Source organism: Betaproteobacteria bacterium (assembly GCA_009693245.1).
In the GTDB taxonomy this organism is placed as follows: Bacteria; Pseudomonadota; Gammaproteobacteria; order Burkholderiales; family SHXO01; genus SHXO01.
This window is the reverse complement of record SHXO01000010.1, coordinates 1-53,219: the sequence shown is the minus strand read 5'-3', so window position 1 is coordinate 53,219 and position 53,219 is coordinate 1. Positions and strand designations below refer to the sequence as shown.

The window sequence follows — 53,219 nt, the reverse complement described above, 5'->3', positions numbered from 1 at the left end:
TCGAAGAATCCAGGCTGCTTGGGTTTGGGTTGCTTCCTGCGTTTGTCTTTCTTCATCGGCCTCGGGATCACTTTGCGCTTCGAGGCTTTTTATCACATCGATTCCATACACACTACTCTAGAATGCTGAATTATTAGAGGTGCCCTTTAGAAGACTCCTGTCCTTCGCAATGCAAGGAATATCCGTTTGCGGATCTTCCAAGGCCGATACGGAAGGCGGTAAATACTCTTGGTAATCGGGTGTTACCGTCATTAGCATGTTCGGGGGCGTCTTGGCAATGCCGCGTGATCGAGCGGTGACATCGTTTCGTGCGGAAATACCATCTGAAGGAGCCGGCGAAGACCTCATCTATCTTCGAGTGCTTAGTTAATTTCCCTGGAAATCGCTAGTCCAGGCTTATGGTTGAGCGTTTGAAAAACGACGCAATAGCGCTCCGTCAAGCGTAATAGCGTATCGATCTGGTCGGGGGTGGCGCTCGTCTTGAGTTTGAATTTTAGGCGGATGTCGCGGAAGCCCACGGGGGCGTCCTTCGCGACACCGAGCGTGCCTCGAAAATCGAGGTCGCCTTCGGCAATGACTTCTCCGTCGCGTACATCGATACCCAGCGCCGCCGATACCGCGCTTAGCGTCACGCCAGCGCAGGCCACCAACGCTTCGAGCAGCATGTCGCCGGAGCATAGCGACAAACCGTCACCACCGGTGGCGGGGTGCAGCCCCGCTTTCGCGAGGGCGCGGCCTGTCTCGACGTTACAGGTAATACCTTCCCCAAGGCGGCCATGGGCCTTGAGCGTGATCTGGGCCGACTCGGGTGCCGTCTTGTAGCGCTCTTTAAGGGGCGCTTGCAGGGCACGCAATGTTTCGGGATTCATGGATGCGGTCATGGAAGTTCTCGGCATTTGGGAAGAGCCAAATGCTACACGCCCTAGACCCTACAATTCCTATACGCCGAATATGTCACGGGACAGTTCATGAACCCCCATCTCTTGTTCGCTCCACTCGCCTTGGGGGCAATTCATTGCGCCAACCGGATCGCCATGGCCCCCATGACCAGTAATCGTGCAGGGGCGGGAAACGTCCCTGGGGAATTGAACGCGCTCTACTACGCGCAGCGCGCTTCGGCGGGGCTCATCGTGACCGAGGCATCGCAGATCTCAGAGCAGGGAGTGGGTTACTCCCGCACGCCGGGTATTCATACCGCTGGCCAGATAGCGGACTGGAAGCCCACCAGCCCGCATTTCTCACAGGTCGCGCCCGTCATGCATACAACATCGCCCAATCTCCCGGCGGCTTCTGCGCCAACGATGCCGCTCCGTCCCACTGTGGGCTGCGCGGGCGCTGGCGGGTTAAGAATCAGGCCGCCAGTCATGACGCTTGCCTTGCGAAGCGATGAGACAATGGCGGCCATCGTGATGGAAAAGTACGAACGATGGCGGACCGCATCAAGGATGATCCTTCAGCAGTGGAAGATTTCCTCAAGCTATTGTCCGGTAACAAAGCGAAATTCACATGATAAGAAATTGGACAACAACCCGAACTGCATTGTCGGTGGTGGTGCTCGGACTGGTGGCCGCGCAACCGTGGCACAGTGCACTAGGCGCGAAGCCGGTATCTCAGGAGGTAGAAATCGTCATTGCCGCCGGAGATATCGGCGAGTGTGGTTCCGGAAGTTTCGTGGGAACGCCGGCTGAAGCGACGGCGAAACTTGTTGAATCCATCCCAGGAACGGTGTTGGTGCTGGGTGACCTGGTTTATCCCAACGGCCGCGCCGTGGAATTCCAGCGCTGCTACGAGCCCACCTGGGGCAGGTTCAAACAACGCACGCGTCCCGTGCCGGGAAATCACGAATACAACACGAACTGAGCGAAACCGTATTACGACTATTGGGGCGAGCGCGCGGGACCGGCAGGATCTGGTTTTTACAGTTTCGACCTTGGTAGCTGGCACCTCGTTGCGCTTAATAGCAACATCGTCAACGCACCGTTAGGCAAGACTCAGGAGATCTGGCTCAAGGCGGACTTGGCCACGCATCGTGCCAAGTGTGTCCTTGCCTTTTTTCATCACCCTCGATTTACCTATGGCTGGCACGGTAACAACAACAAGCTGAGAAATCTTTGGAGTATCCTCCACGATGCGGTAGCGGATGTCGCGCTCAGCGGTCATGATCACGATTACGAGCGTCTCGCGCCACTTAACAAAGAAGGCCAGCTCGATGCGGCGCATGGCATCCGGCAATTCGTCGCCGGGACCGGTGGCGCAATGCTTGGCCCCTATCTCTACCCGCATCCCCATAGCGAGGCAAAAGTCGGCGGTTCCTTTGGTGTTATGAGGTTGGCTTTGCGGGCGGGAGAGTACGAATGGGCGTTCATGGCAGTGAACGATGGTAATGTCCTCGATCAAGGAAAAGCCGTGTGCCATTGAGCGGCCGCCATGCGGCGATTAGCGCGCGGGCAGATGTTCCTGGTACCAATCGAGCGTGGCGCGCATCACTTCGCTGAAGGCGGGCTCCAGGTAAACCTCGTAATGGCCATAGCCCTTCAAGACGACCAGCTTCTTCGGCTCTCCGGCGCGTTGGTACAGATGTAATGATTCCTCCGGTGGCACGAGGCGGTCGTTGTCCGTGGCGATAAACAATATGGGGCGGGGCGCGATCTTGTCCACGATCCATTCCGGGTTGAAGCTCAATGTGTCGTCGGCATACTCCAGAGGAATGCTGTTGACCGCGGCTGGATTGTCGCGGCGCGCGGCGGCGGCGAGTTCGGCCGATTGCCGGTCTGGCAATAAAATTTCCGCGCGCTCCACGAACTCTGACGTGCCCGTGAGCGCGCGTTGGGTGCGGTCTAGTGCCGAGCGTTCCAGTAGATCGAACCACTCGTCGGGCCGCCGCACGCTGCGCATCCAGCGCTCGCCATGGCCCACGCCGGCGACGCTAACGATGCATTTCACGCGCGGGTCGGTGGCGCCCACCCAGACGACCGTGGCACCGCCATAGCTGGTGCCGTAAATTCCAAGGCGCGCTGGATCTACCTCCGGCAGTGTGCACAGGAACGACAGCGCCGCTTGTACGTCGTAAACGCGGCTGTAAGGAGCCAGGCGGCTGCGCGGGCCTTCGCTCTCGCCCCAGCCCTTGTAATCGAAGGTTAGTACGACATATCCCGCCTCGTTCAGGCGCTGTGCATTGCCTGGCAGGTAGAGGTCCTTGACGCCCGTATAGCCATGGCACAGCACGATGCCTGCGCGTTTTTCTCCCGGACGCAAATCCCGCGGGAGATATACATCGCCCGCGAGCCGAACGCCTTCGCTGAAAAAATGGATGGGCCGCTTCATGATGGCTCCATGTATGGTGGCGTTAGTTTATCCCCTCGATCAAGCAGATTCCTCAAGCGGGTACTATTGGACAAACGAATTAGGAGCAGGCGGCGATATGGCGGCTTCCTCTTAGTCACTTACGGCTTCAATGATGGCGGAACTGGGGAAGAAAGTGCAAACGGCGCACTGGTTTTGGGGGATCAACAAGGGGCTCACCACTTGTTCGTAGCATGTACTTTGCCGAAGCGAGCGCATTCTTTTTGGCTCTGGCTATGCCGGCTTAGGGAGAGAGTCGTGGATATGTCTAACCCGTTGCCGGTGGCGCTCACCGGCGATCGAGAAATCCTTGCTCGCGCCGAAGCGCTTCGGCCGCAAGCCGAGGCGCTCTCGGGCGAGATCGAGCGTCTTCGCAGATTGCCCACGGCGTGGCTCGATAAGCTCCACGAAGCGCAATTATTTCGTTTGCTGCTTCCACGCAGCGTGGGCGGACTCGAAGTTGATCCCATGACCTTCATGCAAGTCGTCGAGACCATTGCGCGGGGCGATGCGAGCACTGCTTGGTGTTTAAGCCAAGGCGGCGGATGCGCCATGGCGGCGGCCTATCTCGATCCGCCGGTTGCCGCCAAGATATTCGGCGATCCGCGTGCGGTCCTCGCCTGGGGTCCCGGCCCCAAGGCCAAGGTGCGAGAAGTGGAAGGCGGATACCGGATCACGGGCGTGTGGGCCTTCGCCAGCGGCGCGCGCCACGCCACCTGGCTAGGGGCCCATGGCCCGGTCTGGCGCGCCGATGGCGCGCCGTTGATGGATGCGGACGGCTTGCAGGTGGAGCGCACGCTGCTGGTTCCCGCGAACGAGCCCGTGCTGACCGACATCTGGGATACCGTGGGCCTACGTGGTACGGCGAGCGACCAATTCGCGCTCAACGATCATTTCGTTAGCGCCGATCATTCCATGACGCGCAACCATGAAAAGGAATGCCGGGAGCCGGGCCCCGTGTACCGTTTGGCGGCGCTACAGTTCTACGAGATGGGTTTTGCCAGCGTGGGGATGGGGATCGCGCGCGCATCGCTGGCGGTGTTCACCGATCTTGCCCGCGAGAAAGTGCAGCGTGGCCTCAAGATACCGTTGCGCGACAATGCGGCTGTACAAACGAATTTCGCGCGGGCCGAGGCCGGTCTGCGCTCGGCAAGGGCATTCTTGCATCAAACGGTCTCGGACACTTGGAATCAGGTTTGCCAGCCAGGCGCGAAACTCACGGTGGAGCAACGCATTCTCATTCGCATGGCCTCCACCCATGCCATTCACCAAGCGCGCGAGGCGGTGGATTTCGCCTACAACACCATCGGTACACCGGCGGTGTTTGCAAGCCATCCGCTGGAGCGCCGGTTTCGCGACATTCACACGGTGACCCAGCATCTGCAAGGAAGAATGGGCCACTTCGAAACGGTCGGTGCGTGGATGTTGGGCGCCGAGGCTGACCTCACTTTCGTTTGAGCCGTGCTGGTTGCACTGGACATCGATAGCGTGGACCTGCTGGCGGAAGGGACCGAGTTCGGTTCCACCGGTGCTTACGAGCGCGTGACCGGTACCGCGAGGGGCGAGGTTGATCCGCATGACCCGGCCAACCGGGGAATCGCCAACCTCGACAAGGCGCCACGCAATGTGCGCGGGTTCGTGGAGTACAGCACCGGCGTTTACATACTGCGTCCCAAGGACCCCGCGCGCGGCAATGGACGCATCCTCTACGAGGTGAATAATCGCGGCCGCAAAATGTTGTTCGGCAACATCGCCGATGGGCCTCAGGGCGTAAACGATCCGCGAACGGTGGCGGACTTGGGCAACGGTTTCCCTCTGCGCATGGGCTACACCCTCGTGTGGTCCGGTTGGGATCCGGATGCGCCTCGCGCCAATAGCGGCCTCGCGATGCGGGCGCCGGAGGCCACCGATAAAGGCAATCCCATCGTGGGCGAGATACGTGACGAATTCGTGTCTGGTACCCGCATGGGACTGTTGGAGAGCTTCAAACTTTCCTATGAGGCCGCCAGCCTTGACCAGACTCAGGCGCGTCTAACGTGGCGCGAGCGGGCGGCGGACCGGCCCATGGAGATACCGGTGGGACAATGGGGTTTTGCCGATAACCGGTCCATCAAGCTTCTTCCGGAAGGATCGAAGCCGCGCGCTGGCGTGCTGTACGTGTTCCACTACCGGGCGAAGAACCCGAAAGTGCTGGGGCTGGGCTTTGCCGCCACACGGGATGTCGTGAGTTGGTTGCGTTACGACAGTTTCGCGGAAAAGATTACGGGCCGGCCGGTCACGCACGTGCTGGCAGCCGGCATTTCGCAATCCGCGCGCTATTTGCGCGATCACATCTACCAGGGTTTCAATCGAGATGAGAAAGGCCGCCGGGTGTTCGACGGCGTGCTGGCGCACATCGGCGGAGTAGGGCGCCTGTTCTTCAACACACCCTTTGGCCAACCGGCGCGCACCAACACCCAGCACGAGGATCATGATTTTCCGGAAAACGCTTTTCCGTTTTCCACGGCGGCCATGACCGATCCGCTCACCGGCATGAAAGGATCGCTGTTTCGCGGCGACGGATCGGATCCAAAGCTGATCGAAACCAACACCTCGACGGAATACTGGCAGAAGGGAGCGTCGTTGCTGCACACCGATCCGCTCGGCACTCGCGACGCCGAATTGCCAGACAATGCACGCCTTTATATGATCGCTGGCACCCAGCATGCGGGCCGGGCTGGCGCCACGATGGATCCTGGTCCCAACGCCAATCCGCGCAACCCGCACAATCCGATGCCAGCCATCCGCGCACTTCTGGCGGCGCTCGGCGAATGGGTCGTTTCAGGCCGCGCGCCACCGGCGAGCCGTACGCCCACACTGCGAGAGGGGACGCTGGTGCCCGCGGACCGAACAGGATTTCCCGCTATTCCCAACGCCGCAGTCATGACCATCACCAACACCATTGCACCGCCCGGCGATTGGGTGAATCCAACGTCTTCGCGCCAAACCTATCGCGTGCTGGTGTGCAAGGTTGACTCAGATGGTAACGAGGTAGCCGGTATTCGCCTGCCGGACATCGCCGTGCCGCTTGCCACCTATACCGGATGGAACGCATACAAGGCTCCATACCCAGAAGGCGAACTCGCGGACCGCGATGGGAGCTATCTCGCCTTCGCGCCCAACAAGGCCGCGCGCGAGGCCACGGGCGATCCCCGGCTCTCCATTGCCGAACGCTATGCCAACCGAGATGACTACATTGCCAAAGTGCAAGCGGCATCTGCGGCGTTGGTGCGAGAAAGACTGTTGCTGCAAGAAGACGCCGATCGTTACTTGGAGCGGGCGCGAAATGAAATTCGTCTTCATTAAGAGTGAATCTTTCAACCGAGCAGTATGCATTCGAGGGCCAATCCATGCATTCCACCTATGACCGCACCACCGAAGACGTTGGCAACATCGTCAAGCTCGAACATGTGAACGTGACGCTGCCGGACCAAAATCTGGCCACGGTGTTCTATGTATCGGGCCTCGGGCTCACGCGCGACCCCTACATGATGGTGGAGATGGACAACATGTGGATCAACATCGGGCGCAACCAGATGCACCTGCCTACCGGTGTGCCGCAACGTGTACGCGGCACGATCGGTTTGGTGGTGCCGGATCTGGCGGAACTCGCAAATCGGCTGGAAAAAGCGAAAGCCGCACTGTCGGGCACAAGCTTCAGCTTTGTAGATCGTGGCGAGCACGTGGAGGTCACTTGTCCGTGGGGAAACCGCTTTCGCTGCCATGCGCCCGCCGCGGAATTCGGGGACATGGAACTCGGCATGCCCTACATCGAATTCGGTGTGCCGGTCTCAACCGCCGACAAGATCGTGCGCTTCTACCGGGAAATCATCGGCGCGGAGGGCGAAGCGGTTCGCCGCGATGGTGTGCCTGCCGCCGCCATCAACGCCGGGGATGGCCAGCGCATCTACTTTCGCGAGACCGGGGCCCCCATCCCCCCCTACGACGGCCATCACATGCAAATCTACATCAGCGATTTCTCCGGCCCCTATCGCAAGCTCCTCGACCGCAAGCTCATCACGCTAGAGACGGATGCTCACGAATGGCGCTTCGCCGACATCGTGGATCTAGATACTAACGAACCGCTGTTTCGCGTGGAGCATGAAGTGCGCAGCCTGCGGCATCCTCTGTACGGTCGGCCTTTGGTCAACCGCAACACCGCACAGACCAATCGCGCTTACTTGCGCGGGCAGGATGGGTTTCGTGGGAGGTACTAAGCCGAGGATTGTCCGCAGCACCTGCTGGTGGCCCGCGGAGTTGGTGGGCGGTGCAGGCTTCGAACCTGCGACCCCTGCCGTGTGAAGACAGTGCTCTACCCCTGAGCTAACCGCCCCGGCCAATTAAGGCGGCGAATTATAGAGGAAGCGGCGGCGTCCATGCGCGCGCGCAAGGGCTGGTGTCATACAATGGCCTCCCCCAAGGTTTCCTCGCTCCATGGTTCGTACCAGATTCGCTCCTAGCCCCACGGGGTACTTGCATATCGGCGGTGCCCGCACGGCATTGTTTTCGTGGGCCTACGCGCGCAAGCATGGAGGCAAGTTCATTCTGCGTATCGAAGATACGGACCGGGAGCGTTCCACCGGGGATTCCACGCAGGCCATCCTCGATGCCATGCGATGGCTAAAGCTCGGCTATGACGAGGGCCCCTTCTACCAGATGCAGCGGTTGGACCGCTACGCGAAGGCCGCGGAGGATTTGATCAACCGAGGCCACGCCTACCGTTGCTACGCTAGCCGTGAAGAGTTGGACACCATGCGCGAGCAGCAGCGCGCGCGAGGCGAAAAACCGCGCTACGACGGACGCTGGCGGCCGGAGAATGCACGCGGCCAGACGCCGCCTGCTGGAGTGGAACCGGTGATTCGGTTTCGCAATCCCGATAGCGGGGAGGCCGCCTTCGGCGATATGGTGAAGGGGCCTATCAGCGTGCACAACGCGGAGCTGGACGACCTGGTTATCATGCGTACCGACGGGGTGCCCACCTACAATTTTGGCGTGGTGGTGGACGATCTGGATATGAACATCACCCACGTGATTCGCGGTGACGATCACGTGAACAACACGGTGCGCCAAGTGAATATTTTTCGCGCCCTGGGTGCGCAGCTACCGTTCTTTGCGCACATTCCCATGATTCTCGGTGCCGATGGCGAGCGGCTATCGAAGCGCCACGGTGCCGTGAGCGTGATGCAATACGAGGAGGAGGGTTATCTGCCCGAGGGATTGCTCAACTACCTTGCGCGCCTGGGCTGGTCTCACGGCAACGAGGAAATTTTTTCCATGGACCAATTGGTGGACTGGTTCGATATGGAGCACGTAAGCCGTTCGGCCGCGCAGTTCAATCCGGAGAAGCTAAGCTGGGTCAATGCGCAATGGATGAAGAGCGCGGACAACGAGCGCTTGGCGCGGATGGCCGAGAAATTCGTTCAGCGGGCGGGGTGCGATACCTCCCGTGGCCCGGCATTGCCCAAGGTGATGGCGTTACTTAAGGAGCGCGCAAGTACTCTCGTGGAACTGGGTGATGCGGCGGTGTACTTTTATCGTCCCATCTCCGCTTCCGCGGAACTCAAGGCCCAGCACTATTGGCTGGGATTGCGAGCCGTGATGACAGACCTGCAAGCCCGCTTGGCCGCCATTTCATGGGACAAGCAGTCCATTGCGCCGGCGATCAAGGCGGTGGTGGAGGCCCATGGCGTGAAGATGCCGAAGGTGGCGATGCCCTTGCGCGTGATGTTAACGGGTACCACTCAAACGCCTTCCATCGATGCGACCTTGGAATTGATGGGCCGCGACGAGGTGCTGAAACGCTTGCAAGGCGAGATCGAAGGGCTGCCCTGAATCAACTGATGATTCCGCCTCCTAGGCACACGTCCGCGTCGTACAACACCGCGGATTGGCCCGGCGTGATAGCCCACTGAGGCGCGTCGAACGCCAGGGAAAAACTATCCGCTGAGGCTTCCATGAACCGGCAAGGCGCATCGGTTTGCCGGTACCGTGTCTTGCCTCCGTACGCGCGAGATCCATCGGGGGCAAAGCCCGAGATCCAACTCGGTTTGCCGGCAAATAGGCGGGTGCGGTACAAGGCACAGTGATCGTGGCCTTGGGCGACGATAAGGCGATTGTGCGGCATGTCCTTATCGATTACGTACCAGGGTTCTCCCGCACCGCCAATCCCCAAGCCCTGCCGCTGGCCTATGGTGTAATACATCAGGCCTTGATGCTCTCCGACGGTTTTTCCCTCGGGCGTTTGCATGGGCCCCGGCTTGGGTGCGAGGTAGCGCATGAGAAATTCCCGGAAAGGGCGCTCGCCGATGAAGCATATGCCCGTGCTGTCGCGCTTGGCGTGATTGGCTAGTCCGATGCGCCGGGCGATCTCGCGCACTTCGCTTTTCTTCAGTTCCCCCACCGGAAACAAGGTGCGCGACAGTTGTGCTTGGTTCAAGCGGTGGAGAAAATAGCTTTGGTCCTTGGAGGTATCGAGGCCGCGCAACAACTCGAAGGCCCCATCGCGCTCGCGTACGCGAGCGTAGTGGCCGGTGGCGATGCGACCGGCGCCCATGCCGATGGCGTGATCCAGGAAGGCCTTGAACTTGATCTCGGAGTTGCACAACACGTCCGGGTTGGGTGTGCGGCCGGCTTGGTATTCCGCGAGAAAATTGCTGAATACGCGTTCCTTGTACTCCACGGAGAAGTTGACCGCCTCGATCTCGACGCCGATTCGGTCCGCCACGGACACGGCGTCGATCAGATCTTCCCGCGCGGTGCAGAACTCGTCCGTGTCGTCGTCTTCCCAGTTCTTCATGAAGAGTCCAGTCACCTCGAAGCCTTGCTCCTTTAGCAGCCAGGCCGCCACCGACGAATCGACGCCGCCCGACATCCCCACCACGACGCGTTTCGCGTTAGCGTGGATGGCGGCGGGCATGGGGCCAAGGAGGCCGGTCATAAGGAGTGATGAGTGAGAAGGTTGAGCGGATGGCGAATGCCCGCGAGATAGTCTTGCACGCAGCGAAGCACCAACGGGCTGCGATGGCGCGCGGCGTCGCGGGCGATGTCCTCGGGCGCCATCCAGATAGTTCGCAGGATGTCCTCGTCAAGTTTATGGCCGGGAACAGGTTCGCTAACTGTGCCTACGAAGGCAAAGCGAAGATAGGTGGTGTCTCCCGCGGGACGGCTCCAGTTGTAAACCCCTAGTAGGTGGGTGGGGGCGAAGTGGCGCCCGGTTTCATCCAACGCTTCGCGCACGGCGCCCTCGGTCAGGCTCTCATAAGGTTCCCAATGGACGGCGGGCTGGTTGACGCGAACTCCATCCTCGGTTTCCTCCTCTACCAGGAGAAATTTTCCCCGCTGCTCGACGACGGCTGCCACGGTGACGTGAGGTTTCCAGATCATGGGTGAGGGTTATCCAAACGGTTTGGGCATTGAGTGGCCAAAGCTAGAGAATAATGATTTACTTGCACGGCAGATTCTAATCGCGCCGTGTGAGGGATGTCCCGAACGACTAAAATCAGATGTAGATTAAGCGAAATGATATCTAGACCCTCGAATCCACCGAACCCATTTAGCCGTATTGTTGGACGAACGGGTTTCCCGGCGGCGGTTGCAGCCGGGATTTTGCCGCACGAAAAGATACAGGAGTGGTTATGAAGCGTGTAGGACTCATTCACTGGGCAACGTTACTGTTCTTGGGCTTGTCGTCCACGGCTTGGGCGATGAAGGCGGCCGAGGTCGCACCCTGCCGCCCGAACATGCCACAGACGGTGCGTACCATCAAGGGCCTGTTCAATGCCCACATCGCCTGCGATCACGTCCTCTTCGAAATACCGCTCGACAAGCTGAACAAGGACATGTTGATCAACACCGAATTCGCGGCCCTTTCCACGGGAAGCGATTTCGTGGCGCCGGGATCGGTGGTCGACAGCCGTGTGGTGCGCTGGGTAAGGCGAGGCAATAAAGTCTACCTGGAAAACGTGCGTTACGAGATGTGGGCACCCAACATGGCGAATTTGCAGCTCGGGGTGGAGCAGGCTTCGCTTCGTACCGTGATCAAGGCTTTCGAGGCGGTGTCGGAAGGGGACGATGGTGCTCCCATCATAGATGTGACGGGCTTGTTCGCTACCGATGTTCCGGACGGATTCGGGCGCGAGTTCAAGCAGCACTTACGCATGAACGGTATCGACCAGAAGCGCTCTTATATCGAGACCGTGAAGGCGTTTCCGAAGAATGTCGAGGTGCGCTTCTATCAAACTTGGGTGCCTGATCCCAAGGAATTGAACAAGCCGACGCCCGAGGGCGAGGACCCCATTCCGACCACCCTAGGGTTCGTGTTTCATACCAGCATGTTGCTGCTTCCCGAGGAGCCGATGAAAGGCCGCTATGCCGATCCGCGCGTGGGTTACTTCGCCGAATCCTTCGATGACTACGGCACCAACGAGCACGGAAAGGTGCGCCGGGCATACATCGCCCGTTACCGCTTGGAGAAGCTATTGCCCGAAGCGGAGCTATCGCCGCCGGTGAAACCCATCGTGTTCTACATCAGCCATGAGGTGCCCGATAAATGGCGGCCCTATATCAAGAAGGGTGTGTAATCCTGGCAACCGCTGTTCGAGAAGGCGGGATTTCTCAAGTCCATCCAAGCTTACGACGCGCCCTCCGAGAAAGAGAACCCTGATTGGGACCCGGAGGACGTGCTCTATTCCGTGATTCGCTGGACGCCCAGTGGCCGGCAAAACGCCATGGGGCCGGCGGTGGTGGATCCGCGTAGCGGCGAGGTGATTTCATCCCATGCCATCTTTTGGCATAACGTGTTGAAACTGGCGGAGACTTGGTACTTCACCCAAGTGTCGCCACTCGATCCGCGCGCGCGCAAACTGCCGCTGCCCGATGATCTCATGGGGTAGTTGCTCGCTTACATCGTTGCCCATGAGGTGGGCCATGCCCTCGGGTTGCGGCATAACTTCAAGGCTCACTCCGCCTATAGCGTGGCGCAATTGCGTGATCCGGAATGGACCAAGAAGTGGGGCACCTCGGCGTCCATCATGGACTATGCACGCTTCAACTACGTGGCGCAGCCGGGGGACGACGCGGGCCTGATGCCCAAGTTCGGTCCCTACGATTACTTCGCCATCGAGTGGGGTTACCGAGACTTCGGTAACGAGATGACTTGCGACGGCGAGTGGCCGGTGCTGGACGAAATGGCGGCCAAACAAATCAAGGATCCCATGTTGCGCTTCGGCGGAGAGGATTCCAGCGCCGCCTTGGATCCGACGGTGAACGAAAACGTGATCGGGGGCGACCCCATCGAGGCGGCGGATCTGGGTTTGCGCAACATAGACAGGGTGATGCCCTACTTGCTGCCGGCCACGTCGTCCCTGGGATCGGATTACACCAAGCTGGCGGAGCAATATCACGCCTTGGTCAACCAGCGTTTCCGGGAGTTGGGCGCGGTGGCGAAGATCGTGGACGGCGTGGAGGAAGTGCGCTCCCTGGCGGGGCGGGGCGATGCACCCTACACGCCAGTACCGGCGGAGCGGCAGAAGGTGGCGGTCAAATTCCTCATCGACCGGGCTTTTACCGTGCCTCGAAAGCTCATGGACCCCGAAGTGAGACGCCGCATTTTTGCGCAAGGACACTCCGATCCCTTGCAAGGATCGAACGTGCAGCTCTTATCCCGGTTGCTGCGCCCCGCCGTGATCCAGCGCATGGCAGAGGCCAAGCAGGCCAACGGCGGCAAGGGTTACAGCGGAACCGACATGCTGAAGGATCTCAACAACGTCTTGTTCCAGGAGATTGACGCCAAAAACCCCACGGTGGAGTTATTCCGGCGCGATTTGCAGCGCAACTACGTCACGCGCTTGCTGGTATCCGTGGGTAACGTGAGCGATCCGGCCAGCGAATCCGATGGGATCGAGCGCGACATCAAGCACCGCTTGCTGGATAGCGAAATCATGCGCGGGCGCATGCTAAGCCGCAACGTGACTTCCGCGCTAGCCGAAGTGGCGCAGCAATACAGGCAAGCAAAGGTACGACCCAGCGAGTACCGTGCGGCGTTGCGCTCGGGCCTTTCGCATCTACGCGCGAAATTGGAGAAGGCCATCGAGCGCACCACGGATTCCGACACGCTTAGTCACTTGCGGGATCTGAGCATCGAATTGAGCAACGCGCCTTGACGCGCCGCATCCCCTACCGGTGCTCGTGCTCCGTAACGTAGTCGTAGGCGGGTAAGGTGAGGAACTCGACGAACTCGTCCTTGCACGTGAGTTCGTCGAACATCTGCGCGCCTACTTCGTACTTTCCGGCGGCATACTGTTTGTCGCCAAGGATTTCCCGCACGCGCCGCAGCTCTTGCGGCACCAGGGATTTGAACAGATCCTTGGTGACTTTGCGGCCGTCGTCGAGAACGCCCTTCGGACTACGAATCCAGTGCCAGATCTGGGCGCGCGAGATTTCCGCCGTGGCGGCGTCTTCCATTAGATTGAAGATGGGAACGCAGCCCGTGCCGGCTAGCCAGGCGCCCATGTATTGGATGCCGATGTTGATGTTGGTGCGCAGTCCCTGTTCGGTGATGGGCGCCTTGGGCTGAAAATCGAGCAGATCCTTGGCGGTGCTAGCCACGTCATCACGCTTGCGGTGGATCTGATTGGGCGTCTTCATCACGGCGTCGAAAGCCTCCTTCGCGACAGCGACTAAGCCTGGATGCGCTACCCAGGTGCCGTCGTGGCCATCATTGGCCTCCCGCTCTTTATCGGCACGCACCTTGGCGATGGCAGCATCGTTGGCGGCCGGATCGTTCTTGATGGGAATCTGCGCTGCCATGCCGCCCATGGCAAAAGCGTTGCGGCGGTGGCAGGTCTTGATGAGCAGCAGCGAATACGCGCGCATGAAGGGGCTGGTCATGGTGACCTGCCCGCGGTCGGCCAAAACAAAATCTGGATGATTCTTGAGTTTCTTGATGCAGCTGAAGATGTAATCCCAGCGGCCGCAGTTGAGGCCGGCGGAATGTTCGCGCAATTCGTAGAGGATTTCATCCATCTCGAAGGTGGCCAGAATGGTCTCGATCAAGACAGTGGCTTTCACGGTGCCTTGTGGCACGCCCACCTCCTTCTGCGAAGACACGAAGACGTCGTTCCACAGGCGTGCTTCAAGATGGGATTCCATCTTGGGTAGATATAGATAAATACCCGAGCCCTTGGCGGCTCGTGTCTTGGCGTTGTGGAAAAAATACAAGCCAAAATCGAAAAGAGAACCTGACATGGGTTCTCCGTCCACGAGGACGTGTTTCTCTGGGAGATGCCATCCGCGCGGGCGTACGAGCAGGGTGGCAACCTTGTCGTTGAGTTTGTAGTGCTTTCCCTCGGAGTTGGTGAAGCCGATGGTGCCCGCGATGGCGTCGCGCATGTTGATCTGGCCCTGCACCTGGTTGTCCCAGGTGGGAGTGCTGGAGTCCTCGAAATCCGCCATGAACATGTTGGCGCCGCAATTGAGCGCGTTGATCACCATCTTGCGATCAGTGGGGCCTGTAATTTCCACACGGCGGTCTTGCAAATCCTTTGGAACGGGAGCCACGCTCCACTGCGCGGCGCGAATGTCCGCGGTCTCAGGCAGAAAATCGGGCAACTCTCCGGCGTCGATTTCGGCTTGGCGGGCAACGCGGCGGGCGAGAAGCCCGAGCCGGCGCTTGTCGAAATTACGGTGAAGTCTGGCCAAGAAAGCGAGCGCTTCCGGCGTGACGATATGTGCGTACTCGGGGGTGATGGTGCCGAGGACTTGGACGCCTGGCGGGTGAGACAGAGGTGCGCTCACGGATTTTCTCCTGGTTGGGTCTGCCAAAGGCGGCGGATTATGGCACGAAAAAAACCGCGCTTTCTCTCGAAAGCGCGGTTTAGACGAAGTGGTAAGACCTAGACGAACTGCTCTTCTTCGGTGGATCCAGTAAGCGCGGTCACGGAGGATTGGCCGCCTTGGCAAACCTGTGTGACTTCGTCGAAGTAGCCGGTGCCGACTTCGCGTTGATGCTTGGTGGCCGTGTAGCCCACGGATTCCGCGGCGAATTCGGCCTGCTGAAGGCGAACATAGGCAGTCATGTTCTCGCTCGCATAGCCGCGCGCGAGTTCGAACATGGAATAGTTCAGCGCATGGAAGCCGGCAAGGGTAATGAACTGGAACTTATAGCCCATGGCGCCTAACTCGCGCTGAAACTTGGCGATGGTGGCGTCGTCCAGATTCTTCTTCCAGTTGAAGGAGGGCGAGCAGTTGTAGGCCAGCATCTTTCCGGGGAACACCGCGTGAATGGCGTCCGCGAATTTCTTGGCGAATTCCAGATCGGGCTTGCCGGTTTCGCACCAGATCAGATCGGCATAGGGCGCGTAGGCCAAGCCGCGCGAGATCGCTTGGCCCAACCCGTTCTTGGAGTGGTAAAAGCCTTCGGCTGTACGCTCGCCTGTGAGGAAGGGTTTGTCGTTTTCGTCCACGTCGGACGTCACCAGATTGGCCGCTTCAGCATCCGTACGGGCGAACAAAACGGTGGGGACGCCCATGATGTCGGCGGCAAGTCGGGCGGCAATCAATTTCTGCACGGCTTCCTGAGAGGGTACGAGAACCTTCCCCCCATGTGCCCGCATTTCTTGGCCGCGGCCAGTTGGTCTTCGAAGTGCACGCCGGCGGCGCCAGCCTCGATCATGTGCTTCATCAATTCATGGGCGTTGAGCACGCCTCCGAAGCCCGCTTCGGCATCCGCCACGATGGGCGCGAACCAGTCGATGGTGTCTTTGCCTTCGGAATGGTGAATCTGGTCGGCGCGGATAAAGGTATTGTTGATCTTGCGCACCACCGAAGGGACGCTGGACACGGGATAGAGGGATTGGTCCGGGTACATTTGGTAGGCGTCGTTGGCATCGGCCGCCACCTGCCACCCCGAGAGATAGATGGCCTTCAACCCTGCCTTGACCTGCTGCATCGCCTGGTTGCCAGTCATGGCGCCCAGGGAATTGATGTATGGATGTTCCTTCAGCAAACGCCACAGTTTTTCGCTCCCGCGTTTGGCCAGGGTATGCTCGATTTGCAGGGTGCCGCGAAGCCGGTAGACATCCTCCGCGCTATATCCCCGGCGTACGCCCTGCCAACGGGGATTTTCCGACCAGTCCTTCTTGATCTCTACTCATAACCCGCTCCCTCGTGAAGGTTGTACCCCGAACAGAGGTTCAAGGCAGGCAAGAAAATAATGATGTAGCCGAAATCGAGCCTAAGTATATCGGTCGGATGTGGCGTTGCAACATATAATCGTTGGGGGGCACCCAGCAAGGTACCCGGTGCGCGCCCAGAGGAGGTTAAGCCTCTGGCTGTTACGCCGATAAACTGTCAGAAGGGTTAAACACTGGCTCCAGGCTGAGATAAAATGTTGATTCTATTCAGCTGGCATACTCCGTCCCTCTGCGCCTGGCGGCTCTTCCCTAACTTCGAATAACCAGGAAACCCATGTACATGCACATTCGCGTTCCCGCCCAGGGCGAGAAGATTTCCGTCAACAAAGACTATTCCCTCAAGGTGCCCGACAGGCCCATCGTTCCCTACATCGAAGGGGACGGCACCGGTGCCGATATCACGCCAGTCATGCGCAGAGTCGTCGATCATGCCGTGAAGGTTTGTTACGTCGGCAAGCGCCAAATCGAATGGATGGAGATGTTCGCCGGTGAGAAGTCGGTCAAGGTCTACGGCGAGAATGTCTGGCTTCCAGAGGAGACCCTGGCGGCCGCCAAGGAGTTCGTGGTGTCCATCAAGGGACCCCTGACGACGCCCGTGGGCGGAGGGATTCGGTCCATCAACGTTGCCCTGCGGCAAGAGCTTGACCTCTATGTTTGCCTGCGTCCCGTGCGCTACTTCAAGGGCGTTCCCAGCCCGTTGAAGGAACCTGAGAAAACCGAGATGGTCATTTTCCGGGAGAACTCCGAGGACATCTACGCTGGAATCGAGTGGCAGGCGCAAAGCGACGCGGCAAAGAAGATGATCAAGTTCCTGGTGGAGGAAATGGCGGTGAAGAAGATCCGTTTCCCTCAGACCTCTGGCATTGGGGTTAAACCAGTGTCGCGCGAAGGGACCGAGCGACTGGTGCGAAAGGCCATGCAATACGCCATAGCCAACAAGCGGCGCTCGGTGACCTTGGTCCACAAGGGCAACATCATGAAGTTCACCGAGGGCGCCTTTCGCGACTGGGGCTATGCCCTGGCTCAACGCGAATTTGGAGCGACGTTACTAGATGGGGGGCCATGGATGAAGCTCCCCAATGGCATAGTTGTCAAGGACGTGATCGCCGATGCATTTCTTCAGCAGATATTGCTCAGACCGGAAGAATATGACGTGATTGCCACCCTCAACTTAAACGGAGACTATATCTCCGACGCACTCGCCGCCCAAGTGGGCGGTATCGGTATCGCTCCAGGGGCAAATCTTAGCGATTCTGTCGCCATGTTCGAGGCTACACACGGCACCGCCCCAAAATACGCTGGAAAGGACTACGTGAACCCAGGGTCGCTGATTCTGTCCGCCGAAATGATGCTGCGCCACATTGGATGGGTGGAGTCCGCTGATCTCATCATTCGCAGCATGGAAAAAGCGATCACCGACCGCGTCGTCACCTACGATTTCGCTCGGCTAATGACGGGTGCTACCCAGGTATCTTGTTCCGGATTCGGAAACGCCATGATCGAGCGGATGAAGTGATTTTTACCGTGTTCGGCGTCACTACGAAACAAAAAGCCCGCCAGACGGCGGGCTTTGTTTTCGGTCACGCTTCAAGGAAGCCCGGCCGGAATGATCTTTGGCGTAGTAGAAGGCTAGGACGACTGAATGTTCGAAGCTTGTTTTCCCTTGGGACCTTGAGTGACTTCGAAACTCACCTTCTGCCCTTCTTTGAGGGTTTTAAATCCATTCATGTTAATGGCGGAGAAATGCGCGAAAACATCCTCTCCCCCGTCGTCTGGTGTGATAAAACCAAACCCTTTCGCATCGTTGAACCACTTAACCGTACCAGTTGCCATACTCCTCCATCCTTATTTCATGACCGGGCCGGGAACCCCACAACGATTTGTCCCTCAAGATGGCGAATCGCCACGACGCATCCAACGTGCCGCATTCAACGTGCGTTACGTTGCGGTACATCATGGACGCACCTGCTTGAACGCAAACGCCCGCTGCCTTTTTAGGTCAACTGCAAATGGAAGTCAAGGAAAATACTCTGGAAATTAGTTCGCTGCCATGCGGTACTAGAAATGCTTTTTCCGCGATTAATTACCCCCTTGCTAATTTTGGCGGTATGCGCAAAATAGCGTGGCAATTGCCAGGTGAGTGAGGTTGGTTGGATGCTTCCATGAAGGCCGGAAATCGCGATGGCGCAATTCTCGAGGCCCAGAAGAGTAAAGTTAAGCAGCCCCCGATGTTCAAGGTGATGCTGCTGAACGATGATTACACTCCCATGGACTTCGTGGCGGCGGTACTACAGAAGTTTTTCTTGATGAACAGGGAGCGTGCCACGCAAGTGATGCTCCGGGTTCACAGGGAAGGAATGGGCGTTTGTGGCGTCTATCCGAAGGACGTGGCTGCGACCAAGGTGGAACAGGTGATAGGATACTCACGTAAGCACGAGCATCCGTTGCAGTGTGTGATGGAAGAAACCTAGCGGCTAAATGGAAAGTGAAGTAAGTCCAACGCAGTCTCCACGAACGAAACAGAGGAAGCTATGATCGCACAGGAACTTGAAGTCAGCCTTCACATGGCGTTTATGGAGGCGAGGCAAAAACGCCACGAGTTCATAACGGTCGAACATCTGCTGTTGGCACTGCTCGATAACCCATCCGCCTCCGAAGTGCTGCGCGCATGCGCCGCCAACATTGAGGAGCTACGCAAGCAACTCACCGATTTCATCAACGAGCATACTCCCGTGGTAACGGGTGATGAAGTCGATACCCAGCCCACCCTTGGTTTTCAGCGAGTGATCCAGCGTGCCATTCTGCATGTGCAATCCTCTGGGAAGAAAGAAGTCACCGGCGCCAATGTATTGGTTGCAATTTTCGGAGAGAAAGACTCTCACGCCGTGTACTTCCTGCATCAGAAGGGCGTCACCCGCTTGGATGTGGTGAATTTCATCTCCCACGGTATCAGCAAGGTTCCACAAACGCCTTCCAAGCAGCAATCGCAAGACGGTGATTCGGAAGGCGAGCAAGAGCAGGCCAACGGAGGCGCGCTCGAGACCTACACGCTTAACTTGAATGCGCAAGCCGTCGCCGGAAAGATCGATCCCTTGATTGGGCGCGAGCGCGAAGTGGAGCGGGTGATACAAACGTTGTGCCGCCGCCGCAAGAATAATCCCCTGTTAGTGGGCGAGGCCGGTGTGGGCAAGACAGCCATCGCGGAGGGGCTTGCACGCAGAATCATCGAAGGGAGCGTCCCGGACATACTGGGCAAATGCAGCGTCTATTCGCTAGACATGGGTGCGTTGCTGGCCGGCACCAAATACCGGGGGGACTTCGAGCAGCGCTTGAAGGCGGTGCTCAAGCAATTGGTGGACAATCCCAACGCCATATTATTCATCGACGAGATCCACACCTTGATCGGCGCGGGCGCCGCCTCGGGGGGTACGCTGGATGCGTCCAATCTATTGAAGCCCGCGCTTTCCACGGGCCAGTTAAAGTGCATTGGCGCCACCACTTACACGGAGTACCGGGGCGTCTTCGAGAAGGATCACGCATTATCGAGACGGTTCCAGAAGATTGACGTGATCGAGCCGTCCATCCAGGAGACCGTCGAGATACTGAAAGGCCTGAAGAGCCGTTTCGAGGCTCACCATGGTATTCGCTACACCACCACGGCGCTGTCGACCGCGGCCGAGTTGTCCGCGCGCTATATCAACGACCGCCATCTGCCCGACAAGGCCATCGATGTCATCGATGAGGCTGGCGCGGCGCAGCGAATTCTTCCCAAGTCCAAGCAAAAGCGGATCATCACGAAGCACGAGATCGAGGACGTCGTCGCCAAGATCGCGCGCATTCCTCCGCATAACGTGTCCTCGGATGACCGCAGTAAGCTCAAGAACCTTGACCGCGATCTGAAGGCCGTGGTGTTCGGGCAGGAAAAGGCCATCGACGCGCTGGCTTCCGCCATCAAGATGGCGCGCAGCGGCCTGGGCAATCCGCTCAAACCCACGGGATGTTTTCTCTTCTCCGGGCCCACGGGCGTGGGCAAGACCGAGGTCGCGCGCCAGCTCGCCTACATTTTGGGTGTCGAACTCATCCGTTTCGATATGTCCGAATACATGGAGCGCCACGCGGTGTCGCGCTTGATCGGTGCGCCTCCCGGATACGTGGGCTTCGAGCAGGGAGGGTTGATGACCGAGGCGATCACCAAGAATCCCTACTGCGTGTTATTGCTTGACGAGATCGAGAAGGCGCACCCCGATATCTTCAATATTCTTCTGCAGGTGATGGATCACGGCACCCTGACGGACAACAACGGCAGAAAATCCGACTTTCGCAACGTGGTGCTCATCATGACCACCAATGCCGGTGCCGAAGTACTCACCAAGACATCCATGGGCTTTACGCAAAGCAAGAGCCATGGCGATGAAATGGGCGAGATCAAGCGCATGTTCACGCCAGAGTTTCGTAACCGCTTGGATGCCATCATCTCCTTCGCGGCGCTTACCACCGAGATCATCTTGCGCGTGGTGGATAAATTCCTCATGCAATTGGAAGAACAACTGCACGAGAAGAAGGTGGAGGCGAACTTTACCGACGCGCTGCGTGCCCATCTCGCCGAACATGGGTTCGATCCTCTGATGGGCGCAAGACCCATGGCGCGGTTGATTCAAGACACGATCCGGCGCGCGCTCGCCGACGAGTTGTTGTTTGGCCGCCTAGTCAACGGTGGCAAGGTCATGGTCGACGTGGACGTTGACGGCAATGTGCAACTCACCTTCGAGGCTACCGCGGCGGAGTCTGAGCCCGAGGTGATCCCGACCTAGGCCACGGCGGTATCCACCAATAGGTTGCAGTGACCGCCATGGCAAACAGAAGGTAGGCCCCGGCGAAAACCCAAACTGGGAAATCCCAGTACAGCAACCGGCTGATCCAGCGCTGAAGAAATCCTTCACCGGCGCTGGATTCCGAACGCAGTAAATCTTCCAGCACCGTAAGCGGGCAGGCATAGCCCAGCACCGTTTCGATGGCGACGAACCAGGCCGCGCACAAGTGGATCACTCGGAACGTCCAATGGCGCACGCATCTCCAGCGCCATCGAGTGCCCAGCCATACCGCGAACAGCCCGCCTACCAAGAACAGCACAAAGATGAAATGAGCGGCGAGAACCAGATCGGCCAAGGTGGTCTGGGCCGGCATGGTCAGGGCGGGTTACTTCGTTGCTATGTCGTCGCGATGGGACGCGCTGGATCGGCGATCCACTCGCTCCAAGACCCTGGATAGACCTTCGAACCCGGTAATCCGGCGATCTCCATGGCAAGCGCGTTGTGGCAGGCCGTTACGCCAGAACCGCATTGGTGGATGACTTGCGACGGTGCGCGCCCATGCAGCAAGGCTTCAAATTCTGCTTTGAGCGTGGCAGAGGGCTTAAAGCGCGATTGCGCATCCAGGTTATCCTTGAAAAAACGGTTCGTGGCGCCCGGGATGTGCCCGCCGGTGGGATCGATGGTTTCGTTCTGCCCATGGAAGCGGTCATTGGCGCGAGCATCGAGCACGCGGTACTTTTGGCTTTCGAGATTGCGCAGAATGAAATTCGCATCCACCCTGGCTTCTTCATGCAACCGCATGTGAAACGTGGTGGCGCGCGGTGAGTGTTTGTCTTGCGTAACCGGGAAACCTGACTTGACCCACGCATCCCATCCGCCATTGAGCACCGCCACGCGTTGCTGCCCCAGCCAGCGCACCATCCACCACAAGCGCGCGCCGTAGGTACCGCCGGTGCTGTCGTAGCCGATGATTTGGCTATCGTTGCCGGCGCCCATCTCACTCAGCCAGCGTGCGAAGGATTGCGGATCGGGCAGGGGATGACGCCCGTTCTTGCCAGTCTTTGGCCCCGAAAGGTTCTTGTCCAAATGCGCAAATCGAGCGCCGGGAATATGGGAGGCCAGATAGACTTCGATACCCCAATCTGGTTTGGCGAGATCGTGGCGGCAGTCGAAAATCACGAAGCGCGGATCGTCCAAATGCTTGGCGAGCACCCCGGCATCTATGAGTGTGGTGAATTCCATGATTAGCTCGCTTGCCCAAGCGCGGGTTCGAGATAGCCGCGCACGAACTCGTGAAAATGAATCATCCCATCCTCGGCCGGCATGAGATAGGGGCCTTGTTGTTCCTGCCCGCTCGCATAGAGCTTTCGCCGCCCCTCGTGCAGATGTTCGCAGATCTGCTGGTCCTGGGCCGCGCTTTCGAAGTACGCGGCTTGATGGGCCTCCACCAGCGTGCGCTCGAACAACGCGACTTCCTCGGGATAATAGAACTCCACGACGTTGAGGCATTTGTCCGGCCCTCTAGGCAGAATGGTGCTGATTACCAAGCAATGGGGATACCACTCCAGGCAAATGTTGGGGTAATACATGGACCAGAGCGTTCCGTACTTGGGCAGCTCTCCGTTGCGATACTTGAGCAACTCGTCGATGTAATGGCCGTAGGCTGGAGTTTCCTTGTGGGCAAGATTCTTGTAGATCCCCAGTTGTTGGGAGCTCCACCATTCGCCAAACTCCCAGCGCCAATGGCTGGGGTCAACGAACTGTCGCAGGCCAGGATGAACCGCCTCCACGTGGTATAGCTCCAGATAAATCTCCAGGAAAGTCTTCCAGTTGAAGGGGTACTCGCTGATCTCCACGCGATCTCGCAAGTGACCGGCGTAATCGTAGTCCGCCAGGAGATTCATTCCCGCAAGGTCTTTCTCTGGATCTCGCTGCCCCGTAAAAAGAAGTCCTCGCCAATTTCTCAGATTTGTGGCTTCCAGGTTCAAGCAGGGATTGTTGGGAAATTGCGGGGCACCCAGCAGCGTGCCCGCCAGATCATAAGTCCATCTATGAACCGGGCACACGATGTTCTCCCTATTGCCGTGGCCGCTCAACAACAGGGATTGCCTGTGGCGGCATACATTGCTCAGCAACCTGATGCCGTCCTTCCCGCGTACCAGCACGGGAGCGCCCGGCAACCAATCCAAGACGTAGTAGTCGCCCGTGTTGGGTACCAGATGCTCATGACCGATGTAACCTGGTCCGGCATCGAAGATGAGTTTTTGCTCCAAGCGCGCGATCTCGGGATCGAAGTACCAACTGATCGGAAGCGGCACCGGAGTGCGGGTGAGCGCCAGCGTGGAAGACAGATCTGTCATGACAATGGGAGAAGAGGGACCGACCAGGTACCGGAATACAACCAACCAACCTTTCGGCCTGGGCTTGAAATTCTACATGCCAACAGGGCCTAGCCGGGATGCCGTGAATCGGCTATCTTGCGTGCCTTCTTGGTCCGTTCCCCAATGTCCTAGTTCCATCCAATCATGCCTGATGAGAATCAACCCCAGCCGGAGAGTTTTGAGAGCGCTCTGGCTGAACTCGAAGCCACGGTCGCCCGCATGGAAGGCGGGCAACTCACCCTGAAGGATTCCTTGGCGGCCTACAAGCGCGGCGCCCAATTGTTGCGCTATTGCCAGGAGGCGCTCCAGGACGCGGAGCAGCAAGTCAAAATCCTCGAGGGCGAGGTGCTACAGAACTTTGGCGGTGCGGACAACGCTTCCTGAGTTCGCGCAATGGATGCGTGAACGGCAGGCTCGCATCGAAGCGGTGCTGGACAGTGTATTGGAGGCGCCGGGAAATCTTCCAAGCACCTTGCACCAAGCGATGCGCTACGCCGTCCTGGGCGGTGGTAAACGCGTGCGGCCTTTGTTGGCTTATGCCGCGGGCGAGGCCGTGCAAGCCCCGCCGCAAGCCCTGGATCACGTGGGGGCGGCCGTTGAGTTGATTCACGCCTATTCCCTAGTGCACGACGATCTTCCCTGCATGGATGACGATGCCATGCGGCGCGGCAAACCCACCTGCCACGTACAGTTTGGAGAAGCCACGGCGCTCCTGGTGGGCGATAGCCTGCAAAGTCTCGCTTTCTCGGCCCTTGCCTCCACCCAAGGTGCCGGCGCGCAGCAAAAACTCGAGATGGTCGGCATACTCGCGCGGGCCTGCGGTTCCACCGGCATGGCGGGCGGTCAAGCGATCGATTTGGAAAGCACCGGCAAGTCCTTAAGCTTGAGTGGCCTCGAGACCATGCACCGCATGAAGACCGGGGCCTTGATCGGAGCTGCGGTTAGAATGAGTGCGTTGTGTGGCGCAGGTGTGGAACACTTGGCTGGTCCGAGTCGCGTGCGGCCGAACCTCGATAGATTCGCCGCGTCGTTGGGCCTGCTATTTCAGATCGTTGACGACTTGCTGGATGCGGAGCAAGACTCCGCGACGCTGGGAAAGACCGCGGGCAAGGATGCACAACAAGGCAAGGCCACCTTCGTGACGCTCATGGGACTGGCGAACGCCCGCCGGCGCGCCCGGGAAGTGGAGGCCGAGGCGCTTGAGAGCCTAAACGTTTTCGGTTCCGAGGCGGACCGTTTACGCCAGCTTTGCCGCTTCATCGCCTCTCGCACGTACTGAGAATATTACTAACGCCCTTCATGTATCCCACCCTCGACAGCATCCACTCGCCCGTGGACCTTCGCCAACTCGATAGGCGGATACTGCCGCGCGTGGCCGATGAACTGAGGCAATTCATCCTGGCATCGGTGTCGCAGACCGGCGGGCATCTGTCTTCCAACCTGGGGACTGTGGAGCTGGCCGTCGCATTGCATTACGCCTTCAATACCCCCTACGACCGCTTGGTTTGGGATGTGGGGCATCAAACCTACGCGCATAAGATTCTCACGGGGCGCGCGGCGGGCATGGCAAAGCTTCGTATGTACGGTGGCATTGCCGGCTTTCCCCGCCGGGTGGAGAGCGAATACGATTGCTTTGGCACCGCCCATTCGAGCACTTCGATCAGCGCGGCGCTCGGTATGGCAGTCGCGGCGCGGCACGCCGGCGAGAAGCGCGGTGTCGTGGCCATCATTGGCGACGGTGCCATGACCGCGGGCATGGCCTTCGAGGCCCTGAACAATGCCGGAGCCATGGATACCAATCTCTTGGTGATCCTGAACGATAATGACATGTCCATCTCCGAGAACGTTGGGGCGCTCAACAGCTACCTCGCGCGTTTGCTCACCGGACGGGTATATACCGCCGCGCGCAAGGCAGGTGGCCGTGTCCTAAGCGTGTTGCCGCCCATCAAGGCGTTCGCACGCCGGGCGGAAGAGCACGTCAAGGGCATGGTCACACCGAGTACATTGTTCGAGGAGTTTGGGTTCCGTTACATCGGGCCGATCGATGGCCATGATGTGGACGGGTTGGTGGCCACGCTCTCCAACCTGCGCGCGCTGGACGGGCCGCGGTTCCTGCACGTGGTCACCAAGAAAGGGAAGGGATACAAGGCGGCGGAAGACGATCCCATCCTCTACCACGGTGTCGGCAAGTTCGATCTCAAACTTGGGATTCAGTCAAAGCCCGCCTCCAAACCTGCCTACACTCAAGTGTTCGGAGATTGGCTGTGCGACATGGCCGCGCGCGATGACAAGCTCGTCGCCATCACCCCGGCCATGCGCGAAGGATCCGGGCTGGTGCGCTTTTCCAAGGAGTATCCAGAGCGTTACTTCGATGTGGGGATCGCCGAACAGCATGCGGTGACCTTCGCGGCGGGCTTGGCTTGCGAGGATGCGAAGCCCGTGGTGGCGATCTATTCCACGTTCTTGCAGCGCGCCTATGACCAACTCATTCACGACGTCGCGATACAGGAGTTGCCAGTGTTGTTCGCCCTGGACAGGGGCGGATTAGTGGGGGCGGATGGCCCCACGCACCACGGCGCTTTCGACCTGAGTTATCTACGATGCATCCCCAACATCACGGTCATGACGCCGAGCGACGAAAACGAGTGCCGCCAAATGCTCTACACCGGCTATCGGTTGGGCAAACCGGCTGCCGTGCGCTATCCGCGCGGAACGGGGCCCGGAGTGCCGGTTCATGCGGAAATGACCGCCTTGCCCATCGGCAAGGCCCAGGTTCGCAAGCAAGGAGAAAAGTTGGCCATTCTGGCCTTTGGTGGCGTACTAAGTGCTGCCCTGGAGGCAGGTACGTCACTCAATGCCACGGTGGTCAATATGCGGTTTGTGAAACCCTTGGATGAAAGCTTGCTCGCCGAATTGTCCGCGTCCCATGAATTCTTGGTGACAGTGGAAGAAAACGTCATCATGGGGGGTGCCGGAAGCGCGGTGCTGGAGGCGTTGCAACGCCTGCGCTGTAAAATTCCCGTCTTGCAATTGGGCATCCCCGACCGCTTCATCGATCATGGTGACCAGGCCTCCCTCGTCAAGGAGTGCGGCCTGGACGCCGCTGGCATCTTGGCCTCGATTCGAGCTTGGGCGATATAATCGCTTCGCACTCTATCTGGAGCACACCATGAATCACCCTGGCGAGATCGCCATTCCCGATGTACAAAATTTCGCCGATGCTCGCCATCTGGCCATCGATCGCGTGGGGATCAAAGGCATTCGCCACCCCATTCGCGTGCGCGATCGCACCGGCGGCATCCAACACACCGTCGCCATGTTCAATATGTACGTGCACTTGCCCCACAATTTCAAGGGCACGCATATGTCGCGGTTCGTGGAAATTCTCAACGGGCACGAGCGCGAGCTCTCCGTGGAATCCTTCGAATCCATCCTGCGCGAGATGGTGCGCAAACTGGAGGCGGATTCCGGCCACATCGAGATGAATTTTCCGTACTTCATCAATAAAGCGGCCCCCATATCGGGCGTGAATAGCTTGATGGACTACGACGTCACCTTCGTAGGCGAGATCGAGAACAGCGAATACAGCTTTACCATGAAGGTGGTCGTACCGGTGACCAGCCTATGCCCGTGCTCGAAGAAGATATCCGACTACGGCGCCCATAACCAGCGCTCTCACGTGACAGTGACCGCCAAGACCAAGGGGTTCGTGTGGATCGAAGACTTGGTGCGCATGTGCGAAGAGCAAGCCTCCTGTGAACTCTATGGCTTACTCAAGCGCCCAGACGAGAAGTACGTGACCGAGCGCGCCTACGATAATCCTAAGTTCGTGGAAGACATGGTGCGCGATGTCGCCACGGTGATGAACGGCGATCCGCGCATCGAGAGCTACGTGGTGGAGTCGGAAAATTTCGAATCCATTCACAACCACTCCGCCTACGCCTTCATCCGCGGAGACAAGCGCAACGGCAAGCGCTAAGACCGCGGCCGCTAGAATCTTTTTGTAAGCGTAAGGCGGTCGCCATCGCGGTCCATCCGCATGCGGTTCAGGAAGCTCATGCCTAACAAGGCGAAGGGCATTTGTTCTTGTTCGCTCACCACCGCGTCCACGTTCGAGGCGCTTACCTCGCCGATTTTCACCGTGTCGAGTTTGACCCAATATATTCGGATGGTGCCGCCAGCTGTCTCCGAGAATCCAGGCCGGCCTTTCAAGTAGTTGATCCCTAGGCGGCGCGCATCCGCAGCGCTGAGAAAGATGGTGGTTGCTCCCGTATCCACGAGAAAGCGGATGGAACCGCCATTGATGCTGCCCTCGGCAATGAAGTGTCCGCTCGTATCGGAGGTTAGGGTCACTTGAGTGGCGCCCGAACCCGTGGTGGCGACCGATATGTTATGGCCCATGTTGAAGGTTTTTTTCTCGCCATTGACAAGGAAGGTGGCGGAGGCCGGGCCGGACTTAACGAGTTTGATTCCTTCCGCGAGGGAATCCCCGGGCCGCAATACCTTGGGCTTGCCTTTCGCCATGGAAGCCACGGCCATGCCCTCCGAGAGCCCGTGAATAGTCACTTCCTGCGCTGCGGCCGGTGCGAGGGGCACCGCCGAAATGGTCATGGCGGCCATGGCGCCCCGTAGGGCCCAACTCATTTTCGTGAGTCCTTTCGTCATTCGACATCGCTCGCATGAATGCATCGCCGGTACGGTGGCAAGAAACAAGCCGGTGGATTTGTTTGCCTGCAAACCTGGGTTGGCGCAGTCAATATCCGAGCAGGGGCTTGATGAGCGGTCGCCACTTGGCACGGGGCGATCGTGAACAAGTCTTCCATTTCCGCCATCGCTGGCCTCTAATCCCTTGCCAATTCAGGCCTGTAGTAAGATCGGTGCGCAGTGGATGCGAACCCGCGCCAGACGCACATAAATTGCGGAAACAGCCCTATCGATCCCTGACAATAACCTGGCGAGAACCGCTGGGAAGAGGCGGCCTGATGCACAAAACTTCGATGTACAAAAGTCCCATGCACAATGCTCTTATGAACAATGCTCATTCAAGCGCAATTTCCATTTCCCGGCGCCTGCATGGGTGCTTGGTGACGGTGTTGTTCGCGGCCTTCGCTTTACCGGCTAGCGCGCTCGATAGCGAATGCGAGAACCTGAAGAATGCCTCCTCCCACAAGTTCCTCGTGATGCTGCGTACCGTGGACCCGAAACTTTGCGCCATGAGCGAGGAAATGGTGGACAAGGTCAAGGACAACTTGCCCAAGGGGAGCGATGCCTACGCGGAGTACTTCGACGCCGCGGCCTTCCGCGATCTGCAACGCGATTTCCGGTCGAGCGATCGCGACAGCGTGACCTACCGCCTGCTGCCCAACGCGCGCGCTTATATTCGCATTCATGCCTTCAACGAAAGAATTCCCCAGATGGTCATCGCGGCGCTCCAACATCTCGCGCGGGATAGCTCGAAACCCCTTGCAGGCTTGGTTCTGGATCTACGCGACAATGCGGGAGGACTGGTACGCTCGGCCGTGGGCGTGGCTGCGGTGTTTCTCCCCGCCGGTGCCATGGTTGTTTCGATGGACGGCGAGGATCCGGATTCCAAGCGGGAAATGCGCGCTCATCCCGATTATTACCTAGGCCAGGACGAGGAAGATTTTCTCGCGGGGCTGCCTGCCCAAATCAGGACGTTGCCCATCACCGTATTGGTCAACAAGAGTTTCGGCATCGGCCTCCGAAATTCTGGCCGGAGCCTTGCAAGATCACGGCCGCGCCGTGTTGGTGGGTACGAAAACCTATGGCAATGGCACGGTACAGACCATTATTCCCTTACCTGACAACACGGCCGTCAAGTACACCACCGCTTATTTTTATACCACAAAGGGCCACCGCGTCGACGGCCAAGGGGTGAACCCGGATGTCTCCATCGCACGCCATGCGCGGCCCTCAATGGATAAGAGCGAGGGGTTATCGGCCGTGATTTATTCCACCATCACCATGCCGGATTCGGCCTGTGTCTTGAAGCTGGAAGGCGTAACGCCGGTCGCGCTGGATATGAGCCAGTGGCCCAAGCGAGACCGGGAGGACTGCCAGCTTCAGCAAGCGATGCTGGTACTCAATGCGCAACGCCTCGCGAAGGCGCGCTAAGGCGTGGAGTCCTTCATTGAGTGTCGGTGTGGCGTGGCGGTCCCATCAAGGTGGTGCCACCGTCCACCACCAATGTGTGCCCGGTAATGAAGCGAGCGCGGTTGGAAAGTAGAAAGCGCGCCGCTTGACCGATATCCCAACCCGTCCCTTCGACGCTCAATAGCGAGGCCTTGCGGCGCCGCTCTCGCGCCTCCGCGCTCATCCCCGACGTGTACACCATGGGTGTGAACACCGCCCCAGGCGCCACGCAGTTCACGCGGATGCCATCCTTCCCATGATCCACCGCCATCGCGCGGGTGAGCGCGATGACCGCGCCTTTGGAGGCTGAATACGCCGTAAGGCCGCGAGGACGCAACGCGGAGATGGAGGACACGTTCACGATAGCGCCGCCGCCCGCCGTACCGATCATGGCGGGAATCGCGTACTTGGCGGTGAGGAACATGCACTCTACGTTGACTTGCATGACGCGCCGCCAGTGCTCGGCACTTTCATCCACCACGTTTTTGGTGCTGACGATACCCACGTTGTTGTCGAGATAATCCAGCCGGCCGAAACGGTTGACGGCTTCCTCCACCGTGATGCGGCACTGGCGCTCGTCGGTGAGATCCGCGGCGATGGCCGTGGCCTGGCCGCCTTCGGCCGCGATCATTTCCACCGTGCGCTGCGCCAGCGCAAGTTCCCGGTCCACCACGACGACCCTGGCGCCAGCTCTCGCCAAGAGAATCGCGGCCGCGCGGCCATTGCCGATGCCGTCATCCTTTGCCCCGCCTCCGGCCACCATGGCGACCTTGCCGGAAAATCCTTCGTCGTCTTCCTTCAACATTTGATTCCTCGTTTTAGTTGGTTCTCATCCAGCGCTTGCCCCGCCAACGCAAGGCGAGCACCGAACCCAGCAGCGCCACATACACAAAAGCTGCCCCCCATGCTCCTGGTGCACCGTAGGCCAGTTGCGGAAGAAACGCAACCCAGCCCTGTCCCGGCGCGAAGGTGAGCATGTGAGTCAGCGGTATGAATACGCCGAGCGAGAGCATTGCGAGCCACAATGTAGGCATTACCACGTCACCTGCGCCACGCAAGCACGCACCGAAGCCAAGATTGAGTCCGTCGAAGAACTGGTAAGCCGCCGCGATCCACAGCAAGGTGATTCCCAGCCGTGCGACTTCCGGTGCATGGGGATCGTTCGCGCCTGCAAAGGTAGACATCAAGAACGCGCCCAAAAGGGCCAGAACCAAGCCGACGGCACCCATGTAGCACGCGGTCATCATGCCTATGCTCTTGCCTAATGTGAAGGCCCAGCCGGGGCGCTTCGCCCCCATGGCGGTTCCCACCAAGGTCGTTCCCGCCATGGCGATGCCGATACCTGGCCAGTAGGCGATGGAGGTGAGCGTCATCACGATCTGAGTGGCAGCGCCGTCCGTCTCACCTACCTTGGTGGTCATGAGTTGAAACAACGCCAGTCCGAACAAATCCACGGAGAAGAACAGGCCAATGGGAAATCCGAGAGCACACACCGCGCGTAGCCGGGGCCAGCGCATGCGCCACAGCAATCGCGTTGCGAACCGGCTCTGGAAGCGCTTGGAGATGAACAGCCCCATGCCCACGATAAGCCCGGTCTCGGTGGCGAGGTTGGTCGCCCAGGCAACGCCGGCGATTCCAAGCCCCAGTCCAAACATGAACCAGGCGTTGAGCAAGACATTGGAAATGGCCACCACGGCCATGATGCACAAGGTGAACACCGGCCGGCCGATGCCATTGAAGAATCCCGACACCGCCCACAGCGCCGTGCTTACCGCTGCCCACTGCAGCCGCGGTTCCCAGAACTGGTTCGCAATGGCCACCGTACTCTTCTGCAAACCGAAGGGGGCCAATATCGCGCCGCATGCTTGTGACACCAGCAAGAATAACGGAAGCACCAGCAGCGTTCCCCACAATGCGTTCCAGGTGAGACTCGTGGCACGCCGGTAACGCTTGGCGCCATGGGCCTGCGCCACCAACGATTGCACTCCCATCCCCAGCCCGCCCAAGTCCAGAATGGCGATGATGACCAACCAATTGATGGCACCGATGGCCGCGGTCGCCTCCACGGAGATGCGGCCAATGAACCAGATGTCCGTCACGTTCAAGATGGCCTGGATGGCGATGTTGATGAACAGCGGGAGCGCCAGGCGCATCACGGCGGCGTAATCCACGATACACGTGCCGCTGGCACTTAAGCGAGCGGCAGGCAATGCATGCAACGGCATTTAGAAACTGCGCCCGATCCGAAGATAGGCTTGCGTATCGCCCAAATCATCCAGGCCGTGCGCGACACCCACGCATACCGGCAGGTAGAAAAGATATCCTAGCTTGACCTCGCCCAGCACTTCGATGCCCACGCCTTGCCGGTACTCGTTCGCCGCGCCATTGCCCGATACGCGGCCAATGTCGTAGAACACCGCGGCTGAAAGCCGGTTGATGCCGATGGGCGGAACCATGAAGTGGCGGTCGATATCCGCGATGGGAAAACGCAACTCCACGCTGCCGAGGCGCGCACCGGGTCCACGAAGCGCCGCGATACCGCGATCGTAGCCCCGCAGTGCCAAGCGGCGCTCGTTCAATCTGGGTGCTTCGGCGGCGAACTCGCCGAAACTTCCTCCCAATTCGAAATCCTCCGTTCTACCCGTGGCGCGAGCCTCCACTCCACGCAAGGCGAGCACGGTTTTGCCGATGGGAAAGTAAGCTTGCAAGTCAACTCTCGATACATTGCCATCGAAGCGCGTACCCCTCTTGAAGGGCCGGTAGGTTTCGTACAGGAAGCGTGCACGCAATCCGTGCGAAGGATCTTCCGAATAGATGTTGCGATACAGGCTTTCGTATTCCAGCATGCCCGCGGCGAGGCGCTCGTCGTCCAACTCATGCGTGGGGCCATCGACAATGACTCGGTCCTTTTGCTCGATGGCGGCGCCAATGCCGGCGTTCATGCGGTAATCCCAGCGAATGAAGCGGCCCAGCGAAACCCATTGTGCTTGCAGAGATCGCTCGTACTCGGTTGCCTTGTCGCGTTTATCTTGCGTGCGCCACTGGGTCACCGCCAGGCTGCGATCCAGTGTCAAGTAATGCCGGTCGTGATACACGTACTCGAACAGACCGAGGGGTTCTTGCTGGGTGAATTCATAGAGAGGCGCCAACGTGTAACGATGCCAGTCTAGTGCGTCGCCGCCAAAGGTGGTCACACCCAGCCCGAAGGTGTTGCGGTCCGCGAACAAGAGGGGAAACCACGACCTGGGTGCCAAGGTGGACAAAGCGCTATAGCTAGTCTCGCCTTCCATGGCAAGCGTGGGGGGGGCGTGGGGGTGGCGGAGGCCACCTCAGCCTGCGCCTGCGATGTCTCCAAGGGGTTGGCACCGCGCAGCCGGTGCATGCGGAATTGGCCCTGGGAAAGCGTTGCGAGTGCTAGCTGCCCGCTGTCATCCACGCCGCCGAAAGCCGTCACCGCCGTGTGCGCGTGGGTTACTCTTTCGAGTAATCCTGGCGGCGTGAGACGCCAGACGTTGTATACGTTCCCGCCGCCCGATAGGAAATATAGTGTGCCGCCTTGGTAGTGCGGCGAGTGCATGACAGGCCCGGCGTGGCGCGCTTGCAAGGATTGAAGGGCCAAATAGAATTCGTACAAAACGAATTTATTTTCGCGCTTACCCGTAATGGCAATGCGCTGTCCGCCAGGCATGGCAGCGAGATCGGTCCATTGCACATCGTCCGTGCCATGCAATAGCACTTGCTCATTGCCTCCGCGCTCGTCCAGGCGCACCAAGTGCTGCTTTCCTGGCACATGCTTGAGCGCGAAGATGGCGCTGCCATCGCTCCCCCAGACGGCACGAAAGTAACGCCCGCATTGGGTGAGGCGCTTTGGCCCGGCCAGATTCGCGCCACCGGCTTCGATGCGATACAGATCGAAGTAAACATCGTGGCCATTGCAGATTTCCATCTGGCTAGCGAGCACCACGCCATCACCGCGTACATCGATACGCGTGCCAATGCGTGAACGCGCCAAGGTCCGAACGCCACCGTCCGCCGCGTAGCGCTGCAAGCGGGGCTCGGTGATGCCGTCATCGGCGATTGCGTAGAGCGCGCCGCTGTTCGTGCCCTTGCCGTCCGCCACGGCCCAGATCTAGCGCAAGGGCGGTCCCACGGGTTCTCCTGCCACTTCCTGTTGGGCGAGGACTGGCGCTGCCCGGTTATCGGTCTCCTGGGTAAGGTCTTGGAGAAACTCCGCGTAAAGTTCATCCATCATCTTCCCGGTCGCATCAAAAGGCATGCTGTGCACGCGGAAGGGCAGTAAATTTCCGCTGTAACTTTCCACTAGCTTGGGGACCGACTCCTTGCCGTAGCGCCGCGCGAGGAAGTCGTAGAAGTAAGCCCCGTAAAGATAGGCGTTGAACAAGGGAGGATTGCGCCCGTCCGCATTGAGTTCGCGCAGGCTGCGGAATCCGCGTTTGCGCTCGTCGCGCATCCAAGCTTCGAATAGCGGGCCGCGCAAACGGCCTACGCCTTGTTCCGGCAAGCTCTCGGAGTAAGTGGCCAAACCTTCCACCAGCCAGCGCGGTTGAAATAAATTGGGATAGAGCCAAGGAAAGCGGCCGAAAATATAGCGCAAGACCCCTGGCGCCCTGCTGCCCTTGTCCAGGTGAACGATGTGCGTGAATTCGTGATGAATCACCGACTCCAGCCAATCGCCCCGGACCAAATCCCCGCTGAAATCCGGAGGCGTGAGGAAGATGCCCATGCGATTGAAGGGCAGGGGAGTGGCGTAGCCGTTGGCAAGATCGATGTTGGCGATGAGCGCGATGTGGGTGAGCTCATAGGGCTCCCAGCCCAGCGCCGTGGTGACCGGGCCATGGACTTTCTCGGCGATGCCGAGCACCTTCCGCGCGTAGGGCCGGTGCCCTTCCTCGAAGTGGATGATGAAGTGCGTGCTGTGCGCCGTGCGCTATGTATCCGACGGATCGGGGCCGATGGCATGGCTCGTACGGATGAATCCGAATAGCACGCAAAGGATCGCCGCTAATGCGATTCGTGTCACGGAGGTCTCCCCATGTTGATTCTTTCAAGGCAGATTACCACCGCCCAGCGATGTAAAATCATCGGAGTTCAAGGGAGGAGTCAGTCATGGCCAAAAGAAAAGTGTTGTTGCCCGCCGCGATGGCGCAAGCGGGTTGGAAAGTGGTGCAAGCGCGCGAGGATATCGAGGCTATTCCTTTCGATGTGAACATTGCCACCGCGGAATTTCACCGCCTATTGGCTGGAGCGCAGGGCGTGGGCTTGAGCCTCACTCCTTTTGGAGAGGCCGAAATCAAAGCCGGGCCCGGCGTGCAGGTCGTTGCACGCCATGGTGTCGGCTACGACATGGTGGATGTGCCCGCGCTCACGAAGGCGCACGTGCCGCTCATGATTACTGGCGTCGCCAACTCGCCCTCGGTGGCCGAGCAATCGCTCTACCTCATGCTGGAGCTTGCCAAGCGTGGCACGGCCTTCGATGCCATGGTCCGCGAGAATCGCTGGAACCAGCGCATGGCGCAGGGCCTGCCGGTGGATCTATTCGAGAAAACGGTGTTGATCGTCGGCTTCGGCAAGATCGGCAGCCGCTTGGCCAAGATGTGCCTCGCCCTTGGCATGACTGTCTGTGCCTACGATCCTTACGTGGATGCCGCCAAGATTCGCGCCGCCGGATGCCATCCTGAAACCGCCCTGGATGACGCGCTCGCCAAGGCGGATTTCGTTTCCATAAATTGCCCGAAAACGAAGGAAACCAACGGCATTATCGCCGAAGCGCAACTCGCGCGCATGAAGCCTGGCGCCTTTATCGTGAACACCGCGCGCGGCGGCATCATTCACGAGCCCTCGCTGCACACGGCACTCACCACGGGCGTCATCAAAGCCGCCGGTCTCGACGTGCTGGAGCGCGAACCTCCGGACGCGAATAATCCCTTGCTGCAACTACCGAACGTGGTGCTGGCGCCGCACATGGCGGGAGTAACCCGCGAGTCCTTGGACCGCATGGCGGTTTCCCTGGTAAGCAACGTATTGTCCGTGCTCGATGGGAAGCCTGAGATGGCGAACGTGGTGAACAAGGAGATATACGGGCACCGGTGAGCAGACTGTCCGGTGTCTCGCGGCAAAAATGTCCAACGCAACGCGAAGGAAAGCATGAGACGAAAATCCGTTTCACCTACCTCTTGCCTGCATGAAACCGAATCGCGGAAAGGGCGCCGCGCGTCTATGCGGCGCCCCAGCCATTACACCTTTGCCGCGAGCAACTCTTTCAGGTGTTTATCGATCTGAGCGAGTGCGCTCTGGTCGGCGCCGAACAGCGCCAGATGGCCGTCGATGGTATCGATGGGCCTGAACTCGGCATCGGGAATGAGCCGCCACTCGGCCTGGCAATCGGCCGGCGGGAAGAACATATCAGAAGTCATGGGCATGACAAAGGTCTTGGCTTTGATGCGGCTCAACGCGGCTCTCAAGTCGCCACCGGTGTGGCGGCTGACGTCCCCGCGCTGCCATTTCCAAGCCATGCAGAGGAGATCGTTGGGGTCCATCACGCTGAAATAACCGTTCATGAAGTTGATGATGAAATCGTCCAAGGACGAAAACCCCAGGGCCTTGTGCCGGCTCTGCTGAAAGAACTCCGTGCTCCAAACCCGTCACCGCCCACATCTTGGCGTGGCGCAGCAGGCCCTCGCGTACCTCGGCCTAGGACTTGTAGAACACCTTATTGAAGCCGGGGTCCGAGGTGATCGCATCCACCAGCGTTTCGGTGAATAAAAAATCATGGGTCGTGTTCTTCGCCGTGCCGGCGATGGGCGCGGCGCGCTTGACCATGTCAGGGTAGCGTACGGCCCATTCGTAGGTCTGCTGCGCGCCCATGGAGCCGCCCACCACCAGCGCGAGGCTCGTCAAGTCGAACTTCTCCGTGATGAACTTGTGCTGCGCCCGCACGTCGTCACCGATGCGCACGCGGGGAAAATTCCCCATGCCGCCCGGTGCCGGCGTGTTGTGAGGCGAGGTCGAGAGACCGTTGCCGATCTGGTTGACGATGATGAGAAAGTATTTGTCCGGATCGAGCGCGCGGCCCTTGCCGGTATACGCCTGTTCCAGGAGTTTGTTGGTGCCTGAGTACCAAGTGGGAATGAGAATGGCGTTGTCCTTGGCGGCATTGAGGGTCCCGAACGTCGCGTACGCGAGTTTGCAGCCTCTGATGGTGCCGCCTTCTTCAAGGGCCAGGTCGCCGATGTCGTGCATCTCGTAAGGGCCGTGCACTTCCTGCGAGTAGTAACTGTTTTCGATCATGATGTCTCCTCCGTTCATGGATGCTATTTGCGCGGGACTAGGGACTTGGGCCTAAGGTTCTTACTCCTCCCTACTCCTTGCCACCTCCTCCCGCTTCCCCAAGTCACGCGAGCGCGAATCCTTCATATCCCTTGGCCGCTACTTCGTCGCACTTCTTGCGGTAGCCGCCCACCCCTTCGGGTCCCAAATACGGCAAGAACGCGCGCGGCTTGCCGGGGATATTGGCGCTCATGTACCACGAGTTGGCGCTGACCATCAGGGTCATGTTGACGATCTCGTTGACATGCGCGACCCACTGGTTCTGAGCCTCGGGAGTGGCCTCTATGGTGGTCTTTTCATTCTTGTTCAGGTGGTCGATGCAATCGGCAACCCACTCCACGTGCTGCTCGATCGCCACCGGCATGTTTGTCAACACCGACGGACTTTGCGGGCCGGTGAGGGTGAACAGATTAGGGAAACCAGCGACCGAGATGCCAAGGTAGCTATGGGGGCCGTCCGCCCATTCCTTGTCCAGCGTGCGGCCACCGCGGCCTTTGAGATTAAGCGCCTTCAGCGGACCGGTCATGGCGTCGAATCCAGTGGCGAAGACGATGATTTCAAGCTCGTATTCCTTGCCCCCGGCTCGGATGCCATTCTCCGTGATCTCCTCGATGGGGCCGTCGATGGTGGCATCGACCAGCAGCACGTTGTCCCTGTTGAACGTCTCGTAATAGTTCGTGTCCAGGGGTTGGCGCTTGGTGCCGTAGTAGTGGCCCTTGGGGATGAGCTTCTTGGCGATGGCCGCTTCCTTCACGGTCTTGAAGATTTTGCGCCGGATGTAGTCAGCGCATAGTTCGTTGGCTTCCTTGCTAAAGAACATGTCCTGGTAGTTGGCGAGCCAAAAGGCGAAGCCGCCCGCGTCCCAGCGCTTGTCGAACTCGCGTTCTCGTTCCTCGGGCGTGGCTTCCAGCGCCGACTTCGGGATGAAGTAATGCTCCTGGCCGAAGAACGACTCGCGTGTGCGCTTGACGATGCCGTCATAATCGGCCTTGCGAGCCTTCACCAGTTCGGGATCGACCTTGCCGTTGCGCGCTGGCACACAGTAGTTGGCTGTGCGCTGAAACACGGTGAGGTGCTTGGCTTGCTGCGCGATTTCCGGGATGGCCTGTGCCGCGGTGGCTCCGGTGCCGACCACGCCCACGCGTTTTCCGGTGAAATCGACGCCCTCGTGCGGAAAGCGGCTGGTGTGGTACCACTTGCCCTTGTAATTCTCCAGTCCCTTGAACTGCGGCATGTTGGTGGTGGATAGGCTACCCACCGCCGCTATGAGGAAACGGGCCGTGACATTGTCGCCCTTGTCGGTGTGCACTCTCCACAGATTGTTGTTCTCGTCGTATTCGGCACCGGTCACGCGGGTGCCGAACTGCATGTTGCGCTTCAGATCGTGGCGCTTGGCGACATATTCCAGGTAACGCAGGATTTCGGGCTGTTCGGGATAGCGTTCCGTCCATTCCCACTCCTGCAGCATCTGCTTGCCGAACGTGAAGCAGTAGATATAGGCATCGGAATCGCAGCGGGCGCCGTGGTAGCGGTTCCAATACCAGGTACCGCCAACGGTGTCGCCGGCCTAGAAAACACGCACATTCAGGCCTAATTTGTCGCGCAGGGATTTCAGCATGTACATGCCAGAAAATCCCGCGCCGATTACAACGGCATCGAAGTTGGGAGTTGCACTAGCCATGTCTTCCTCCATTTAGTTTCCGGCAACGAATTCGCCGCTCCTGGCCTTCTCGCGGACGAACACAGACGCGCGGTCTCCACGCGCGAACCACCTTTCTTCGCGTGCCCGGCCCAATCGAATTGCGGTTCCAGCGATAAAAATGGCTTGAGCCATCATAGACCATTTCTCCGAGAAGTGTTTCAACAGCCCGCCGTGAGATTCCCAATGTGCTATAAGGTGAGCACCAGCGACATTTCATGCGCATCTCATGTACGACATATTGATTCGTGGAGGAACCGTTGCCGACGGATCCGGTAAGCCGGTTTTCACCGGTGACGTCGCCATCGCGGACGGCCGCATCGTGGAGGTGGGGAAAGCCGGGGGCGCCGCGCGCCGCACGCTGAACGCCGATGGCCTTCTGGTGACGCCGGGCTTCGTCGATGTACACACCCATTACGACGGCCAGGCGACCTGGGATCCCATGCTCACACCGAGTTGCTGGCATGGCGTGACCACCGCCGTCATGGGAAATTGCGGGGTTGGTTTCGCTCCGATGAAAGCCAGCCAGAAAGAATTTCTCATAGAGTTGATGGAAGGCGTGGAAGATATCCCAGGTAGCGTGCTCGCCGAAGGCGTGGATTGGGCCTGGGAAAGTTTTCCAGAGTATCTCGATGCGCTGGAAGGCAAACCGCGCATCATGGACCTTGGCGCGCAGTTGCCCCACGCCGCGTTGCGTTACTACGTGATGGGCGAGCGCGGTGCCAAGCGCGAACCCGCCACGGCGGAGGACATGCAGCGCATGGCCGATCTCACGGAGCAGGCCATCAAGGCGGGCGCCATGGGCTTCACGACTTCGCGAACCATCTTGCATAAAACCGTGCGCGGCGATTACGTTCCGAACTACAGCGCCGCGGGCAAGGAACTCTTGGCCATTTCGCAAGGCGTGCGCCGTGCCGGGCGAGGCGTTCTACAACTTCTTTCCGACTTTGAAAACATTGACGAGGAGTTCACGCTCTTGCGTGAATGCGTGAAAGCGAGCGGACGCCCGCTTTCCTTTACCTTGGTGCAGCGAGCCGAATTCCCGCAACAATGGCGGCATCTCTTGGCGCTGATCGATCGGGCCCAAGCCGATGGACTTCAGATACAGGGCCAAGTAGCGCCGCGCGCCGTGGGACTTGTGCTGGGCCTGCAAGGGACGCTACATCCTTTCATGACCAAAACTAGCTACGTGGAAATCGCGCATTTGCCATTGGCGCAGCGTGTCGCGCGTATGCGCGACCCAACGCTACGCGAACGCATTCTCGCCGAGCCCTTCGATAGCTTGCCCGGGCGCATTCCCGCTTTCGTCGCCAATATCCTTGGCAGCCTCGATCGCGTGTTCCCCTTGGGCGATCCTCCGGAATATGAACCGCCCCCCGAGGCGAGCGTTGCCGGAGTGGCGGCGCGCACCGGCCAAGATCCCATGGCGTTGATGTACGACCTGCTACTGGAACGCGAAGGCCAAGCCCTATTGTTCGCACCCGCCGCCAACTACACGGACTTCAATTACGACTCCACCTTTACCATGCTGCGCCATCCCCACACCGTGGTGGGTCTGGGCGATGGCGGTGCGCATTGCGGCACCATCTGCGACGGCGGCTTTCCCACCTATCTGCTGACGCATTGGACGCGAGACCGAACACGCGGCGAACGCCTGCCGCTAGAATTGGCCGTGCAACGCTACACCAGGGCGCCGGCGCAATTGATAGGCCTCACGGACCGCGGCTTGATCGCCCCCGGCATGAAGGCTGACATCAACGTGATCGACCACGCCAATCTCTCGCTTTCTCCCCCGTACATCGTGAACGACCTGCCCGCCGGCGGCCGCCGCCTAATGCAAACGGCAAAGGGTTATGCCGCGACCATCGTCTCGGGACAAGTCGTCATTGAAAATGACAAAGCGACCGGGGCGTTGCCTGGGAAGTTGCTGCGTGGCGGGGGGTGATTGCGAGCGGCGGGCGCGCCACTGCTCCTTCCCCAGGCATCCAGCATGTGCCGCACCTGGGGCTCGCTCCAAAATCTCGGATGCCCTTGGCTCAGGCGTCTGAGGCGCTCAGCCTGGACGGCTTGGCCCCATGCCTTCGCCAAAGATAGTGCATGACAGCGGCCAGCATGAGGCCAAAGAAAACCACGATGACTTCCAGCGGTATGTTCAATTTGAGCATGTCGGCGTACATGCCTTGCATGGCGAGGATGGCCAGATGGTCGTTGAAATTCTGCACGGCGATGGAGTGGCCCGCGCCCATGATGAGGTGGCCGCGGTGTTGCAGCAGGGCATTCATGGGCACGACGAAGAACCCTCCGATGCCGCCGATGATGAAAAGACCGATGGCGAGCGTCCACCACTCGCGGGCGAATACCATCAACATCACGGTGATACCCACGCTGACGCCTACAGGCAAGATCTTCTCCGTCTTATCGATCTGAACTGTTTTCGCCGCGACGGCGGCGCCCGCCGCGATGCCCACGGCGACCACGGCGGTGAGCTGCGCGGCGCGTGCCGGATCCAGGCCCAGGATGGTTTCGGACCAATTCAGCACAATCAGTCTCAGCGTGGCCCCCTAGCCCCAAAAAATCATGGTTACCGCCAGCGACATCTGGTCGAGGGGGTCGCGCCACAATTGCCAGAAGCATGTCCAGTAATCGCGCAGGATGTAGGTGATGGTCTTGCGCAGGAGTTTGTGATCGAGCGCCACTCGAGGGATGTAGATATTGATGAGGCCGGCGGCGGCATAGAGCAAGACGATAAAGGCGACCGCGATCTTCGGTGCGCTATCCAGCCACAACATGCCAGGCGCGAAGCCCAGGGCGGAGGAGAAGGCGGGAGTCACCATGTAGCCGCCCGCGATGGCGCCCAAGATGATGGCGGCCACCGTGAGCCCTTCCATCCAGACATTGGCCAGCACTAACTTGCTGGCGGGTAGGTACTCGGTGAGGATTCCGTACTTGGCCGGCGAGTACATGGCGGCCCCGATACCCACGACGCCATAGGCATACAAAGGATGCAGGCCCCGCCAGCATGGCGAGACATCCGGCCAGCTTGACGCCGTTGCTGATGAACATCACCTTCCCCTTCGGCAAGGCATCGGCGAAGGGCCCCACGAAGGGTGCCAGTACGATGTAGGAGAACACGAAGTACATGTGCAGCACGGGCGTTTGCCAATCTGGCGCGTGGATCTCGGCCAGCAAGGCGATGGCCGCGAATAGAAGGGCGTTATCCGCCAAGGCGGAAAAAAACTGCGCCGCCAGAATGATGTAGAAGCCAAGCTGCATGTTTAATTTGGATTGATTGAAGCAGGAAGAATGGGGAAGGCCTACGAACCGCCGGGGTTTTATACCATGTCGCGATGACGGCGAAATGCGCCGGGTGTCATCGTTGCTTCATGGCGTTAGCATGGGCACACTTTTGACTTCACCGCGGTACCAAGCGTAATTTCTTTCCCATGGCCCCCTCGCGTCCCATACAAGCCAGTATTTCAAGCGCCGCATTGGCGCACAACCTCATGGTGGCCAAACGCCACGCGGCTAAATCCAAGGTGCTGGCCGTGATCAAGGCCAATGCTTACGGCCATGGCTTGCTCAGGGCGGCCGCCGCCTTGCGCGGCGCCGATGGGTTCGCCATGCTTGACTTGTCCGACGCCGTGCGTTTGCGCGAAGCCGGTTTCGCCGACCGCATCGTTTTGCTGGAGGGTTTTTTCCGCGCCACGGAACTGGCGGAGCTTTCCCGCTACCGCCTGGCCGCGGTGGTGCACCGCGCGGGACAGATGGAGATGTTGGAGGGCGCCCGGCTCCCGGCGCCCATCGACATCTTGCTCAAGCTCAACAGCGGCATGAACCGCCTTGGTTTTCCGAAACAAGAGTGGCGCGATGCCTTGGAGCGGGCGCGCCGGTGCGCAAGTGTGAGCGGCGTCACGCTCATGACGCATTTCGCCTGCGCGGATGACGAGCGCGGCATCGGCGAACAGCTTGCGGTATTCGAGCGATGTTGCGAGGGCGTACAACTCGCCCGCTCCATGGCGAATTCCGCCACGATATTGCGTTACCCGCAAGCTCATGGCGATTGGGTGCGCCCCGGCATAATGCTGTACGGGAGTTCACCCTTCGCGGATCAAAGCGCGCAAGCCCTGGACTTGAAGCCGGCGATGACGCTGGCGAGCGAGATCATCGCCGTGCAAGACCTGGAACCGGGCGATGCGGTGGGATATGGCGCCACGTTTCGCGCGGATCGTCCGATGCGAATCGGTGTGGTGGCCTGCGGATACGCCGATGGATATCCCAGGCATTGCCCCAGCGGCACGCCGGTGCTGGTGGATGGGCGGCGCACCTCGACGGTGGGCCTTGTGTCCATGGATATGCTCATGGTGGACTTGACTTATCTGCTTGCGGCAAATGTCGGATCCAAGGTGGTGTTATGGGGAGAGGGCTTGCCGGTGGACGAAGTGGCAACCCATGCGGGAACGGTGAGCTATGAACTGCTCTGCGCTCTCGCACCCCGGGTGCCAATTGCCGAAGTGGATTAGCGGGCCTTGCCGGTGAACAAAATCAAAACCGTATACATTTGCACGGAGTGCGGCGGGCAATCCGCGAAATGGCAAGGTCAATGCCCGCATTGCTCGGCGTGGAATTCCCTGGCCGAGGGCCTCGCGGAGAAACCCTCCACGCGCTTCATGCACTTGTCACAACCTAGCAGCGTGCAATTGCTGGGAGATGTGAGTGCCAAGGAAGAACCGCGTTTGTCCACGGGAATCGAGGAATTGGACCGCGTGCTGGGCGGTGGCTTGGTGCGAGGTGCCGTCGCATTGATTGGTGGCGATCCAGGCATTGGAAAATCCACGTTGCTCTTGCAAGCGCTGGCACTCCTGGCGAAGGTGACGCCGGTGCTCTACGTGAGCGGGGAGGAGTCCGCCGCGCAGATCGCGCTGCGCTCGAAACGGCTGGGATTGGATGCGGGCACCATGCCGGTGCTGGCGGAGATCCAATTGGAAAGAATCATCTCCACCCTCAAAAGCCACCGGCCGTCCGTGGCGGTGATCGATTCCATACAAACGGTGTACTCGGAAGGCTTGCAATCGGCGCCAGGCAGCGTGGCGCAGGTGCGCGAATGCGCCGCGCAGTTGACGCGCTTCGCCAAGACGGAGGGCACGACGATTCTGCTGGTGGGGCACGTGACCAAGGAGGGCGCGATCGCGGGACCGCGAGTGCTGGAGCATATCGTGGATTCGGTGCTTTACTTCGAGGGCGATACGCACTCGAGTTTTCGGATGATCCGCGCCATCAAGAACCGTTTTGGCGCGGCCAACGAGTTGGGCGTGTTCGCGATGACGGACAAGGGATTGCGCGGCGTGTCCAACCCTTCCGCGCTGTTCTTGTCCCATCACGAATCCGAGGTCGCGGGCTCCTGTGTGCTGGTTACCCAGGAAGGCACGCGCCCGATGCTGGTGGAGATCCAGGCGCTGGTAGCCGAAGCCCACACGCCCAACCCGCGCCGGCTCTCGGTGGGGTTGGAGCAAAACCGCTTGGCGATGTTGCTGGCGGTGCTGCACCGGCACGCAGGCCTAGCCTATTTCGACCAGGATGTCTTCGTCAATGCCGTGGGGGGGGTGCGCATCGATGAGCCGGCGGCGGATCTCGCGGTGGTGCTGGCCATGGTGTCTTCCTTCAAGAATAAGCCGTTGCCGCAAAAGCTCGTGGTGTTCGGCGAGGTCGGGTTAGCGGGCGAAGTGCGCCCGGTGCAGCGCGGGCAGGAGCGTCTGAAGGAAGCGGCGAAGCTAGGATTCACGCAGGCCATCGTGCCGAAGGCAAACCGCCCGAAGGGATCGGTGGCTGGCATCGAGATCATCGCCGTGGATCGCGTGGACGACGCCGTGTCGCGTTTTCGGTAGCGGGCCCTTAGCGCGACAAGAACAACGTGAGCAGGCCACCTGCCCAGACAAATATCGCCGCGAGCCAGAACCACTGTGATTTGGCCAAGCGACGGCGTGGTTGGGCTAGCGTGTTGCGCGACGGCATGGCCGGTGAGGAGGGCTTTTTGGCGGCGGCCGTCGCCGGTGTCTTACCAGTGAACACGGCTAGGCGCTGCGTAGCCTCCGCGGAGTCGAAGGCCTTGGATACGCCGTAGGATTTGCGCTGGGGTGCGGGCTCTTCCACATCGTCCCGATTCTCGGGGATATTGAGGTTCAAGGGGACGGTGCCGCCGGTGCGCACGCTCGCGTTCAAAGGAGTGCTGGGTTGTGTGCGTTCTCCCTCTGCTGGCGCGTGCGGCAACAAATCCCGGCATAGCCTTAGGTCATGCGCCATTTCCGTGGCGTTGGCGTAGCGTTCATCGAGCTTCTTCGCCAGGGCCTTCGCCACGATCAAGTCCAGCATTTCGGGCACTTTCCGGTTGATCTGGCTGGGTAGTGGCGGTGCGAAATGGATGATCTGGTACATGATGGCGTGAATGCTATCGCCCGTGAAGGGCGAAGTCCCCGCCAGAATTTCATAGAGCACCACGCCCAACGAAAACACGTCGGAGCGCTGGTCCGGGCACCCGCCCGTTACCTGTTCGGGCGACATGTACTTGGGCGAACCCATGATGAGGCCGGTCATGGTCTTGACCTCGCTCTCGTGCAAGCGCGCGATGCCGAAGTCCATGATCTTCACCAGCGCGTCGCGTACCACCATGAGGTTGCTGGGCTTGATATCGCGATGAATGACGCGGTTCTCGTGGGCGGAGGCGAGGCCGGTGGCCGCCTGGACCGCGATATCGATCGCCTTGCCTACCGCGAGGGGAGATCCTGGCGTGAGCAGGGCGCGCAATTCCTCGCCTTCGAGGAACCCCATGGCCATGTAGGCCAGCCGCTCGGTACGACCGATGTCGTAAATGGTGACGATGTTGGGGTGGTTCAGGCGGCCCGCCGCGCGCGCTTCTTGATAAAAGCGGGCCTCGTATTCCGCGCGCTCGGATTTGGGCAGTTCCAGACTGATGGTCTTGATGGCGACCATGCGGTCGAGCACGGGATCGCGAGCCTTGTAGACCACTCCCATGGCGCCGCGGCCCAGCTCCGAGAGGACCTCGTAACGTCCCAAGCGCCGGGGGATATCGCCGGGAATCGTTTGCTGGCTGGCGCTGCTTGCCTCAGCCGCGATTGGCATCGGTCTTCACTTCCCGGAAGACCGGTCCCCACATGGGATGTCCTGCCTCTTCGGGCTTCAAATCGAATTTGGGATCGAGCTTGACCGTTGCCAGGAATTCATCCCTGCATTGCGCCTTGCGCCCATTGATGCAGTAGATGAAGGCGAGATACTTGTGTGCCGTTACCTCGGACGTGCGCGTCAGGCCCGACTGTAGCGCGCGCTGAATAGCGCCCGAGGCGGCGCGGTAGTTGGCGTCCTCGAACTGGCGAATGCCCTCCCCGAGGAGGACTTCCCCCGTACGGTAGAGCAGCGAATTGTCTCGCACCACCGGGCTTTGGCAGCCTGTTAGGAGCGCCATGGCGAGAGCATAGGCGAGCAACTGCGTGAGCAAGGTCATAGGCATCACCGTGCATCGGCAAACCGGTGCCTGATCTTTAGGGTTTCCTTGGCCTGAATGTCGATACGTTTGAGCAAGGGGGCGAAGCCGCCGTTGCGGACTTCCACGTAATGGGAGCCGGGGGATAGCTTGATTTCCCTCAACGGAGGGCTGATGCCGGCGGACTTGCCATCGATGAGTACCTCGCCCCACGGGGCGATGGCGAGGACCAAATTGCCGCGCTCTCCGTCGCTCTCGGGGAGCGATTCTTCGGATTCGATGCTTATCTCGTTCACCGCTAACCCTGGTAGTGCGACCGTGCCGGGTGGCGCCACCGTGATCGGTAGGGAGTTGGCTGCCGCCACCACCTGGCTTGGCGCTTCATCCTCTATCTTGGCTGTGGCCGGCGGGGGAGGAAGGCTAGGCAGGGCGGGTTCTTGCTGGTGGGCCGCCTGTGCGGCCAGGGTTTGCTTGGGTGTTGTACTTGCCTCGGCTGCCATGTCCGGCTTGCTGGGGGGCGCTTGAAGGGACCTCACGGTTAGGAAGGCCAGGACGGCCAGGAGTGCGATCCCCGCGCCGGCCATGGCTGCTCGCGGCAAGGCCCACTCTCCGCGTCCAGGTGTGGTCTGCCCGGTCGCAGCCAAGCTTGGATGGGCCGGTTCAAGGCTGAAGAGTTCGTGCTCGCGTACCTGGTCGTCGGTAAAGGTTCCCAGGGATTTCAATGCCGCGTCGCAGCCGGGTACTTCCTCGCCCAGGGCGCTGGAGAAGGCACGGTTCGCCAAGACTTGCTCTTCGGAAGGGAGCGCCAGAATACGCTCCGCCACGTCCAGGGCGTCGCCGGCCACTTGAACCTCGCCGTTATCACGGCTAAAAGCCTGCGCGGGGCCTATGGTGAGCACTATCCGGAGCGCGAAGCGGGAGTTGCCCTCGCGGGATGGGGCCCGGAGCATCGAGGCCACCGCCATGGCGGCCCGCACGGAGCCGAACAAGGCGATGGCCACCACATTACCTGTGTCGAGTACGATGCGGTCCTGATGGGGGATGGGGAGAAGAGCTTGCGCGAGCCGCTGGTGAAGATTTTCGCGCGCCTTAAGTTGCTCGGGCACTGGGCTCTTCGCGAATCCGGGCATTTCTATGGCGATCACCACGGCGCTCGGCGTGGCGGACAGGGAAACGGATGGATTAGCGCGTGGCATTGAATTAATCTTGGGATGAAGCACCCCGGCGTGGTGCCCGCCCCCGGCAGCAAGAAGCAAGCCGACGCTCCAAAACCCACAAACGCGAATATGACATCCGCCTACGATATCGGACTGGATAAAAATCCGGGAAACTATATACCGCTCTCCCCGCTCTCTTTTTTGCGGCGAACGGCCGCGGTCTATCCGCACCGGCTAGGCCTCGTGCATGGGAGCGTGCGCCGCGATTGGGGCGAGATTTACAGCCGCTGCCGTGCATTGGCCAGTGCCTTGGACAGGCACGGCGTGAGGGCAGGCGATACGGTTGCGGTGATGGCGCCCAATATTCCCGCGGCGTACGAAGCGCATTTCGCGGTGCCCATGCTGGGCGCGGTATTGAATGCGCTGAACACACGCCTGGACGCGGCGTCCATCGCTTTCATGCTGGAGCACGGCGAGGCCAAGGTGTTGATCGCAGACCGGGAATTCTCCGTTGTCGTAAGCCAGGCCTTGAGCCGGATGCGCACCAAGCCCTTGTTGATAGAGGTGGATGATCCCTTGGCCCAGGGCGGTGAATCTGTGGGGGCCATGGAGTACGAGCAATTCGTGGCATCTGGAGACCCGGAATTTTCCTGGCAATTGCCGCCCGACGAGTGGAACGCCATCGCGCTCAATTACACCTCGGGCACCACGGGTAATCCCAAGGGCGTGGTGCTGCATCACCGTGGCGCTTATCTCAACGCCGTGAGCAATGCGGTGCAGTGGGCCATGCCGCACTTCCCCGTGTATCTGTGGACCTTGCCCATGTTCCACTGCAACGGCTGGTGTTTCCCTTGGACCGTGGCGTTGCAGGCGGGCGTGAACGTGTGTCTGCGCAAGGTCGAAGCGAAGCCAATATTCGATCTCATGCGAACGCATCGCGTCACTCACTATTGCGGCGCGCCGGTGGTGCACGCGATGCTGGTCAATGCGCCCGCCGCGATGCGCGCCGGTATCGAGCACAAGGTCCACGGCATGATCGCCGGTGCGGCGCCTCCGCGGCCGGTGATCGAGGGCATGGAGCGCATGGGCTTCGATCTGACTCACGTGTACGGGCTGACCGAGGTCTACGGCCCAGCAGCGGTGTGCGCGAAACACCCCGAGTGGGAGGATCTGAACATCGAGGCACGCGCGGAGAAGAATTCCCGCCAAGGCGTGACCTACGCTTTGCAGGAAGACATGGCGGTGCTCGATCCGCGGACCTTGCTGCCGGTGCCAAAAGACGGGCAGACCATGGGTGAGATCTTCTTTCGCGGTAACATCACCATGAAGGGTTATTTGAAGAACGCGAAAGCCACCGAGGAAGCCTTCGCCGGAGGCTGGTATCACACCGGAGACTTGGCGGTGGTCTATCCCGATGGTTACCTGAAGATCCGCGACCGCTCGAAGGACATCATCATCTCCGGCGGCGAGAATATCTCCACCTTGGAAGTGGAGGAAGTGCTCTACTGCCACCCCGCCGTGCTGGAGGCCGCCGTGGTGGCCAAGCCCGATGAGAAATGGGGCGAGACGCCTTGCGCCTTCGTCACCTTGAAAAGCGAATCCGCCGCGAGCGCGCAAGACATCATCGCTTTTTGCCGGCAGCATCTGGCGCACTACAAGGCGCCCAAGGCGGTGGTGTTCGGGCCCTTGCCGAAAACCTCCACGGGGAAAATTCAGAAAAACGTGCTGCGCGATATGGCGAAGCAGGCGTAGAACGTACGCTGCGCTGCGGTAAACTTCGCCCCTTCGTCCTTTCCCTCGTGAGTTATGAAAGTCCTCGTTCCCATTAAGCGTGTGGTCGACTACAACGTGAAGGTTCGCGTCAAGGCCGATGGCTCAGGCGTGGAAACCGACAATGTGAAGATGTCCATGAATCCCTTCGACGAAATCGCCGTGGAAGAGGCGGTGCGCTTGAAGGAAGCGGGCGTTGCCACCGAGATCGTGGCCATTTCCGTGGGCCCCGCCCAATGCCAAGAAACGCTGCGCACCGCGCTTGCTCTGGGCGCGGACCGCGCCATTCTGGTGGAGACGGCGCTGGAGACCCAGCCCTTGGGCGTGGCGAAAGTGCTGAAAGCCCTAGCCCTGAAGGAGAATCCGAAACTCATCATCCTGGGCAAGCAAGCCATCGATGACGACTTCAACCAAACGGGCCAGATGCTCGCGGCCCTATTGGGATGGTCGCAAGCCACCTTCGCCTCCAAGGTGAAGGTGGCGGGCGAGAACGCGCAAGTGACGCGAGAGGTGGACGGTGGCTTGGAGACGATTTCCATAAAACTCCCCGCCATCGTGACCACCGATCTGCGCTTGAACGAACCGCGTTATGTCACGCTGCCCAACATCATGAAGGCCAAGAAGAAGACGATGGATGTGGTGAAACCCGAGGACTTGGGTGTGGATATGACACCGCGCCTGCGGACATTGAAGGTGGAAGAGCCCGCCAAGCGCGGCGCTGGCGTGCTGGTCAAGTCCGTCGAGGAACTCGTCAGCAAACTCAAGAACGAAGCGAAGGTGATCTGACATGGCGGTGCTCGTAATCGCAGAACACGACAATGCTGGAATAAAACCCAGCACCTTGAATACCGTGGCGGCCGCCGCGAAGGTGGGTGGCGAGGTGAATATTCTGGTGGCTGGGCACCAGTGTAGTGGTGCCGCCAGCGCGGCCGCCAAGATCGCCGGTGTGGCGAAGGTGCTCGTGGCCGATGCCGCGCCGTATGCTCACAGCCTGGCGGAGAACATGGCGAACCTGGTCGTCAAATTGGCTCCGAAATACACTCATGTGATGGCGCCTGCCACGACCTTCGGCAAGAATTTCCTGCCGCGCGTGGCGGCGTTGCTCGACGTGGCGCAGATTTCCGACATCGTCGCGGTGGTATCCGCCGATACATTCGTGCGTCCCATCTACGCGGGGAATGCGCTGGCGACGGTGCAATCGAGCGATGCGATCCGCGTCGTGAGCGTGCGCATGACGGGGTTCGACGCCGCGCCGGCCGAGGGTGGCAGCGCCGTGTTGGAAGCTACCGCGGCGGGCGCGGACAGCGGATTGTCGGCATTCACCAGCCAGGAACTCACCAAGTCCGAGCGTCCCGAACTGACCGCTGCCCGCATTATCGTTTCGGGTGGCCGGGGGATGGGCAATGGCGAAAACTTCAAGCTGCTGGAAGCCCTGGCGGACAAGCTGGGGGCGGCGGTGGGCGCATCGCGGGCCGCCGTGGATGCGGGCTTCGTGCCCAACGACTACCAGGTAGGGCAGACCGGTAAAGTGGTGGCCCCAGAGCTTTACGTGGCGGTGGGAATCTCTGGCGCCATCCAGCATCTGGCGGGGATGAAGGACAGCAAGGTGATAGTGGCTATCAACAAAGACGCCGAGGCGCCGATCTTTCAAATCGCCGACTATGGTTTGGTGGCCGATCTATTTCAGGCGGTGCCCCAGCTCACGGCCGCGCTAGCCTAACCTTTTACTGGAGATTGCGCATGGCCGAATACATCGCCCCCGTTAGAGACATGCAGTTCGTCATCAAGGAACTGTGCGGCCTTGGCCAAATCACCTCCTTGCCCGGATGCGAGGAAGTCAACGGCGACCTCATCGATGCGGTGTTGGAGGAAGCTGGGAAGTTCGCCACCGGGGTGTTGAGCCCGCTCAATGGGGTGGGCGATACGGTGGGCTGCAAGTGGAACGATGGCGTAGTCACCACGCCGCCAGGTTTCAAGGATGCCTACCGCCGTTACCGTGAAGGTGGCTGGCCGGCGTTGCCGGGAGATCCGGCTCATGGCGGGCAGGGATTGCCCCATATCCTGTCCCACGCCGTTTCCGAAATCTGGAACGGTGCCAACATGGCGTTCTGCCTGGGCCCCATGCTCACCAATGGCAGCGTGAGCGCGCTCAGCAAGCACGGCTCTCCGGAGCAGCAGCGTACTTACCTGTCCAAGCTCGTGAGCGGGGAGTGGATGGGGACGATGAATCTGACCGAACCCCAGGCGGGTTCGGACCTAGCTGCGGTGCGCACGCGCGCGGTGCCAGACGGAGATCACTACCGGCTGCACGGGACCAAGATTTTCATCACCTACGGCGAACATGATTGGACGGACAACATCATTCATCTGGTGCTGGCCCGCACGCCTAACGCACCGGAGGGGGTGAAGGGCATTTCCATGTTCATCGTGCCCAAGGTGCTGGTCAATGCCGGTGGCGGGTTGGGTGCGCGCAACGACGTGAAGTGCGTGTCGATCGAACACAAGCTGGGGATCCATGGGAGCCCCACGGCAGTGCTGGCCTATGGCGACAAGGAAGGCGCGATCGGTTACCTCTTCGGCGAGGAAAATCGCGGCCTCGAATACATGTTCACCATGATGAACGGCGCGCGCCTGGAAGTGGGGATAGAAGGCATTGGTCTTTCGGAGCGCGCCTACCAGCGCGCGCTGGCGTTCGCCAAGGAGCGTGTGCAAGGCAAGGATATCGCCGTTCGGGGAGAAGACCGAGTGGCCATCGTGCGGCATCCAGACGTGCGCCGCATGCTGATGAGCATGCGCGCGCAGACGCAGGCGATGCGGGCCATCGCCGTCCTGGCTTCGTCTTCGCTGGACATTTCCCACCGCCACCCGGATCACAACGAACGTCTCAAGCATCAATCGCTGGTGGATTTCGTGACGCCCATCGTCAAAGGATGGTCCACGGAGCATTCCATCGAGGTGACCTCCTTGGGCGTGCAAGTGCATGGTGGCATGGGCTTTATCGAAGAAACCGGTGCCGCCCAGCACTTTCGCGATGCGCGCATAACCCCCATCTACGAGGGCACGACGGGCATTCAAGCCAACGATCTCATGGGCCGGAAGGTGGCGGCGGAAAAGGGCATGACGGCGAAGACACTCATCGCGGAAATGCGCACCCTGGATGCGCAACTGGGCCGGGTAGATCATCCCGCCATCGCGTCAATTCGCGGTGCCCTGGGCGAAGGTGTGACGGCTTTGGCCGCCAGCACGGACTGGGTGCTGGCGACTTACGGTTCCGATGTGCGCGCTGCCATTTCGGGGGCGGTGCCATACTTGAAGCTCTGGGGTACGGTATTGGGCGGCTACCAACTCGCTAAATCCGCGCTTATCGCCAAACAACAGCTGGATGCGGGCAGCCAGGAAACCGATTTCTATCGTGGCAAGATCGCCACGGCGTGCTTTTTTGCCGAGCACCATCTGCCGCAATCCCACGCCTATCACCGAGCTATCGTTGCAGGCTCCGCTAGCACGCTGGGGCTGGAGACCCACCAGCTGTAAATCAAGGTGCCCGGAAAATTCCGCGCTCAGTGTGAAAATTCCGGGATCGTGCCTATGTTCGGCCCCCAAGCGTCGCTACACTTGGGGTCCCCGGGCCAGCGCTGCCCGGAACATTGGAGCATGAGAATGGAGACCGCACAACGATTTTTGGCTTTGGTGTTGCGAGTTCGTGATCTGTCCGGTTTTGTAGCGCGCCATCTGTCCGGTTGTCATATTACCCCGAAGGGGGTACGAGATGAACCGGACGAAGTTGCTACAGGAGTTACGGAAGATGAGATTCGAAGAAGCGTATGAAGGGTGGAAT

45 protein-coding genes, 1 tRNA gene and 4 pseudogenes are annotated in these 53,219 nt (G+C 59.9%); 27 read left to right on the top strand and 23 right to left on the bottom strand.

Annotated features, from left to right (window positions below; translation table 11 throughout):
* Positions 1-362: 362 nt before the first annotated feature.
* Entirely contained in the window at positions 363-869 is a 507-nt protein-coding gene (locus EXR36_03035) for an OsmC family peroxiredoxin (GenBank protein MSQ58631.1), read from the bottom strand.
* Positions 870-968: 99 nt separating this feature from the next.
* Here EXR36_03035 and EXR36_03030 point away from each other — a divergent pair, with 99 nt between their 5' ends.
* The 3 genes from EXR36_03030 (at position 969) to EXR36_03020 (ending at position 2,418) form a co-directional block, all read left to right on the top strand.
* Positions 969-1,688 (top strand): hypothetical protein, encoded by a 720-nt coding sequence (locus EXR36_03030; GenBank protein ID MSQ58630.1) that lies wholly within the window; start codon positions 969-971, stop codon positions 1,686-1,688.
* 84 nt (positions 1,689-1,772) lie between these two features.
* Entirely contained in the window at positions 1,773-1,937 is a 165-nt protein-coding gene (locus tag EXR36_03025) for a hypothetical protein (GenBank protein MSQ58629.1), read from the top strand.
* Positions 1,938-1,965: 28 nt separating this feature from the next.
* Positions 1,966-2,418 carry a hypothetical protein gene (locus EXR36_03020; protein MSQ58628.1) on the top strand — a complete coding sequence of 151 codons (453 nt, stop codon included), beginning with the start codon at positions 1,966-1,968 and terminating at the stop codon, positions 2,416-2,418.
* An 18-nt stretch (positions 2,419-2,436) separates the two neighbouring features.
* Here EXR36_03020 and EXR36_03015 read toward each other — a convergent pair whose 3' ends face one another.
* A complete protein-coding gene (locus EXR36_03015; protein ID MSQ58627.1) occupies positions 2,437-3,324 on the bottom strand; it encodes an alpha/beta fold hydrolase in 888 nt (295 codons plus the stop codon).
* Between EXR36_03015 and EXR36_03010 the strand changes: the two genes are divergently transcribed.
* The 3 genes from EXR36_03010 to EXR36_03000 are packed head-to-tail and all read left to right on the top strand — an operon-like array spanning position 3,214 to position 7,598.
* Positions 3,214-4,800, top strand: a complete 1,587-nt coding sequence (locus EXR36_03010; protein ID MSQ58626.1) for an acyl-CoA dehydrogenase — start codon at positions 3,214-3,216, stop codon at positions 4,798-4,800. The two genes, EXR36_03015 and EXR36_03010, sit on opposite strands and share 111 nt — an antisense overlap.
* Before the next feature lie 3 nt (positions 4,801-4,803).
* Positions 4,804-6,687: a tannase/feruloyl esterase family alpha/beta hydrolase gene (locus EXR36_03005; protein MSQ58625.1), complete on the top strand. Its 1,884-nt coding sequence runs from the start codon at positions 4,804-4,806 to the stop codon at positions 6,685-6,687.
* A gap of 44 nt (positions 6,688-6,731) precedes the next feature.
* Positions 6,732-7,598: a hypothetical protein gene (locus EXR36_03000; protein MSQ58624.1), complete on the top strand. Its 867-nt coding sequence runs from the start codon at positions 6,732-6,734 to the stop codon at positions 7,596-7,598.
* A gap of 41 nt (positions 7,599-7,639) precedes the next feature.
* On the opposite strand, the gene EXR36_02995 is transcribed toward EXR36_03000, so the two are convergent.
* Positions 7,640-7,714, bottom strand: a tRNA-Val gene (locus tag EXR36_02995).
* 101 nt (positions 7,715-7,815) lie between these two features.
* On the opposite strand from EXR36_02995, the gene EXR36_02990 reads away from it, so the two are divergent.
* The gene (locus tag EXR36_02990) at positions 7,816-9,213 is read left to right on the top strand and encodes a glutamate--tRNA ligase (GenBank protein ID MSQ58623.1); all 1,398 of its coding nucleotides are present in this window, start codon (positions 7,816-7,818) and stop codon (positions 9,211-9,213) included.
* Between the two features lies 1 nt (position 9,214).
* On the opposite strand, the gene mnmA is transcribed toward EXR36_02990, so the two are convergent.
* Both mnmA and EXR36_02980 read right to left on the bottom strand, forming a co-directional pair.
* A complete protein-coding gene (mnmA, locus tag EXR36_02985; protein MSQ58622.1) occupies positions 9,215-10,297 on the bottom strand; it encodes a tRNA 2-thiouridine(34) synthase MnmA in 1,083 nt (360 codons plus the stop codon).
* 17 nt (positions 10,298-10,314) lie between these two features.
* Positions 10,315-10,764, bottom strand: coding sequence for an NUDIX hydrolase (locus EXR36_02980; GenBank protein ID MSQ58621.1), 450 nt, complete (start codon positions 10,762-10,764; stop codon positions 10,315-10,317).
* Positions 10,765-11,015: 251 nt separating this feature from the next.
* Here EXR36_02980 and EXR36_02975 point away from each other — a divergent pair, with 251 nt between their 5' ends.
* The 3 genes from EXR36_02975 (at position 11,016) to EXR36_02965 (ending at position 13,541) form a co-directional block, all read left to right on the top strand.
* Positions 11,016-11,960, top strand: coding sequence for a DUF5117 domain-containing protein (locus EXR36_02975; protein MSQ58620.1), 945 nt, complete (start codon positions 11,016-11,018; stop codon positions 11,958-11,960).
* A gap of 99 nt (positions 11,961-12,059) precedes the next feature.
* Complete coding sequence (locus EXR36_02970) at positions 12,060-12,272, top strand: hypothetical protein (protein MSQ58619.1); 213 nt, start codon at positions 12,060-12,062, stop codon at positions 12,270-12,272.
* Positions 12,273-13,541 (top strand): hypothetical protein, encoded by a 1,269-nt coding sequence (locus EXR36_02965; GenBank protein ID MSQ58618.1) that lies wholly within the window; start codon positions 12,273-12,275, stop codon positions 13,539-13,541. It abuts the gene before it with no gap.
* 13 nt (positions 13,542-13,554) lie between these two features.
* Here EXR36_02965 and aceB read toward each other — a convergent pair whose 3' ends face one another.
* Positions 13,555-15,174 carry a malate synthase A gene (aceB, locus tag EXR36_02960; GenBank protein MSQ58617.1) on the bottom strand — a complete coding sequence of 540 codons (1,620 nt, stop codon included), beginning with the start codon at positions 15,172-15,174 and terminating at the stop codon, positions 13,555-13,557.
* A gap of 98 nt (positions 15,175-15,272) precedes the next feature.
* Positions 15,273-16,522 (bottom strand): annotated as a pseudogene (aceA, locus tag EXR36_02955) (isocitrate lyase).
* Between the two features lie 323 nt (positions 16,523-16,845).
* Here aceA and EXR36_02950 point away from each other — a divergent pair.
* Positions 16,846-18,087, top strand: a complete 1,242-nt coding sequence (locus EXR36_02950; GenBank protein MSQ58616.1) for an NADP-dependent isocitrate dehydrogenase — start codon at positions 16,846-16,848, stop codon at positions 18,085-18,087.
* 113 nt (positions 18,088-18,200) lie between these two features.
* Here the strand turns inward: EXR36_02950 and EXR36_02945 are convergent, their stop codons facing one another.
* On the bottom strand, positions 18,201-18,404 hold the full coding sequence (locus EXR36_02945) for a cold-shock protein (protein ID MSQ58615.1): 204 nt from the start codon (positions 18,402-18,404) through the stop codon (positions 18,201-18,203).
* 329 nt (positions 18,405-18,733) lie between these two features.
* Here EXR36_02945 and clpS point away from each other — a divergent pair, with 329 nt between their 5' ends.
* Complete coding sequence (gene clpS / locus EXR36_02940) at positions 18,734-19,042, top strand: ATP-dependent Clp protease adapter ClpS (GenBank protein MSQ58614.1); 309 nt, start codon at positions 18,734-18,736, stop codon at positions 19,040-19,042.
* A 60-nt stretch (positions 19,043-19,102) separates the two neighbouring features.
* A complete protein-coding gene (clpA, locus tag EXR36_02935; protein MSQ58613.1) occupies positions 19,103-21,382 on the top strand; it encodes an ATP-dependent Clp protease ATP-binding subunit ClpA in 2,280 nt (759 codons plus the stop codon).
* Here clpA and EXR36_02930 read toward each other — a convergent pair.
* The 3 genes from EXR36_02930 to EXR36_02920 are packed head-to-tail and all read right to left on the bottom strand — an operon-like array spanning position 21,342 to position 23,742.
* On the bottom strand, positions 21,342-21,755 hold the full coding sequence (locus EXR36_02930; protein ID MSQ58612.1) for a DUF2784 domain-containing protein: 414 nt from the start codon (positions 21,753-21,755) through the stop codon (positions 21,342-21,344). The two genes, clpA and EXR36_02930, sit on opposite strands and share 41 nt — an antisense overlap.
* Before the next feature lie 23 nt (positions 21,756-21,778).
* Positions 21,779-22,624: a sulfurtransferase gene (locus tag EXR36_02925; protein MSQ58611.1), complete on the bottom strand. Its 846-nt coding sequence runs from the start codon at positions 22,622-22,624 to the stop codon at positions 21,779-21,781.
* 2 nt (positions 22,625-22,626) lie between these two features.
* Positions 22,627-23,742, bottom strand: a complete 1,116-nt coding sequence (locus tag EXR36_02920; protein MSQ58610.1) for an aromatic ring-hydroxylating dioxygenase subunit alpha — start codon at positions 23,740-23,742, stop codon at positions 22,627-22,629.
* Between the two features lie 165 nt (positions 23,743-23,907).
* Here EXR36_02920 and EXR36_02915 point away from each other — a divergent pair, with 165 nt between their 5' ends.
* Genes EXR36_02915 through EXR36_02900 form a run of 4 tightly spaced genes read left to right on the top strand, consistent with a single transcriptional unit; the run spans position 23,908 to position 27,742 of the window.
* Entirely contained in the window at positions 23,908-24,147 is a 240-nt protein-coding gene (locus tag EXR36_02915; GenBank protein ID MSQ58609.1) for an exodeoxyribonuclease VII small subunit, read from the top strand.
* A 13-nt stretch (positions 24,148-24,160) separates the two neighbouring features.
* Positions 24,161-25,042 carry a geranyl transferase gene (locus EXR36_02910; protein ID MSQ58608.1) on the top strand — a complete coding sequence of 294 codons (882 nt, stop codon included), beginning with the start codon at positions 24,161-24,163 and terminating at the stop codon, positions 25,040-25,042.
* 20 nt (positions 25,043-25,062) lie between these two features.
* Positions 25,063-26,904, top strand: coding sequence for a 1-deoxy-D-xylulose-5-phosphate synthase (locus EXR36_02905; protein ID MSQ58607.1), 1,842 nt, complete (start codon positions 25,063-25,065; stop codon positions 26,902-26,904).
* A 28-nt stretch (positions 26,905-26,932) separates the two neighbouring features.
* Entirely contained in the window at positions 26,933-27,742 is an 810-nt protein-coding gene (locus tag EXR36_02900; GenBank protein ID MSQ58606.1) for a GTP cyclohydrolase I FolE2, read from the top strand.
* A gap of 11 nt (positions 27,743-27,753) precedes the next feature.
* Here the strand turns inward: EXR36_02900 and EXR36_02895 are convergent, their stop codons facing one another.
* Entirely contained in the window at positions 27,754-28,476 is a 723-nt protein-coding gene (locus tag EXR36_02895) for a TIGR02281 family clan AA aspartic protease (protein MSQ58605.1), read from the bottom strand.
* Here EXR36_02895 and EXR36_02890 point away from each other — a divergent pair.
* Together EXR36_02890 and EXR36_02885 are read left to right on the top strand one after the other, a co-directional pair.
* Positions 28,443-29,588: a hypothetical protein gene (locus EXR36_02890; GenBank protein MSQ58604.1), complete on the top strand. Its 1,146-nt coding sequence runs from the start codon at positions 28,443-28,445 to the stop codon at positions 29,586-29,588. The two genes, EXR36_02895 and EXR36_02890, sit on opposite strands and share 34 nt — an antisense overlap.
* Positions 29,407-29,898, top strand: coding sequence for a hypothetical protein (locus tag EXR36_02885; protein MSQ58603.1), 492 nt, complete (start codon positions 29,407-29,409; stop codon positions 29,896-29,898). Before EXR36_02890 ends, EXR36_02885 begins: the two co-directional genes overlap by 182 nt.
* A 13-nt stretch (positions 29,899-29,911) precedes the next feature.
* On the opposite strand, the gene EXR36_02880 is transcribed toward EXR36_02885, so the two are convergent.
* The 5 genes from EXR36_02880 to EXR36_02860 are packed head-to-tail and all read right to left on the bottom strand — an operon-like array spanning position 29,912 to position 34,798.
* Positions 29,912-30,721, bottom strand: coding sequence for an SDR family oxidoreductase (locus tag EXR36_02880; protein ID MSQ58602.1), 810 nt, complete (start codon positions 30,719-30,721; stop codon positions 29,912-29,914).
* Positions 30,722-30,734: 13 nt separating this feature from the next.
* Positions 30,735-32,141 carry an MATE family efflux transporter gene (locus EXR36_02875; GenBank protein MSQ58601.1) on the bottom strand — a complete coding sequence of 469 codons (1,407 nt, stop codon included), beginning with the start codon at positions 32,139-32,141 and terminating at the stop codon, positions 30,735-30,737.
* Positions 32,142-33,170, bottom strand: coding sequence for a hypothetical protein (locus EXR36_02870; GenBank protein ID MSQ58600.1), 1,029 nt, complete (start codon positions 33,168-33,170; stop codon positions 32,142-32,144). It abuts the gene before it with no gap.
* The gene (locus EXR36_02865) at positions 33,107-34,036 is read right to left on the bottom strand and encodes a hypothetical protein (GenBank protein MSQ58599.1); all 930 of its coding nucleotides are present in this window, start codon (positions 34,034-34,036) and stop codon (positions 33,107-33,109) included. Before EXR36_02865 ends, EXR36_02870 begins: the two co-directional genes overlap by 64 nt.
* A gap of 9 nt (positions 34,037-34,045) precedes the next feature.
* Positions 34,046-34,798 (bottom strand): hypothetical protein, encoded by a 753-nt coding sequence (locus EXR36_02860; protein ID MSQ58598.1) that lies wholly within the window; start codon positions 34,796-34,798, stop codon positions 34,046-34,048.
* 245 nt (positions 34,799-35,043) lie between these two features.
* Between EXR36_02860 and EXR36_02855 the strand changes: the two genes are divergently transcribed.
* The gene (locus EXR36_02855) at positions 35,044-36,027 is read left to right on the top strand and encodes a hydroxyacid dehydrogenase (protein ID MSQ58597.1); all 984 of its coding nucleotides are present in this window, start codon (positions 35,044-35,046) and stop codon (positions 36,025-36,027) included.
* A gap of 143 nt (positions 36,028-36,170) precedes the next feature.
* On the opposite strand, the pseudogene EXR36_02850 reads toward EXR36_02855, so the two are convergent.
* A pseudogene (locus EXR36_02850) lies at positions 36,171-37,224 on the bottom strand (alpha/beta fold hydrolase).
* A 103-nt stretch (positions 37,225-37,327) separates the two neighbouring features.
* A pseudogene (locus EXR36_02845) lies at positions 37,328-38,944 on the bottom strand (NAD(P)/FAD-dependent oxidoreductase).
* Between the two features lie 247 nt (positions 38,945-39,191).
* Here EXR36_02845 and EXR36_02840 point away from each other — a divergent pair.
* A complete protein-coding gene (locus tag EXR36_02840; GenBank protein ID MSQ58596.1) occupies positions 39,192-40,907 on the top strand; it encodes a D-aminoacylase in 1,716 nt (571 codons plus the stop codon).
* A 91-nt stretch (positions 40,908-40,998) separates the two neighbouring features.
* On the opposite strand, the pseudogene lplT reads toward EXR36_02840, so the two are convergent.
* A pseudogene (lplT, locus tag EXR36_02835) lies at positions 40,999-42,235 on the bottom strand (lysophospholipid transporter LplT).
* A 170-nt stretch (positions 42,236-42,405) separates the two neighbouring features.
* Between lplT and alr the strand changes: the two are divergent.
* Positions 42,406-43,482, top strand: coding sequence for an alanine racemase (alr, locus tag EXR36_02830; protein ID MSQ58595.1), 1,077 nt, complete (start codon positions 42,406-42,408; stop codon positions 43,480-43,482).
* 12 nt (positions 43,483-43,494) lie between these two features.
* The gene (gene radA, locus EXR36_02825; GenBank protein MSQ58594.1) at positions 43,495-44,844 is read left to right on the top strand and encodes a DNA repair protein RadA; all 1,350 of its coding nucleotides are present in this window, start codon (positions 43,495-43,497) and stop codon (positions 44,842-44,844) included.
* Positions 44,845-44,851: 7 nt separating this feature from the next.
* On the opposite strand, the gene EXR36_02820 is transcribed toward radA, so the two are convergent.
* The 3 genes from EXR36_02820 to EXR36_02810 are packed head-to-tail and all read right to left on the bottom strand — an operon-like array spanning position 44,852 to position 47,650.
* Positions 44,852-46,096 carry a serine/threonine protein kinase gene (locus EXR36_02820; protein ID MSQ58593.1) on the bottom strand — a complete coding sequence of 415 codons (1,245 nt, stop codon included), beginning with the start codon at positions 46,094-46,096 and terminating at the stop codon, positions 44,852-44,854.
* Positions 46,080-46,484: a DUF4398 domain-containing protein gene (locus EXR36_02815; protein ID MSQ58592.1), complete on the bottom strand. Its 405-nt coding sequence runs from the start codon at positions 46,482-46,484 to the stop codon at positions 46,080-46,082. Before EXR36_02815 ends, EXR36_02820 begins: the two co-directional genes overlap by 17 nt.
* Entirely contained in the window at positions 46,481-47,650 is a 1,170-nt protein-coding gene (locus EXR36_02810; GenBank protein MSQ58591.1) for a PEGA domain-containing protein, read from the bottom strand. Before EXR36_02810 ends, EXR36_02815 begins: the two co-directional genes overlap by 4 nt.
* Before the next feature lie 90 nt (positions 47,651-47,740).
* Here EXR36_02810 and EXR36_02805 point away from each other — a divergent pair, with 90 nt between their 5' ends.
* The 4 genes from EXR36_02805 to EXR36_02790 are packed head-to-tail and all read left to right on the top strand — an operon-like array spanning position 47,741 to position 52,915.
* Positions 47,741-49,363: an acyl-CoA synthetase gene (locus EXR36_02805; protein MSQ58590.1), complete on the top strand. Its 1,623-nt coding sequence runs from the start codon at positions 47,741-47,743 to the stop codon at positions 49,361-49,363.
* Between the two features lie 54 nt (positions 49,364-49,417).
* Positions 49,418-50,167 carry an electron transfer flavoprotein subunit beta/FixA family protein gene (locus EXR36_02800; GenBank protein ID MSQ58589.1) on the top strand — a complete coding sequence of 250 codons (750 nt, stop codon included), beginning with the start codon at positions 49,418-49,420 and terminating at the stop codon, positions 50,165-50,167.
* A 1-nt stretch (position 50,168) separates the two neighbouring features.
* Positions 50,169-51,101, top strand: coding sequence for an electron transfer flavoprotein subunit alpha/FixB family protein (locus EXR36_02795; protein ID MSQ58588.1), 933 nt, complete (start codon positions 50,169-50,171; stop codon positions 51,099-51,101).
* A 20-nt stretch (positions 51,102-51,121) separates the two neighbouring features.
* Positions 51,122-52,915: an acyl-CoA dehydrogenase gene (locus EXR36_02790; protein ID MSQ58587.1), complete on the top strand. Its 1,794-nt coding sequence runs from the start codon at positions 51,122-51,124 to the stop codon at positions 52,913-52,915.
* The last annotated feature ends 304 nt before the right edge of the window (positions 52,916-53,219 follow it).

Bases quoted from the DNA above. Each gene is read 5' to 3' on its own strand.
- clpA (MSQ58613.1), top strand. From the start codon at position 19,103: ATGATCGCACAGGAACTTGAAGTCAGCCTTCACATGGCGTTTATGGAG.
- EXR36_02905 (MSQ58607.1), top strand. From the start codon at position 25,063: ATGTATCCCACCCTCGACAGCATCCACTCGCCCGTGGACCTTCGCCAA.
- EXR36_02975 (MSQ58620.1), top strand. From the start codon at position 11,016: ATGAAGCGTGTAGGACTCATTCACTGGGCAACGTTACTGTTCTTGGGC.
- EXR36_02820 (MSQ58593.1), bottom strand. From the start codon at position 46,096: ATGCCAATCGCGGCTGAGGCAAGCAGCGCCAGCCAGCAAACGATTCCC.
- EXR36_02810 (MSQ58591.1), bottom strand. From the start codon at position 47,650: ATGCCACGCGCTAATCCATCCGTTTCCCTGTCCGCCACGCCGAGCGCC.
- EXR36_02805 (MSQ58590.1), top strand. From the start codon at position 47,741: ATGACATCCGCCTACGATATCGGACTGGATAAAAATCCGGGAAACTAT.
- EXR36_02890 (MSQ58604.1), top strand. From the start codon at position 28,443: ATGAATGCATCGCCGGTACGGTGGCAAGAAACAAGCCGGTGGATTTGT.
- EXR36_02900 (MSQ58606.1), top strand. From the start codon at position 26,933: ATGAATCACCCTGGCGAGATCGCCATTCCCGATGTACAAAATTTCGCC.
- clpS (MSQ58614.1), top strand. From the start codon at position 18,734: ATGAAGGCCGGAAATCGCGATGGCGCAATTCTCGAGGCCCAGAAGAGT.
- EXR36_02800 (MSQ58589.1), top strand. From the start codon at position 49,418: ATGAAAGTCCTCGTTCCCATTAAGCGTGTGGTCGACTACAACGTGAAG.
- EXR36_02915 (MSQ58609.1), top strand. From the start codon at position 23,908: ATGCCTGATGAGAATCAACCCCAGCCGGAGAGTTTTGAGAGCGCTCTG.
- EXR36_03015 (MSQ58627.1), bottom strand. From the start codon at position 3,324: ATGAAGCGGCCCATCCATTTTTTCAGCGAAGGCGTTCGGCTCGCGGGC.
- EXR36_02930 (MSQ58612.1), bottom strand. From the start codon at position 21,755: ATGCCGGCCCAGACCACCTTGGCCGATCTGGTTCTCGCCGCTCATTTC.
- EXR36_03010 (MSQ58626.1), top strand. From the start codon at position 3,214: ATGGCACAGCACGATGCCTGCGCGTTTTTCTCCCGGACGCAAATCCCG.
- EXR36_03000 (MSQ58624.1), top strand. From the start codon at position 6,732: ATGCATTCCACCTATGACCGCACCACCGAAGACGTTGGCAACATCGTC.
- EXR36_02875 (MSQ58601.1), bottom strand. From the start codon at position 32,141: ATGCCGTTGCATGCATTGCCTGCCGCTCGCTTAAGTGCCAGCGGCACG.
- EXR36_02920 (MSQ58610.1), bottom strand. From the start codon at position 23,742: ATGACAGATCTGTCTTCCACGCTGGCGCTCACCCGCACTCCGGTGCCG.
- EXR36_03030 (MSQ58630.1), top strand. From the start codon at position 969: ATGAACCCCCATCTCTTGTTCGCTCCACTCGCCTTGGGGGCAATTCAT.
- EXR36_02950 (MSQ58616.1), top strand. From the start codon at position 16,846: ATGTACATGCACATTCGCGTTCCCGCCCAGGGCGAGAAGATTTCCGTC.
- EXR36_02925 (MSQ58611.1), bottom strand. From the start codon at position 22,624: ATGGAATTCACCACACTCATAGATGCCGGGGTGCTCGCCAAGCATTTG.
- EXR36_02945 (MSQ58615.1), bottom strand. From the start codon at position 18,404: ATGGCAACTGGTACGGTTAAGTGGTTCAACGATGCGAAAGGGTTTGGT.
- EXR36_02855 (MSQ58597.1), top strand. From the start codon at position 35,044: ATGGCCAAAAGAAAAGTGTTGTTGCCCGCCGCGATGGCGCAAGCGGGT.
- EXR36_02980 (MSQ58621.1), bottom strand. From the start codon at position 10,764: ATGATCTGGAAACCTCACGTCACCGTGGCAGCCGTCGTCGAGCAGCGG.
- EXR36_02910 (MSQ58608.1), top strand. From the start codon at position 24,161: ATGCGTGAACGGCAGGCTCGCATCGAAGCGGTGCTGGACAGTGTATTG.
- EXR36_02990 (MSQ58623.1), top strand. From the start codon at position 7,816: ATGGTTCGTACCAGATTCGCTCCTAGCCCCACGGGGTACTTGCATATC.
- EXR36_03035 (MSQ58631.1), bottom strand. From the start codon at position 869: ATGAATCCCGAAACATTGCGTGCCCTGCAAGCGCCCCTTAAAGAGCGC.
- mnmA (MSQ58622.1), bottom strand. From the start codon at position 10,297: ATGCCCGCCGCCATCCACGCTAACGCGAAACGCGTCGTGGTGGGGATG.
- EXR36_02790 (MSQ58587.1), top strand. From the start codon at position 51,122: ATGGCCGAATACATCGCCCCCGTTAGAGACATGCAGTTCGTCATCAAG.
- alr (MSQ58595.1), top strand. From the start codon at position 42,406: ATGGCCCCCTCGCGTCCCATACAAGCCAGTATTTCAAGCGCCGCATTG.
- EXR36_02840 (MSQ58596.1), top strand. From the start codon at position 39,192: ATGTACGACATATTGATTCGTGGAGGAACCGTTGCCGACGGATCCGGT.
- EXR36_02795 (MSQ58588.1), top strand. From the start codon at position 50,169: ATGGCGGTGCTCGTAATCGCAGAACACGACAATGCTGGAATAAAACCC.
- EXR36_02880 (MSQ58602.1), bottom strand. From the start codon at position 30,721: ATGTTGAAGGAAGACGACGAAGGATTTTCCGGCAAGGTCGCCATGGTG.